This is a genomic window from Streptomyces ipomoeae 91-03 (assembly GCF_000317595.1).
Lineage (GTDB): Bacteria > Actinomycetota > Actinomycetes > Streptomycetales > Streptomycetaceae > Streptomyces > Streptomyces ipomoeae.
In genome coordinates this window covers 57,147-101,585 of sequence record NZ_AEJC01000415.1, presented here as the reverse complement: position 1 = coordinate 101,585, position 44,439 = coordinate 57,147, and the positions used below count along the sequence as shown (strand labels likewise).

Here is a 44,439-nt window from a genome sequence, read left to right as displayed (position 1 = left end):
CCTGCCGACCTACCCGTTCCAGCACCAGCACTACTGGCTGGAGGAGGCCGAGCGGCCCGAGACCGAGCGGGCCGTCGACGAGGTGGACGCGCGGTTCTGGGAGGCGGTCGAGCGTGAGGACGTCGGGTCGCTGGTGGCGGCCCTGGGCGTCGGCGCTGAGGAGCGGGAGCGCACGGCCGACGCGATGGAGGCGGCGGTGGGTGTGCTGGCGTCGTGGCGGCGGCGCAGGGACGAGAAGTCGGCGGTGGACCGGCTGCGTTACCGGATCGGCTGGAAGCCCCTCACGAACCCGGCGCCCGGGCTGCCCACCGGCACCTGGCTCGTCGTGGCCCCGCAGCTCACCCACACGACCGACACGATCGAGCAACTGCTCGGCACCCTGGAAGCGCAGGGCCTGCGGACCGTCGTACTCCCCTACGACTACGACTACGACTACGACTGCGACGGAAACGGCGGTCCCGATCGCGCCGGGTTCGCCGAGCTGCTGCGGAAGCAGGCCGCCACCATCGGCGACGACCTGGGCGGCGTGCTGTCGCTGCTGGCCCTGGACGACCGTACGACCGGCGCGTGCGCGGCGTTGAGCGTGGGCGCCGAAGCGACCCTCACGCTGGTGCAGGCGCTCGGCGACGCCGGGGTCACGGCACCGCTGTGGTGTGTGACCTCGGGGGCCGTCAGCACGGGCCCGGCCGATCCTTTGCGGTCGCCGTGGCAGGCGCTGGTGTGGGGGCTCGGGCGTGCGGTGCCGCTGGAGTCGCCGGACCGGTGGGGCGGACTCGTCGACCTGCCCGGGACGGTCGACGAGCGGGCGGTACGGCGGCTGTTGGGCGCCCTGTGCGGTCAGGACGGCGAGGATCAGCTGGCCGTACGCCCGGCGGGCGTGCTCGCGCGCAGGCTCGGCCGGGACACCGCCCGTGCCACGGCCGAGTGGCGGGTGCGCGGCACGGTTCTCGTGACCAGCGGCACGGAAGGGCTCGGCCGGCACGCGGCGGCGTGGCTCGCCCGGGCCGGTGCCGAGCACCTGGTGCTCACCGTCGCCCCCGGCGCGTCGTACGACCTCACCGATATCGAACTCCGTTGCGCGTTCACCGTCATCGAGGCCGACCTGACCACGCGTGAAGGCGTCGCCGGCCTCCTCACCCGCGTCGACGAGCTCGGCCTCACCCCCGACGCTGTCGTACACGCGGCCGATCTCGTACGGACGAACCCCCTCACCGGCACTGATGTGACGGAGCTGGTGGAGGTGCTGGCGGCGAAGGCGGACGGTGCCGTGCATCTCGACGAGTTGCTCGGGGACAGGACACTGGACATGTTCGTGGTGTTCTCGTCGATCGCCGGTGTGTGGGGCGGTGGCGGGCAGGGGACCTCGGGTGCGGCGAACGCGTTCCTCGACGCGCTCGTCGAGCGGCGCCGGGCGCGTGGGTTGCCGTCGCTGTCCGTGGCGTGGGGCGTCGTCGAGGGCATCGGAGTCGGTGCGGACGAGGCGACCGTGGAGCAGTTGCGGCGCCGGGGTGTGTCGCCCGTCGCGGCCGACCTGATCGGCAAGGCGCTCGCGCAGACCGTCACTTCGGATGCCGCAGCCACTGCCACCACCGCCTCCGTCACCGTGGCCGACATCGACTGGGAGAAGTTCGTGCCCGCCTTCACGGGCATGCGGAGCAGCCCGCTCCTCGGGGATCTCCCGGAGGCGCGGCGGATCATCGAGGCCGCCGCCGCGGACGACGACGGCGGTGAGACGGGCTCCGAGTTCCTGCGCTCTCTCACCGAGGCGTCGGAGGCGGAGCGGGATCGGATCCTGATGAAGCTGGTGCGGACGACGGCGGCGACCGTCCTCGGCCACAGCGGACAGGACGCGATCAGCCCGCAGAGCCCCTTCCAGGAGATGGGCTTCGACTCGCTGGCGGCGGTCAGCCTGCGCAACAGCCTCAGCACGGCCGTGTCGCTGCGCCTGCCCGCCACGCTGACCTTCGACTACCCCACCCCCGCCGCACTCGTCGGCTACCTGCGCGAACAACTCCTCCAGGAGTCCGCCCAGAACCCGTCCCAGGAGGACGCCGAACTGGCGGAACGCGAGGCCGAGATCCGGCAGGCCCTGGCCTCGGTCTCGCTCACCGCCCTCCGGGACGCCGGACTCCTCGACGCCCTGCTGGACGTCGCGGGCGCCGGCACGGCGGCGGACGAGGCCGGCGGGTCGGGCGGGACGAAGGGGGCGAACGGGTCCGCCGGGTCGGCCGGGGCCGCCGGCGACGAGGAGCTCATCGACGCGATGGACGTCGACGACCTGCTGCAACGCGCTCTCGGGAGCACCCAGTGACTCAGCGGCACGCGGTGAAGCGGCACGCAGTGAAACGGAACACGGAACAGGACAGGGAGCGGGACGTGGCGCGGGAGACGGAGCGGGACGTGGACAAGCGGGTCGGCAGCGCGTCCGGCGTGAACAAGCGGGTGGGCAGCACGTCCGGCGAGGACCGCCGGGCCGGCAACGCCTCCGGCACGGGCAACCGCGCCGACAAGGCGTCCGGCGAGGACACCCGGGTCGGCAACGGTGCCGGTGACCGGACCGACAAGCTGGTCGAGGCCCTCCGCGCGTCGCTGAAGGAGAACACCCGGCTGCAGAAGCAGTACGACCAGGCCGTCGCCGAGTCGTCCGAGCCGATCGCCGTGGTCGCCATGTCGTGCCGGCTGCCGGGCGGCGTCACCACGCCGGACGAGCTGTGGCGGCTGGTGGCGGACGGCGTCGACGGCATCACCGAGTTCCCCACCGACCGCGGCTGGGACCTCGACGCCATCTACGACCCGGACCCCGACAGGACCGGCACGTGCTACATCCGCGAGGGCGGCTTCCTCGACGACGTCGCCGCCTTCGACGCCGAGTTCTTCGGCATCTCACCCCGCGAGGCGCTGGCCATGGACCCGCAGCAGCGGCTCCTCCTCGAAACGGCCTGGGAGACCTTCGAACGCGCCGGCATCGACCCCGTGGGGCTGCGCGGCGACCGCGTGGGTGTGTTCGCCGGTGTGGTGAACCACGACTACCTCACCCGGATCAACCCGCTCCCCGCCGACCTGGAGGGCTACCAGTGGACCGGCGGCGCCGGCAGCGTCGCCTCCGGGCGCGTCGCCTACGCCCTGGGCCTCGAAGGGCCCGCCGTCACCGTGGACACGGCCTGCTCGTCGTCCCTCGTCGCCGTCCACTTCGCGATCCAGGCGCTGCGCGGCGGGGACTGCCGGCTCGCCCTCGCCGGCGGCGTCGCCGTGATGGCGGCCACCGACGGCTTCGTCAGCTTCTCCCGGCAGCGCGCCCTCTCCCCGGACGCCCGCTGCAAGTCCTTCGCGGCGGCGGCCGACGGCACCGGCTGGTCCGAGGGCGTCGGCATGCTCCTCCTGGAGCGCCTGTCGGACGCCCGACGCCATGGCCATCCCGTGCTCGCCGTCATCCGTGGCTCCGCCGTCAACCAGGACGGCGCCTCCAACGGGCTCACCGCCCCCAACGGCCCCTCCCAGCAACGCGTCATCCGCCAGGCCCTCGCCGACGCCCGCCTCTCCCCGGCCGACGTGGACGCCGTCGAGGCCCACGGCACCGGCACCGTCCTCGGCGACCCGCTGGAGGCCCAGGCCATCATCGCGACGTACGGCCAGGACCGCCCCGAGGAGCGCCCCCTCTGGCTCGGCTCCCTCAAGTCCAACATCGGCCACACCCAGGCCGCCGCCGGTGTCGCGGGCGTGATCAAGATGATCCAGGCCATGCGACACGGCGTCCTGCCCAAGACCCTCCACGTCGACGCGCCGACCCCCCAGGTCGACTGGTCGGCCGGCGCCGTGGAACTCCTCACCGAGTCGCGCGAGTGGATCGCCCCCGACGACCGTCCCCGCCGGGCCGGTGTCTCCGCGTTCGGCGCCAGCGGTACGAACTCCCACCTCATCCTGGAGGAGGCGCCGAAGCCCGAGCCCGTGGAGGAGCCCACCCCCGAACCACTGCCGGTGACGCCGCTGGTGCTGTCCGCCCGGGGGAAGGGCGCCCTGGCCGCCCAGGCGGGACGCCTCCTGGCCCATATCGAGGGCACCGGCTCCCTGCTCGATGTGGGCCACTCCCTCGCCACGGGCCGCGCCCGGTTGTCCGAGCGGGCCGTGATCCTCGCGGGTGACCAGGACGAGGCCCGTACGGCCCTGACCGCACTGGCCGCCGGTGAGTCGCACCCCGCGCTCGTGACCGGAAACGCCGGCGACGGCCTCCTCGCGGTGCTGTTCACCGGGCAGGGCAGTCAACGCCCAGGCATGGGCCGGGAGTTGTACGACGCCTTCCCCGTGTACGCACAGGCCTTCGACGAGGCGTGCGCGGCCCTCGACCGGCATCTCGCCGGGCATGCCCCGCACCCGGTGGCGGAGGTGGTGTTCAGCGATCCCGACGGCTGGCTGGACCGGACGCTCTACACCCAGACAGGTCTGTTCGCCGTCGAGACCGCGCTGTACCGGCTCGTCGAGTCCTGGGGCGTACGGCCGGACCAGGTGGCCGGTCACTCCATCGGCGAGCTGACGGCCGCTCACATCGCCGGTGTGCTCGACCTGGAGGACGCGGCGAAGCTCGTGGCCGCCCGCGCCCGCCTGATGCAGTCCCTGCCCTCCGGCGGCGCGATGATCACCACCACCGCCCCGGCCGAGACCGTCGCCAAGCTGCTCACCGAGCGCACCGCCGTAGCCGCGTACAACAGCCCCACCAACACGGTGATCTCCGGCGACACCGACGAGATATCGGCGCTACGGGAGACGCTGACCGGACAGGGCCACCGCGTCCGGGACCTGACCGTCTCCCACGCCTTCCACTCGCCGCTGATGGACCCGATCCTGGACGAGTTCGCGAGCGTCGCCGCGACCGTGACGTACCGTCAGCCCCGTATCCCCCTCGTCACCGCCGGGGAAGGCGATCGGCTCGGGGAAGGCGATCGGCCGGGGGAAAGCGGCCGGCCGGGGGAAGGCGACCCGCTCACGCCCGGCTACTGGACCCGGCACATCCGCGACTTGGTCCACTTCGAGCGGGCGGTACGGACTCTCGCGGCCGAGGGCGTGACCACCTTCCTGGAACTGGGCCCGACCCCGCATCTTGCCTCGGCCGTCAACGACACCCTCGACACCCCGGCCTGCGTCCCCACCCTCCGCCCCGACGACCCCGAACCGCGCACCCTCCTCACCGCCGTCGCCACCCTCCACACCCGGGGCATCCCTCTCGACTGGCCCGCCCTCCTCCCCGGCGGCAGGCGCGTGGACCTCCCCACGTACGCCTTCCAGCACCAGGACTACTGGCTCCTGCCCGACCCGAACGCGGCCACCGACGCCACCGGCCTCGGCCTCACCAGCCCCGGTCACCCGCTCCTCGGTGCGATGACCGAACTACCCGACACCGGCGGCTACTTGTTCACCTCACGGCTCTCCACGCGGACGCACCCCTGGCTGGCCGACCACGTCGTCGCCGGGACCGTCCTCATGCCGGGCGCGGGCTTCGTCGAGCTGGCGCTGCACGCCGCGCGGGAGACCGGCTGTGCCGGTGTCGACGAGCTGATCATCGAGGCGGCCTTGCCGCTGCCGGAGGAGAGCGGCGTCGATGTACGGGTGACCGTGCAGCCGGACGGGGGCGACGGGAGCCGGGCCTTCGCCGTCCACTCGCGGCCCGCCGGAAGCGACCCCGGCACCCCGTGGACGCGGCACGCGAGCGGAACCCTCGGCGCGGCCGGGGACACGGCGGGCTTCGACCTCTCCGTCTGGCCGCCGGAGGGCGCCGAACCGCGCGACGCCGGCACGCTCCACGAGACGCTGTCGGCGGCCGGTTACGACTACGGGCCCGCCTTCCAGGGCCTGCACACGGTGTGGGTGCGCGGCGAGGAGATCTTCGCCGAGGCCGAACTGCCGCAGGACCAGCACGAAGAGGCGGCGCGCTACGGCATCCACCCCGCGCTCCTCGACACGGCCCTGCACGCCAACACCTTCCGGGGCGAGACCGACGCGGGCGAGGGCAGGACGCTGCTGCCGTTCGAGTGGAGCGGTGTCCGGCTGTACGCGACTGGTGCGGAGCGGGTGAGGGTGCGGGTCGCCCCGGCCGGGGCACCGGACCGGATGGCGTTCCAGCTCGCCGACGCCACCGGCGCGCCCGTCGCGTCGGTCGAGGCACTGGTCCTGCTGCCCGTGGCCAACGACCGGCTCGGGGCCGGCGGTCGCCGGGGCGACCTCGACGCGCTGCACCGGGTCGAGTGGGCAGAGGTGACGCTGCCGGCGGCCGAGGGCGACTTCGACGCCGTACCCGTCATGAGCGCGCGGGACGTCCGCGAACTGGCCGAGGCGACCGCCTCCGGAGCACCGGCGCCCGACATCCTGCTGCTCGAACTCACCGGCGACGGACCGGAACCGGCCGCCGTGCACACGCTCACCACGGACGCCCTGGCGGTGGTCCTGGCGTGGCTCGGCGAGCCGGAACTGGAGGACAGCAGGCTGCTCGTCATCACCCGGGGAGCCGTGAGCACCGGGCTCGGTGGCGAGACGGTCACCGATCTCGCGGCGGCTGCCGCGTGGGGTCTGCTGCGGTCGGCGCAGTCGGAGAACCCCGGGCGGCTCGTCCTCGTCGACCTCGACTCCGACGCCGACGGGGAGCCCGCCGGGGCCCTGCCCGCCGTACTCGCCGCCGATCAGGGGCAGTTCGCCCTGCGGGGCGGGCGCGCGTACGCACCCCGGCTCACCAGGAACCACACCCGGCTCCTGCCGCCCGCCGAGGCGGAGGCATGGCGGCTGGAGAGCGAGGGCGGCGGCACCCTCGACAGCCTGGCCCTGCGTCCGGAGCCCGCCGCGCTCGCGGAACTCGCGCCGGGAGAGGTACGGATCGCCGTCCGGGCGGCGGGCCTGAACTTCCGTGACGTGCTCATCGCGCTCGGCGTCTACCCGGGGCCCGCCGCCATGGGCAACGAGGGCGCGGGTGTCGTGGTGGAGACGGGGGCGGACGTCACCGCGTTCGCGCCGGGGGACCGGGTGATGGGCATGTTCCCCGGCGCCTTCGGGCCGGTCGCCGTCGCCGACGAGCGCAGCCTCATCCGCGTACCGGAGGGGTGGACGTTCGAGCAGGCGGCGACCGTGCCCATCGCGTTCACCACCGCCTACCACGCGCTGCGCGACCTCGCCGACGTACGGGAGGGCACGTCGATCCTGATCCACGCGGCGGCCGGCGGTGTCGGCATGGCCGCGGTGCAGCTGGCCCGGCACCTGGGGGCGGAGGTGTTCGCCACCGCCAGCCCCGGCAAGTGGGACTTCCTGCACGGCCAGGGCATCGACGCCGCCCATCTGCACAACTCGCGCACCCTGGACTTCGAACGCCACTTCCTGGACACGACCGGAGGCCGTGGCGTCGACGCCGTGCTCAACGCGCTCACCGGCGACTTCATCGACGCCTCGCTGCGGCTGCTGTCGGACGGCGGACACTTCGTCGAGATGGGCAAGACCGACCTCCGGGACGCCGCACGCACGGCCGCCGAGCACCCCGGAGTCGCGTACCACGCCATCGACCTCGGCACCGGCGACAACACCCGCATCCACGAGATCCTCGCCGAGCTGGCCGTCCTCTTCGAACAGGGCGCCCTCCAGCCGCTACCGCTGACCACGTGGGACCTCGCCGACGCCAAGGACGCCTTCCGGTACATGAGCCAGGGCAGGCACATCGGCAAGAACGTGCTGCTGCCGCCGCGCCGGCTCGACCCGAACGGCACGGTCCTCGTCACCGGCGGCACCGGTCACCTCGCGGCCATCCTGACCCGTCACCTCGTCGACCACCACGGGGTGCGCAATCTGCTCCTCGTCAGCCGTCGGGGCGCCGCCGCGCCGGGTGCCGGGGAACTGCGGGCGGCGCTCGTCGAGAAGGGCGCGGACGTACGGATCGAGGTGTGCGACGCCACCGACCGCACGGCGCTCGCGGCACTGCTGGACACCGTCCCGGAAAGCGCGCCGCTCACCGCCGTCGTCCACACGGCCGGTGTGCTCGACGACGGTGTCGTCACCACCCTCACCCCCGAGCGGCTGTCAGCCGTACTGCGGCCCAAGGTCGACGCGGCGTGGAACCTGCACGAACTCACCGCGGACCGCGACCTGGACGCGTTCGTGCTGTTCTCGTCGCTCGCCGGACTCATCGGCGGCCCCGGCCAGGGCAACTACGCCGCCGCCAACACCTACCTCGACGCCCTCGCCCACCACCGGGCGGCCGGGCACCGGGCGGCGCTGTCCCTCGTGTGGGGCCTGTGGGAGCAGGGCGGCAGCATGACCGGGCAGTTGAGCGAGGCCGACCGGCAGCGGCTCGCCCGGGGCGGGCTCGTGCCGCTCACCGCCGACGACGGCATGGCACTGTTCGACGCCTCCCTGCGCGGGGCCGACCCGGTCACCGTGCCCGTACGACTGGAACTCGGCGCCCTGCGCGCCCTGGCCGAACAGGGCTCCCTGCCGCCGCTGTTCCAGGGCCTCGTCAAGCACACGCGCCGCGCCGCCAACTCCGACGGCGACACGGCCGGCGGGCTCGCCGAGCGCCTCGCCAAGGCCGGACGCGCGGACCAGGAACGCATCCTGCTGGACCTCGTCACCGCCGAGACGGCCACCGCGCTCGGGCACGCCTCGGCCGACGCCATCGACCCCGCCCTGCCGTTCAGCGACATCGGCTTCGACTCGCTCACCGCGGTCGAACTCCGCAACCGGCTCATGGCCGCCACCGGCGTCAAACTCCCCGCCACGCTGATCTTCGACCACCCCACACCCCACGCCATCCTCCAGCTGCTGATCGCCGAACTCGGCCAGGACGTCGACGACATCGCCGTACTCCTCTCCGAACTCGACGGCATCGAGGCGGGCCTCGCGTCGATCGCGCCCGGCGAGGCCGAGCACGCGCAGGTCCGCAAGCGGCTGGAGGCCCTTGTCGCCCAGTGGGACGCGCTGAGCGGCAGGGCGGCCGACGGCGACGGCAGCGAGGTCGACCTCGACGCGGCCACCGACGAGGAGATGTTCCAGCTCATCGACAGCGAGTTCGGGTCGTCCTGATCGCCGTCCGCCTCCGGGCGCGACCCCGCCCGGAGGCAACCGGCCCGCCCGACGGCACAGGGCCGTTCCGGCACACAGGGCCGTTCCGGCGGCGCAGGGCCCGTTCCGACGATGTACGGCCTGTTCCGACGACGCCGGGCTCCGTCCGATGGCGTACGGCCGCCGCGTGGGCCTCCGCCCGGACCCCCCCCGCCCTTCTGAGACAGCACCCCTCCTGACTTCTGCACCACCGAGGAGAACACCGCCATGGCGAATGACGACAAGCTTCGCGACTATCTGAAGCGTGTCCTCGCTGACGCCCGCCGTTTCCAGAAGCGTGTGAGGGAGCTGGAGGGGGAGCGGCACGAGTCCATCGCCATCGTGTCCATGGCGTGCCGGCTGCCGGGCGGGATCTCCTCGCCCGAGGACCTGTGGGACATGCTCGTCGAGGGCCGCGACGGCATGAGCGCGTTCCCCGCCGACCGGGGCTGGGACCTCGACACCCTCTACCACCCCGACCCCGACCACCCGGGTACGACGTACGCGCGGGAGAGCGGCTTCCTGCTGGACGCGGCCGGCTTCGACGCCACGTTCTTCGGGATCTCACCGCGCGAGGCGCTGGCCATGGACCCGCAGCAGCGGCTCCTGCTGGAGACCTCGTGGGAGGTGCTGGAGCGGGCCGGCATCGACCCGACCTCCCTGCGCGGCAAGGACGTCGGCGTCTTCTCCGGCATCACTTACCACGACTACGCCACCGGCGGCGGCAAGGTCCCCGACGGCGTCGAGGGCTACATCGGCACCGGCGTCTCCAGCGCGGTCGCCTCGGGCCGCGTCGCCTACACGCTCGGCCTCGAAGGGCTCGCCGTCACCGTCGACACGGCCTGCTCGTCCTCCCTGGTCGCCATGCACCTCGCCGCACAGGCACTCCGGTCCGGCGAGTGTTCGCTGGCCCTGGCCGGCGGCGCGACGGTCATCTCCACACCGGGACCGTTCATCGGGTTCTCGCGGCAGCGCGGGCTGGCGGCGGACGGCCGCTGCAAGGCGTTCGCGGCCGGGGCCGACGGCACGGGCTGGAGCGAAGGGGTGGGCGTACTGCTCCTTGAACGGCTGTCCGACGCCCAGCGCAACGGCCACGAGGTGCTGGCCGTGATGCGCGGCTCCGCCGTCAACCAGGACGGCGCCTCCAACGGCCTCACCGCCCCCAACGGCCCCTCCCAGCAACGCGTCATCCGCCAGGCCCTCACCGCCGCCCGACTCGCCCCGTCCGACATCGACGCCGTCGAGGCCCACGGCACCGGCACGACCCTCGGCGACCCCATCGAGGCCCAGGCCCTCCTCGCCACCTACGGCCAGAACCGGCCGGACGACAGCCCGCTCCGGCTCGGCTCGGTCAAGTCCAACCTCGGCCACACCCAGGCGGCGGCGGGCGTCGCGGGCGTCATCAAGATGGTCCTCGCGATGCGGCACGGACTGCTGCCGAAGACGCTGCACATCGACGAGCCGACCCCGCAGGTGGACTGGTCGGCGGGCGCGGTGGAGCTGCTGACCGAGGCCAGGGAATGGCCCGACCTGGATCGCCCGCGACGCGCGGCCGTGTCCTCGTTCGGCATCAGCGGCACCAACGCCCATGTGGTGCTGGAACAGGCGCCGGAGAGCGGGAGCGGAGCCGGGGGCGGGGCGGTCGGGGATCTGTCCGGGGAGGTGTCCGAGCCGACGACCGGGGCGTCTGCGGAGGCGTCCGAAGAGCCCGGGAAACGTCCGCCCGTCGTCCCGCTGCCGCTGTCCGCGCGCGGTACGGCCGCCCTGTCCGCCCAGGCCCGCCGCCTCGCCGACCGTCTGGCCGTCACCGACTCCGACTCCGACTCCGACACCGATCTGCTGGACGTGGGCCACTCCCTCGCCACCACCCGGGCCGCGCTCACCGACCGTGCGGTCGTCGTGGCGGCCGACCGCGACGAGGCCCGTACGGCGCTGGAGGCGCTGGCCGCGGGGGAGCGTCACCCACAGGCGGTCGTCGGCACACCGGTCCCGGGCCGACTCGCGGTGCTCTTCACCGGGCAGGGCAGCCAACGTCTCGGCATGGGACGGGAGTTGTACGAGCACTACCCGGTGTACGCGCGGACCTTCGACGAGGTGTGCGCCGCGCTCGACGAACGGCTCACCGGGCACGCGCCGTACCCGGTGGCGGAGGTCGTCTTCGCCGAACCGGGCACCGACCGGGCCGCATGGCTCGACCGCACGCTCTACACGCAGACGGGCCTGTTCGCGGTGGAGACCGCGCTGTACCGGCTGGTGGAGTCGTGGGGCGTACGGCCGGACCAGGTCGCCGGGCACTCGATCGGCGAGCTGACCGCCGCGCACATCGCGGGCGTGCTGGAGTTGGCGGACGCGGCGAAGCTGGTGGCCGCCCGCGCCCGGCTCATGCAGTCCCTGCCCGCCGGGGGCGCCATGATCACGACGAACGCCCCCGAGGCGTACGTCTCGGGCCTGCTGACCGGCGACCTCGCGATCGCCGCGCAGAACAGTCCCACCAACGTCGTGGTGTCGGGCGGCGCCGAGGAGATCGCCGCCCTGCGCGACACACTGGCCGAAGAGGGGTATCGGGTACGGGAGTTGACCGTCTCCCACGCCTTCCACTCGCCGCGTATGGAGCCGATCCTCGCCGAGTTCGCCGATATCGCCGCGACGGTCTCGTACCGGGAGCCCCGCATCCCCGTCATCCCCAACACCACGGGTCGGCCGGCTGAGCCCGGGGATCTCACGACCCCCGGGTACTGGGCGCGGCACATCAGGCAGGCGGTGCGCTTCGCGGATACGGTCACCACGCTGATCGGCGGGCACGGGGTCACGACCCTGCTCGAACTGGGTCCGGCCGCGCATCTCACCACCGCCGCGAGCGAGACGATCGGTGACGGGTCCGCCGTGTGCCTGCCGACACTCCGAGCCGATCAGCCCGAGCCCGCCGCCCTGTTGACCGCGCTCGGCGGCCTGCATGTGCGAGGCGTCACCGTCGACTGGGACGGCGTCTACGCGGGTACGGGCGCACGCCGTGTCGAGCTGCCCACCTACCCCTTCCAGCACGAGCACTTCTGGCTGATTCCGGAACAGGGCGCGGACGCCGCCGGTCTGGGACTCACGGAGCCCGACCACCCGCTGCTCGGCGCCGCCGCCGAGATCCCCGAACCGGGCGGCTTCCTGTACACGGCACGGCTCTCGCGGCGCAGTCATCCGTGGCTCGCCGACCATCTCATCGGTGACGTCGCCGTGTTCCCCGGCGGCGGATTCGTCGAACTGGCGCTGCACGCCGCCCGGGAGGCCGGATGCGACGGGATCGGCGAACTGAGCGTCGAGGCGCCGCTGGTGGTGCCTGAGCGCGGCGGGGTCGATCTGCGGGTGACGGTCCAGCCGGGCGACGACGACTCATGGGTGTGTGTCGTCCACGCCCGCCCGGCCGACGCCGACCCCGGAACACCGTGGACCCGGCACGCGACCGCCACGCTGACGGACGCGGGTGCGGGTACCGTCGGGGAACGGGCCGAGGCTGACGGCGAGTTCACCGGTGAGGTCGAGCTGCCGGACGACGAGCAGGACGACGCCCTTCGCTACGGCCTGCATCCGGCGCTGCTCGAAGCCGCCGTGCGGGTGGGATGCGCCGACCTCGGGATGCAGCCGGTGCGTTGGAGCGGGGTTCGGCTGTTCGCGACGGGGGCGACCCGCCTGCGCGTACGCGTCGCTCCGGCGAGCGTCGACCGGCTGTCGCTGAGGTTGGAGGACTCCACCGGTGCGCCCGTGGCTGCCGTCGAGGAGGTGCTGCTCCAGCCGGTGGTGCCCGAGCAGGTGGCCGGCGTCGGGCGGCCGACGCCGTACCGGCTGAGCTGGACGGAGACCGCCACGCCTGCCGCCGCGGCGGCGGGCCGGGATCTTGGTGCGGGTGCGGGTGCGGGTGCGGGTGCGGGTGCGGCTGCGCGTGCGGTCAGGGTCCTTGGCGCGGAGGACGTCACCGCGCTCGCCCATCGGGATGGTGAACCGGTCCCCGCCCACCTGCTGTTCGAGCTCTCGGGCGATGGAGCGGGCTCGCTCAGTGCGCCGGAGGCCATGGGCGGTCCGGAGGTGCTGGGTGCCGTGGAAGGCCGGGACGTTCCGGAAGCCGTGGGTGCCCTGACCGCCACCACCCTCGCTCTGCTCCAGGCCTGGCTCGGCGAGCGGGAGTTGGAGGACACCGGGCTCGTGGTCGTCACCCGGGGTGCCGTCGCAGTCGGGGACGGCGGTGGGATCGCGGACTTGGCGGCGGCGACCGCGCTGGGCCTGTTGCGGTCCGCGCAGTCGGAGAACCCCGGGCGCATCGTGCTCGTGGACCTCGACGACGAGGCGGACGCCGAGGATGTGCTCGGCGCGGCCCTGGCCGCCGGCGAACCCCAACTCGCCGTCCGTGACGGCGTGCTCTTCGTGCCCCGGCTGACACGCTCCACGACACAGGCGGCCGGCCGTCCCGAGCCGGGCAGTCACTCCGAGTCCGGTGGTCGCTCTGAACCCGGCAGCCGTTCCGAGTCCGGCAGCCCGTCTGAGTTCGGTGGTCGGTCTGAGTCCGGTAATCCGTCCGAGTCCGGCAGCCGTTCCGAGCCCGGTAGCCACTCGGAGCCCCGTAGCGAATCGGAGTCGGCCGCCACCACGCTCCCCACCCACGGCACGGTCCTGATCACCGGAGGTACGGGCGCACTCGGACGGCAGACAGCCCGTCATCTCGTCACCCACCACGGCATCCGCAACCTGGTGCTCACCAGCCGATCCGGCCCCGCAGCGCCCGGAGCCACGAACCTGCGGGACGACCTCACCGCGCTCGGCGCCACCGTCCGTATCGAGGCCTGTGACATGGCGGACCGAGCGGCGGCGGCCCAACTCCTGGACTCGGTCCCAGACTTGACGGCCGTCGTGCACACGGCCGGCGTACTGGACGACGGCGTCGTCACCGCCCTGACCCCCGAACGCCTCGCGACGGTGATGGCCGCCAAGGCGGACGCCGCCTGGCACCTGCACGAGTTGACCGCCGACCGGCCGGACCTCGGCGCCTTCGTCCTGTTCTCCTCCCTCTCGGGTGCCATGGGCGGCCCCGGACAGGGCAACTACGCCGCGGCGAACGCGTTCCTCGACGCGCTCGCCCACCGGCGCCGGGCGGCGGGCCTGCCCGCCACGTCCCTGGTGTGGGGCATGTGGGCCGACGGCATGGCCGGCACGCTCGACTCCACGGACACCCGGCGCATCGCCCGTGGCGGGATCGCCCCCCTCACCACCGAGGAGGGCATGGCCCTGCTCGACACCTGCCTGGAGGACGGCACCGACGCGGCGCCCGTCGCCGCGAAGCTGGACCACGCGGCCCTGCGCACCCAGGCCGCGAACGGTCTGCTGCCCCACCTGTTCCACGGCCTCGTCCGCGCGGGCCGCCGAGCCGTCAACGCGACCGCCGACACGACGGGCCTGGCCGCGCGCCTGGCCGTGCTCAGCCCGGCGGACGCCGAACGCGCCCTCCTGGACCTCATCCGAGGCGAAGCCGCCACCGTCCTCGGCCACTCCGGTGCCGACCGCGTGGGCGCCCACCACGCGTTCGCCGAGATCGGCTTCGACTCGCTGACCGCCATCGAACTGCGCAACCGGCTCGCCGAGCGCACAGGCGTCCGCCTTCCCGCGACCCTCCTGTTCGACTACCCGACCCCGGCCACACTCGCCGCCCACCTCCGTACCGAACTGGCCGGTGACACCCCCACGGGCGTGACCGGCACCGAGACCGGCCCCGCCCACCGTGACGAGCCGATCGCGATCGTCGGCATGGCGTGCCGTCTTCCCGGCGGCATCTCGTCCCCCGACGACCTGTGGCGCCTCGTCGTCGAAGGCGGCGAGGGCATCACCGAGTTCCCCACCGACCGCGGCTGGGACCTCGACGCCCTCTACGACCCGGACCCCGACCGGCCCGGCACCTCGTACGTGCGTGAAGGCGGCTTCCTGCGGGACGCGGCCCGTTTCGACGCGGGCTTCTTCGGGATCTCGCCGCGTGAGGCGCTGGCGATGGATCCACAGCAGCGGTTGCTGCTGGAGACGTCGTGGGAGGCGTTCGAGCACGCCCGGATCGACCCGGTGGGGCTGCGCGGCAGCGACGTCGGGGTGTTCACCGGAGTGTCCGCACAGCACTATGCCGTCCGGCTCGGCGCGACCCCTCGGGACCTGGAGGGGTACATCGGCACCGGCAACGCGGGCAGCGTCGCCTCCGGCCGTATCGCCTACACGCTGGGTCTGGAAGGCCCCGCCGTGTCCGTGGACACCGCCTGCTCGTCGTCGCTCGTCGCCATCCACATGGCAGCGCAGTCGCTGCGGGCGGGGGAGTGCTCGATGGCCCTCGCGGGCGGTGTCACCGTGATGTCGAACCCGGACACCTTCGTCGAGTTCTCGCGGCAGCGGGGCCTGTCGGCGGACGGCCGCTGCAAGGCGTTCGCCGCGTCCGCCGACGGTACGGGCTGGTCCGAGGGCGTCGGGGTACTGCTGCTGGAGCGGCTGTCGGACGCGCGCCGCAACGGCCACCGCGTGCTGGCCGTCCTCAAGGGCTCGGCCGTCAACCAGGACGGTGCCTCCAACGGTCTCACCGCCCCCAACGGCCCTGCCCAACAGCGCGTCATCCGCAAGGCGTTGACGGCCGTCGGCCTCACGACGTCCGACGTGGACGTGGTGGAGGCGCACGGCACGGGTACGACGCTCGGCGACCCGATCGAGGCGCAGGCGCTGCTCGCGACGTACGGGCAGGGGCGGCCGGAGGACCGCCCGCTGTGGCTGGGCTCGCTGAAGTCGAACATCGGGCACGCCCAGGCCGCCGCCGGCGTCGCCGGTGTCATCAAGATGGTCCAGGCGATGCGGCACGGGGTCCTGCCGCGCACGCTGCATGTGGATGAGCCGACGCAGCAGGTGGACTGGTCGGCCGGTGCGGTGGAGTTGCTGACCGAGGCCCGGGAATGGCCCGAGGTGGGCCGCCCCCGGCGCGCGGCCGTGTCGTCCTTCGGCGTCAGCGGTACGAACGCCCACCTGATCCTGGAGGAGGCCGCTGTTGAGCCGCCGATCGAGGAGCCCCCGTCCGAGGCTCCCGCCGCGGGCGAGCCGGAGATCGTCGTAGCCCTGCCGCTGTCGGCCCGCAGCCCGCAGGCCGTACGCGCCCAGGCACAGCGACTCCTCGCCCACCTCACGACGCCCGACGGGCCGGAGTACGGGCCCCGGCTGGTGGACATCGGTTACTCGCTGGCTGTCACGCGTGCCGCGCATCCGCATCGGGCGGTCGTGGTGGCGACGGATCCGGAACAGGCGACGGCCGCCTTGGGCGCGTTGGCGCGGGGCGAGGAGGACCCCGGAGTCGTCACTGGCACTGAAGGTGTGGACGGGAAGGTCGTGTTCGTCTTCCCGGGGCAGGGGAGTCAGTGGGTCGGCATGGGTGCCGAACTGCTGGATGCCTCGCCGGTGTTCGCGGACCACATCCGTGCGTGTGCGGAGGTGCTGGACCCGTTGACGGGCTGGTCGCTGCTCGATGTGGTGCGCGGGGGTGATCTGGGGCGCGTGGATGTGGTCCAGCCTGCGACGTTCGCGGTGATGACGGGGCTGGCGGCGTTGTGGCGGGATCACGGGGTCGTGCCGGACGCGGTCGTGGGGCACTCGCAGGGTGAGATCGCGGCGGCGTATGTCGCCGGTGCGCTGAGCCTCGAGGACGCGGCGAGGGTGGTGGCGTTGCGCAGTCAGGCCATCGCCGAGCGGCTGGCCGGGCGCGGCGGCATGGTCCACGTGAGCGTCGGTCAGAACCAGGCGGCCGAGCTGCTGGAACGCTGGGCCGGACGTCTGGAGGTCGCCGCGGTCAACGGGACCACCTCCACCGTGGTGGCCGGTGACACCGACGCCGTGGACGAACTGCTGGAGCACTGTGCGAGCGAGCACGTGCAGGCCAGGCGGATCGCGGTCGACTACGCCTCCCACACCCACCACGTGGAAGGCATCCGCGAGCGACTCCTCGCCGTCCTGGACGGGATCGAGCCGCAGCCGGCCCGCGTCCCCCTCTTCTCCACGGTGGACGGCACCTGGCTCGACACGACGGTCATGACGGCCGAGTACTGGTACCGCAACCTCCGCCAGACCGTCGGGTTCCACACCGCCATCGAGGCCCTGTACGCGGACGGATACCGCGCGTTCGTCGAGGCCAGCCCCCACCCCGTCCTCACCCACAGCATCCAGGACACGGCCACCGGCACCCTCGCGGTCGGCACCCTCCGCCGCGACCACGGCACCCTCGCCGACTTCACCACCGCCCTCGCCCGCCTCCACACCAACGGCGTCCCCGTCACCTGGCACCACCCCGGCGCGAAGCCCGCCGACCTCCCCACCTACGCCTTCCAGCACCAGCACTACTGGCTCGAAGCCACACCCGAGGACGTCACCTCGGCGGGTCTCGTCCGGCCCGACCACCCGCTCCTGGGCGCCATGACGGAGCTGCCCGACTCGGGTGGCCACCTGTTCACCGCGCAGGTGTCGCTGCGCACGCAGCCCTGGCTGGCCGACCACACCATCAACGGCACCGTCCTGCTCCCGGGCACCGGCTTCGTCGAGCTCGCCCTGCGGGCCGCGCAGGAGACCGGCGCGGGCGGGATCGACGAACTCGTCATCGAGGCGCCCCTCGTCGTCCCGGAGCGCGGTGCCGTCCAGCTCCAGATCACGGTGCACACCACGGACGCCGACCGCCATACCGTGGCGATCCACTCCCGCCCGGCGGACGCCGACCCCGGCACACCGTGGACCCGCCACGCCACCGGCACGCTCGCCGAGTCCGGCGAACCGGCGGGCTTCGACCTCGGTACCTGGCCGCCCCCGGGTGCCGAGTCCCAGGACCTCGACACGTTCTACGACACGCTCGTCGACTCCGGGTACCAGTACGGCCCGGTGTTCCAGGGGCTGCGCGCGGTGTGGGTCCACGGTGAGGAGACCTTCGCCGAGATCGACCTGCCCGACGACCACCACGACACCGCCGCCCGCTACGGCATCCACCCCGCCCTGCTCGACGCCGCCCTCCACGCCACGATGCTCGCCACCGCGGGCGACGGCCGTACCCGCCTGCCCTTCGCCTGGACCGGCATCACCCTCCACGCCACCGGCGCCGCCCGCCTCCGCGCCCACATCACCCCCGCGGGCCCGGAGGCCACGACCATCCGGCTGGCCGACGACACCGGGGCGCCCGTGGCAGTCATCGGCTCACTGGTCGCCCGGCCCGTGGCCGAGGACCAACTCGGCAGCGCGCGTACGGCCGTTCCGCTGCACCGCCTCGCCTGGACGGAACTCCCGGCACCGCAACCGGCCCTCGACGTCCCTCTCGAAGCCGTACGGGTCAACGGCCCGCAGGACGTCATCGAGGCCGCCACCACCGCGCCCGGCCTGCTGCTCCTCGCACTCGACGGCAACGCGGAGGGCGACCGGTCCGTCCCCGGCACCGTCCACGCACTCACCACGCACCTCCTGTCCGTGCTCCAGGCGCTGCTCACGGAACCGGCGCTCGCCGACACTCGCCTGCTCGTCACCACCCGGGGCGCGGTCGCCGCCACGCCGGACGACACGGTCACCGATCTCGCCGCAGCCGCCGCGTGGGGCCTGATCGGCTCGGCGCAGTCGGAGAACCCCGGCCGTGTCGTGGTCGTCGACCTCGACGGCCCCGCGACCGAGGACCTGCCCGCGCCCCTCTCGTCGGCCCTCGCGACCGGCGAACCCCGGCTCGCCCTCCGCGAAGGCAAGCTCCACGCGGCCCGCCTCGCCCGCGTGGACGTCACCGCGACCGAAGCGCCGGCCTCCCGTCCGGACGGCACCCCAGCCGAATCACCTGAAGCAGCCGACGAATCGCCGGAAGCGGCTGACCAATCGCCGGAAGCAGCCGATGAATCGGCCGAAGCAGTCGATGAATCGCTCGAAGCCATCGACACCCCGATCTTCCGCCCCGACGGCACCGTACTGATCACCGGAGGCACCGGCACCCTCGGCGGCATCCTCGCCCGTCACCTGGTCACCGAGTACGGCGTACGGGAGCTGCTGCTGACCAGCCGCAGTGGCCGGGACGCGGCGGGTAGCCGGGAACTGGAGGCCGAACTCGTTGAACTCGGCGCGACCGTACGCATCGAGGCGTGCGACGCCGCCGACCGGGACGCCCTCGCCGCGCTGCTGGACACCGTGCGGCTCTCGGCCGTCGTCCACACGGCGGGCGTGCTGGACGACGGCGTGGTCACGGGCCTCACCGACGATCAGATGCACACCGTGCTGACGCCCAAGGCGGACGCGGCGTGGAACCTCCACGAGCTCACCGCAGGCCACGACCTGGACGCCTTCGTGCTGTACTCCTCGGCGGCAGGCGCGTTCGGCTCCCCGGGGCAGGGCAACTACGCCGCCGCCAACACCTTCCTCGACGCCCTCGCCCACCACCGGCGCGCACAGCACCTCCCCGGCCTCTCCCTCGCCTGGGGTCTGTGGGCGCCGACGTCGACCATGACCAGCGGTGTCGTCGACGTCAACTCCCAGCGCATGAGCCGGGGCGGCGTCGTCCCGCTCGCCGCCGACGAGGGCATGGCCCTGTTCGACGCCGCCCTGCGCGGCGACGACCCCGCCCCGGTCGCGGTCAAGCTCGACCACGGCGCCCTGCGCGCCCAGGCCGAACAGGGCACGCTTCCCACCCTGCTGCACGGCCTGGCACGCCCGATGCGACGCGCCGCACGCGGAACCCGTACCGCCAACGGCGACCTGGCGACCCGCCTCGCCGCGATGAGCGCCGCCGAGGCGGAACGGACACTGCTGGCGACGGTCCGGCGCGAGGCGGCGGCCGTCCTCGGCCATGCCTCGGCCGACAGCGTCGACGCGGCCCGCGCCTTCACGGAGATCGGCTTCGACTCCCTCACCGCCGTCGAACTCCGCAACCGCCTCGCCGCCCACACCGGACTCCAACTCCCCGCGACCCTCCTGTTCGACCACCCCGCACCCGCCGCGCTCGCCGCCCACCTGCGCACCCGACTGACCGGCGACGGCCGTACCGTCGCAGCCGCCACCGGGGCCATGGCGGCGAAGAACACCACCGCCCACCTCGACGAGCCGATCGCGATCGTCGGCATGGCCTGCCGCCTGCCCGGCGGGGTGCGCTCGCCCGAGGACCTCTGGGCGCTGCTGGCGGAGGGCCGCGAGGGCATCGGCCCGTTCCCGGCCGACCGCGGCTGGGACCTCGACGAGCTGTACGACCCCGACCCGGAGCACGCCGGTACGTCGTACGTCCGCGAGGGCGGGTTCCTGCACGACGCGGCCGACTTCGACCCCGCCTTCTTCGGCATCTCACCGCGCGAGGCGCTGGCCATGGACCCGCAGCAGCGGCTCCTCCTCGAAACGGCCTGGGAGAGCATCGAACACGCCGGCATCGACCCCACCTCGCTGCGCGGCCGGAGCGTCGGCGTCTTCGCGGGCGTCTCCTACCAGGACTACCTCAGCAGGCTGGCCGAGCCGCCCAAGGGGCTGGAGGGCTTCCTGATGACCGGCGGCGCCGGCAGCGTGCTGTCCGGCCGGATCGCCTACGCCCTCGGTCTGGAGGGCCCCGCCGTCGCCCTCGACACGGCGTGCTCCTCCTCCCTGGTGGCCATCCACCTCGCCGGACAGGCGCTGAGGGCGGGGGAGTGCTCGATGGCCCTCGCCGGTGGTGTCGCCGTGATGTCCAGCCCCGATGTGTTCCGCGAGTTCTCCCGACAGCAGGGCCTCGCCGCCGACGGCCGCTGCAAGGCCTTCGCCGCGACGGCGGACGGCACCGGCTGGGCCGAGGGCGTCGGCCTGGTCCTGCTGGAACGCCTGTCCGACGCGCACCGCAACGGCCACCGCGTCCTGGCGGTCGTACGGGGCTCCGCCGTCAACCAGGACGGCGCCTCCAACGGCCTCACCGCCCCGAACGGCCCCGCGCAACAGCGGGTCATCCGACAGGCTCTGGCCACCGCCGGCCTCGAACCCTCCGACGTGGACGCCGTCGAGGCCCACGGCACCGGCACGACCCTCGGCGACCCCATCGAGGCCCAGGCCCTCCTCGCCACCTACGGCCAGAACCGCCCCGACGACCGCCCGGTCCGGCTCGGCTCCCTGAAGTCCAACCTCGGCCACACCCAGGCCGCCGCCGGCGTCGCGGGCGTGATCAAGATGGTCCAGGCGATGCGGCACGGCGTCCTGCCGAAGACCCTGCACGTGGAGGAGCCGACCCCGCAGGTCGACTGGTCCGAGGGTGCCGTCGAACTCCTCACGGAGGCCCGCGAGTGGACCCCCGCCGCCGACGACCGTCCGCGCCGGGCCGGTGTCTCCGCGTTCGGCATCAGCGGGACCAACGCCCACGTGATCCTTGAGGAGGCCCCGGAGACGGAACCCGAGACGGCGTCCGAGGCGGTGCCCCCGGCGGACCTGCCGGTCGTACCGCTGGTGCTGTCCGCTCGTGGGACGGCCGCTCTGTCGGCGCAGGCACGGCAGCTGGCGACGTACATCTCGACGCGGATGGAGAGCGCCGGGGCCGCCTTGCCGGATGTGGCGTACGCGCTGGCCACGGGCCGGGCCCAGTTGTCCGAGCGGGCCGTGGTCCTCGCGGGCGACCGGGACGAGGCGCGTACGGCACTGGCCGCGCTGGCGGCCGGGGAGTCTCACGCAGGTGCCGTGACGGGGAGCGCCGGTGACGGCCGACTCGCGGTGCTGTTCACCGGGCAGGGGAGCCAACGGGTCGGCATGGGGCGGGAGTTGTACGACACCTTCCCCGCGTACGCGTCCGCCTTCGACGAGGCGTGTGCTGCCCTCGACCGGCATCTCGCCGGACACGCCCCGCACTCCGTCGCCGATGTGGTGTTCAACGATCCGGACGGTTGGCTGGACCGGACGCTGTACACGCAGACCGGTCTGTTCGCGGTGGAGACCGCGCTGTACCGGCTCGTCGAGTCCTGGGGCGTACGGCCGGACCAGGTGGCCGGTCACTCCATCGGTGAGCTGACGGCCGCCCACATCGCCGGTGTCCTGGATCTGGAGGACGCGGCGAAGCTGGTGGCGGCCCGCGCCCGTCTGATGCAGTCCCTTCCTGCCGGTGGGTCGATGATCACGACGACCGCCCCGGCGGAGACGGTGGCGGGTCTGCTGACCGAGCGCACCGCCGTCGCCGCGTACAACAGCCCCACCAACACGGTCATCTCAGGCGACGCCGACGACATCGCGGCGATCCGCGACACCCTCATCGAACAGGGCTACCGCGCACGGGAGTTGAAGGTCTCCCACGCCTTCCACTCACCCCTGATGGATCCGATCCCGGACGAGTTCGCCGCCGTCGCCGAGACCGTGACATACCGTCAGCCAGAGATCCCGTTGGTGACCGCAGCCGAGGGCGACCCGCTCACCGCCGGCTACTGGGCGCGGCACATCCGCGAAACGGTCCACTTCGAACGGGCCGTACGGATCCTCGCGGACCACGGCACGACCACGTACCTGGAAGTCGGCCCGACCCCGCACCTGACCCCGGCCGTCAACGACACCCTCGACACGGCGACCTGCGTGCCCACGCTGAGCGCCAAGGACTCCGAGGCCCGTACGCTCCTCACCGCCCTCGCCACCCTCCACACCCGAGGCATCCCCCTCGACTGGCCCGCACTCCTCTCCGGCGGCAGGCACGTCGACCTGCCCACCTACGCCTTCCAGCACCGGCGTTACTGGCTGGACGCCACTCGCGCGGCCTCCGACGCCGCCGACTTCGGTCTCACCGACCCCGAACACCCGCTGCTCGGGGCCATGACGGAGGTCCCCGGCTCGGACGCGGTGGTGTTCACCGCGAAGGTCTCCGTCCGGGAGCACCCATGGCTCGGTGACCCTGTCGCCGGGAGCTGCGGTCTGGCCGAGCTGGCGCTGCACGCCGCACGCGAGACCGGCTGGGCCGGGGTGGCGGAACTCGCCGTCGAATCGCCGCTCGTCGTTCCGGAGCGGGCCGCAGCGCGACTCCAGGTCGCCGTCGACAAGGACGGACACGTGACCGTCCACTCCCGGTCCGACGACACGGACCCCGGCGCGCCCTGGACCCGCCACGCCACCGGGACACTGACCACCGCCGTACCTGAATCCGAAGCCGACTCGGCGGTCGCAACCTCGTACGAACAACTCGACCTGCCCGAGGAGGACCACGAGGACGCCGAGCGCTACGGCATCCATCCGTCGCTGCTCGCCGCCGCCCTGCACACCCTCCCGTCCGACGCGAACTTCCCCGCCCGGTGGACCGGACTCCGATTGCGCGCGACCGGCGCCACGCGGCTGCGTGCGGTGATCACCCCGACCGCCGACGGCAACGTCTCGTGCCGCTTCGCGGACGCCACCGGCGAACCGGTCGCCTGTGTCGACTCCGTGGAGCTCGCCCCCGTGCCCACCACGGCCGCCCAGGCGGAGTCCCTGTACCGCCTTGCGTGGACGCCCGTACAGGCCCTGACCACCCGAACCCACCCCACGACCACCATCGCCACCTCGCAGGACATCCAGGCGCTCGCCACCGCCGAACGAGTTCCTGACCTGGTACGACTCGACCTGCGCGGCGGCTCCGACGAGCCGGACCCGGCCGCCGTACAGGCACTCACCACCCACACGCTGGACCTCCTCCAGACCTGGCTGGCCGAGCCCGCGCTGGAGGACACCCATCTGTTGGTGGTCACCCACGGTGCCGTCGCCACGACCTCCGACGAGGCCGTCACCGACTTCGCCGCCGCAGCCGTGTGGGGCCTCGTCCAGTCGGCACAGTCGGAGAACCCGGGCCGTATCACGCTGTTCGACACTGACACCCACACGGATACGGGCGCTGGGGTGGCCGACTGGAACCTCCCGGCCGGCGAGCCGCACCTCGCCGTACGCGCAGGCGTTCCGCACGCCCCGAGGCTCGTCCGTGCCGCTACCGGCGCCCAAGGGCCCGCCACCCTCAACCCCGACGGCACGGTCCTGATCACGGGCGGCACCGGCTCGCTCGGTCGGTTGCTGGCCCGCCACCTGGTGACCGGGCACGGCGTCCGCAACCTCCTCCTCGTCAGCCGCAGCGGCCCCGACGCCCCCGGCGCCGACGACCTCCGTACCGAACTCACCGCCCTCGGCGCGAACGTCCGTATCGAGGCCTGCGACATCACCGACCGCGACGCACTCGCCGCACTTCTGGCTGGGACCGGAACCGACGCACCGCTCACCGCGGTCATCCACACCGCCGCCGTCTTCAACAACGGCGTCATCGGCTCGTACTCGGCCGAACGCCTGGAGCAGGTCCTCATCCCCAAGGCCGACGCCGCCTGGCACCTCCACGAGCTCACGAAGGACCGGGACGACCTCGACGCGTTCATCGTGTTCTCGTCCGCGACGGGTCCCGTCCTGGGCGCACCCGGACAGGGCGGTTACGCGGCGGCCAACGCCTACCTCGACGCGCTCGCCCGGCACCGCCACGCGCTCGGCCTCCCGGCGACCTCGTTGGCGTGGGGCCTGTGGGCGCAGGCCAGGGACCTCTTCACGCACGCCGACCTCCAGCGCATCGAACGGGCGGGCATGCTCGGCCTGTCGGACGAGCAGGGCCTACGGCTCTTCGACGCGTCCCTGGGCACCGACGAACCCGTGGTGATCCCGACGAAGCTGGACTTCGCCGCGCTGCGCTCGCTCGGCGCGCGAGGTGAACTGCCGGCCGTCTTCGACGGACTGGTCCGTACGATCCGCCGCGCGACCAACGCCACCCCCGAGGGAGCCGACGATCTGGCCACACGGCTCGCGTCGCTCTCGGACGACGACGCGCGGCGCCATCTGCTCGACCTCGTCCGCGCCGAGATCGCGGTCGTCCTCGGCCACTCCTCCGCCGCGGACATCGACTCCGGGCGGGCCTTCAACGACCTCGGCTTCGACTCCCTCACCGCCGTCGAACTCCGCAACCGTCTCGTCACCCGCACCGGCATACGACTCCCCGCCACCCTCGTCTTCGACCACCCCAACCCGGCGGCACTCGCCCGCCGGTTGAAGGACGAGCTCACGGGCGGCGCCGGCACCACGGGTGCGGCACACACCGGGCCCAGGCAGATCGCCGCGACCGGGGCCGACGAGCCGATCGCGATCGTCGGCATGGCCTGCCGTCTGCCCGGTGGGGTGAGTTCGCCGGAGGAGCTGTGGGACCTCGTGGCCGCCGGCCGCGACGCCGTCACCGGCTTCCCGACCGACCGCGGCTGGGACCTGGACACGCTCTTCGCCCCGGACCCCGACCGGACGGGCACCTCCGCCACCCGCGAAGGGGGCTTCCTCACCGACGTCGGCGGCTTCGACGCGGGCTTCTTCGGGATCTCGCCGCGTGAGGCGCTGGCGATGGACCCGCAGCAGCGGTTGCTGCTGGAGACGTCGTGGGAGGCGTTCGAGCACGCCCGGATCGATCCGGTGGGGCTGCGCGGCAGCGACATCGGCGTGTTCGCGGGCGTCTCGCACCAGGGCTACGGTGCCCGGCCCGGGGACGTGCCGAAGGAACTCGAAGGCTTCATGATCACGGGCGCGTCGAGCAGCGTCATGTCCGGGCGCGTCGCGTACACGTTCGGCTTCGAAGGACCCGCGGTCGCCCTCGACACCGCGTGCTCGTCGTCGCTGGTGGCGATGCATCTGGCGGCCCAGTCGCTGCGCGCGGGGGAGTGCTCCATGGCGCTGGCGGGCGGTGCGGCCGTGATGGTCGGACCCGGCGCGTTCGTGGAGTTCTCGCGGCAGCGGGGCCTGTCGGCGGACGGCCGCTGCAAGGCGTTCGCCGCGTCCGCCGACGGTACGGGCTGGGCCGAGGGCATCGGCGTAGTGCTGCTGGAGCGGCTCTCGGACGCTCGGCGCAACGGCCACCGCGTGCTCGCCGTCATCCGAGGCTCAGCGGTCAACCAGGACGGCGCCTCCAACGGCCTCACCGCCCCCAACGGCCCCGCCCAACAACGCGTCATCCGCCAGGCCCTGGCCAACGCCGACCTGTCCCCGTCCGACGTGGACGCGGTCGAGGCCCACGGCACGGGCACGACGCTCGGCGACCCGATCGAGGCCCAGGCCCTGCTCGCCACATACGGGCAGGACCGGCCGGAGGACCGGCCCCTGTGGCTCGGCTCGTTGAAGTCCAACATCGGGCACACGCAGAACACTTCGGGTGTCGCGGGTGTCATCAAGATGGTCCAGGCGATGCGGCACGGGGTACTCCCGCGCACGCTGCACGTCGATGAGCCGACGCCTCAGGTGGACTGGTCGGCGGGTGCGGTGTCCTTGCTGACCGAGGCGCGTGACTGGCCCGAGGTGGATCGTCCCCGACGGGCGGCCGTGTCGTCCTTCGGCATGAGCGGTACGAACGCCCACCTGATCCTGGAGGAGGCGCCCGAGCCCGAGGCGCGGGAGGAGCCGACGGCAGAGGCGCCGGAAGTCGTCGCCCTGCCGTTGTCGGCACAGAGCCGTGGCGCCCTCCAGGACCAGGCTCGGCAACTCCTCGCGCGCCTCGACGATTTGGGGGCGGACGGCACTCGCCTGGTGGACATCGGCTACTCGCTTGCTGTCACGCGTGCCGCGCATCCGCATCGGGCGGTCGTGGTGGCGACGGGGCCGGAACAGGCGACGGCCGCTCTCGCCGCGTTGGCGCGGGGCGATGAGGATCCCGGAGTCGTCACTGGCACTGCGGGCGTGGACGGGAAGGTCGTGTTCGTCTTCCCGGGGCAGGGGAGTCAGTGGGTCGGTATGGGGGCCGAACTGCTCGACAGCTCCCCGGTGTTCGCGGACCACATCCGTGCGTGTGCGGAGGTGCTGGACCCGTTGACGGGCTGGTCGCTGCTCGATGTGGTGCGCGGGGGTGATCTGGGGCGCGTGGATGTGGTCCAGCCTGCGACGTTCGCGGTGATGACGGGGCTGGCGGCGTTGTGGCGGGATCACGGGGTCGTGCCGGACGCGGTCGTGGGGCACTCGCAGGGTGAGATCGCGGCGGCGTATGTCGCCGGTGCGCTGAGCCTCGAGGACGCGGCGAGGGTGGTGGCGTTGCGCAGTCAGGCCATCGCCGAGCGGCTGGCCGGACGCGGTGGCATGGTCCATGTGACGCTGGGGCGGGAGGGCACCGAGGAGTTGTTGAAGGGCTGGCCGGACCGTCTGGAGGTCGCGGCCGTGAACGGGCCCGCTTCCACGGTCGTGGCCGGTGATGTCGACGCGGTGGAGGAGTTCCTGGAGCACTGTGCGAGTGAGCGTGTGCAGGCCAGGCGGATCCCGGTGGACTACGCCTCCCACACCCACCATGTCGAGGGCATCCGCGAACAGCTCCTTACGGTCCTGGACGGGATCGAGCCGCAGCCGGCCCGTATCCCCTTGTTCTCCACGGTGGACGGCACCTGGCTCGACACGACGGTCATGACGGCCGAGTACTGGTACCGCAACCTCCGCCAGACCGTCGGGTTCCACACCGCCATCGAGGCCCTGTACGCGGACGGATACCGCGCGTTCGTCGAGGCCAGCCCCCACCCCGTCCTCACCCACAGCATCCAGGACACGGCCACCGCCGCCTTCGCGACCGGCACCCTCCGCCGCGACCACGGCACCCTCGCCGACTTCACCACCGCCCTCGCCCGCCTCCACACCAACGGCGTCCCCGTCACCTGGCACCACCCCGGCGCGAAGCCCGCCGACCTCCCCACCTACGCCTTCCAGCACGAGCACTACTGGCTCGAAGCGAAGGCCACGGGCGATGTGAGCGCGGCAGGCCTGTCCACGGCGGAACACCCGTTGCTCGCGGCCGAGACCGAACTCCCGGACTCCGGTGGGCGGCTGTTCACGGCGCAGTTGTCGCTCACGTCCCAGCCCTGGCTGGCCGACCCGGCGGTGACCGGCGCGGCGCTCGTCGAGCTGGCGCTGCACGCGGCGACGGCCATCGGCGTACGGAGCGTCGACGAACTGATCGTCGGCACCCCGCTCCTCCTCCCCGAACAGGGCGCGGTACACCTGCACATCACCACCAGGCCGACACAGGACGACGACCGGCACACCCTGACCATCCACTCCCGGCCGGCCGGTGACCCCGGCGCCCGCTGGACCCACCACGCCGACGCCACGCTGAGCGGAACGGCCGTCAACCGCTCCACCACGGGCCCGGCGGCGAACGACTCGGACACCTCCGAGGCCGTACTGCCCGACGCACTCGCCGACAGCGCCGAGCACTACGGCATCCACCCGGCCCTGCTCGCCGCCGCGGTCCCGGCGTCGGTGTCCGAGGACGGCACGCCAATGCTGCCGTCCCACTGGAAGGGCGTCACCCTGCACGCGACGGGCGCGACGCGACTTCGCGTACGCACGGCTTCCCCGTCGGACCAGGAGGGAGCGGCGTACGAACTCGCGGACATGACCGGCGAACCCGTCCTCCGCGTCGGAGAGGTGACCCTTCTCCCGATCCCCGCCGAGTCGCTGGAGGCGTACGAAGCGCGCGAGACCCGTGATCTGGCCTACCGGTTGGAGTGGACGAAGACACCCGTCGATGTCGACGTGGACGCGACGGACGACATCCGTGCCGTACCCGTCGAGAGCCCGGACGACCTTCGTGAACTGGCCGGAGATCCCCCCGCCCTCGTACGGCTGGACCTTCGCGGTGGCGGCGCGGCCAACGTGTCGGCGACCACCGGGCACGTGCTCTCGATGCTTCGGACCTGGCTCGGCGAACCGGCGCTGGACGACACCCGTCTGCTCGTCACGACCCACGGTGCCGTGAGCACCGGTGACGACGACCCGGTGACGGATCTGGCCGGAGCGGCGGTGTGGGGCCTGGTGCGTTCCGCGCAGGCCGAGCATCCCGGGCGCATCACGCTCGTCGATGTCCTCGATGCCCCGGACGACGAACCGGTGCCCGGGCCGGCCATCGCCGAGCCGCAAACCGCACTCCGCGACGGCAGGACGTACGTACCCCGCCTCGCCCACGCGGACGTGCCGGAAGTCTCCCGCAGCCCCCTCAACCCCAACGGCACAGCCCTCGTCGTCGGCGGCACCGGCGCCCTCGGCCGACGCGTCGCCCACCACCTCGTCACCCGGCACGGCATCCGCAGTCTGCTGCTCGTCAGTCGCACCGGCCCGGCCGCCCCCGGCGCCGACGACCTGCACGCCGAACTCACCGCACTGGGCGCCGACGTACGCATCGAGGCCTGCGACGCGGCCGACCGTTCCGCACTGGCCGCGCTGTTCGACACCGTCCCGGACACCGCACCCCTCACCGCGGTCGTCCACGCGGCGGGAGTGCTGGACGACGGAGTGATCACGACCCTGACCCCGGAGCGGCTGGCCACGGTCCTCGCGGCGAAGGCCGACGCGGCGTGGAACCTGCACGAGCTGACCGAGGAGATGGCGGGCCTCGACGCGTTCGTCCTGTTCTCCTCGGCGGCGGCCCTCGTGCTCGGCTCGCCCGGGCAGGGCAACCACGCGGCGGCGAACGCGTTCCTCGACGCGCTCGCACAGCACCGGCGTGCCCACGGGCTGCCCGCGGTGTCCCTGGCCTGGGGTCCGTGGAGCGACGGGATGAGCGACAGGCTCGACGGCACCGCGAAGCAGCGGCTGACGCGTGGCGGTCTCGCCGCACTCACCCCCGAGCAGGGGCTCGCGCTGTTCGACCTCGGGCTCGGCGCGCCCGACGCGGTGACGGTGGCGGGCAGGCTCGCGTCCGCGACACTGCGCACCCAGGCCGCGAACGGCACCCTCCCCGACGTCCTGTCCGGGCTGTACCCACGGCTCCGCCGGGCGGCCGGGGCCACGGAAGCGGACTCCCCGGAGTCCCTGACCGCGCGGCTCGCCGAACTCGACGGCGAGGCCGAACGCCACGCGTACGTACTGCGCCTGGTGTGCGGCCAGGCGGCGACCGTCCTCGGGCACGCCTCGGCGGACGGCATCGACGCGGACCGCGCCTTCAACGAGGTCGGCTTCGACTCCCTCACCGCGGTCGAACTGCGCAACCGGCTCACCACGGCCACCGGCCTGCGGTTGCCCGCGACCCTGCTGTTCGACCACCCCACCCCGGCGGCGCTCGCCGCCCACCTCCTCACCGAGGCGGCCCCGGACGGCGGCGAGGACCCGCTCCTCACCGAACTCGACCGGCTGGAGGCGCTGGCCGCGAGCCTGCCGCCCGAGCACCTCGACCACATCCGGCAGACGGGGATCGTGGCCCGTCTGCAGGCCCTGACCGCGAAGCTGAACGGCTCCGGCCCCTCGACGGCCGTCGCCGAACGACTCGAAGACGCCTCCATCGATGACGTCCTGGACTTCATCGACAGCGAGTTCGGCAGCGAGTCCGGCAACGCATTCGGCAATGGCTTCGGCAACGGCTTCGGCAACGCCTGAGCGCTTGAGAGATTGGTGACCGCAGAAATGGCCAACGACGAGAAGATTGTCAAGTATCTCAAGCGGGTGACGGCGGACCTGCATCAGGCGCGCCGGCACATCTCCGAGCTCGAGGCGCAGCAGTACGAGCCGGTCGCGATCGTCGGCATGGCGTGCCGACTGCCGGGTGGTGTCGCCTCGCCGGACGACCTGTGGGACCTCGTGGCGAACGGCCGCGACGGCGTCACCCCGTTCCCGACCGACCGCGGCTGGGACCTGGACAAGCTCTACGATCCCGACCCCGACCACCCCGGCACGTCGTACGCCCGCGACGGCGGATTCCTCGCCGACGTCGCCGACTTCGACCCCGCTTTCTTCGGCATCTCACCGCGCGAGGCCCTCGCGATGGACCCGCAGCAGCGGCTGATGCTGGAGACCACCTGGGAGACCATCGAACACGCCGGCATCGACCCCACCTCGCTGCGGGGCGCGGACGTGGGCGTCTTCACCGGCGTTTCGTACCAGGACTATCTGAGCCGGCTCGCCGAAGTGCCCAAGGGACTGGAGGGCTTCCTCCTCACCGGCGGCTCCAACAGCGTCCTCTCCGGCCGTATCGCCTACACCCTCGGGCTGGAAGGCCCCGCGGTCGCCCTCGACACCGCCTGCTCGTCCTCCCTCGTCGCCATCCACCTCGCCGCGCAGGCCCTGCGCGCGGGCGAGTGCTCCATGGCGCTCGCCGGCGGCGTCGCCGTCATGACCACCCCGAACGCCTTCCTGGAGTTCTCCCGCCAACGCGGACTCGCCCGCAACGGCCGCTGCAAGTCCTTCGCCGCCTCGGCGGACGGTACGGGCTGGGCGGAGGGCGTGGGCGTGGTGCTGCTCGAACGCCTCTCGGACGCCCAGCGCCACGGCCACCGCATCCTGGCGGTCGTACGAGGCTCCGCCGTCAACCAGGACGGTGCCTCCAACGGTCTCACCGCCCCCAACGGCCCCTCCCAGCAACGCGTCATCCGCCAGGCCCTCGCCAACGCCCGGCTCACCTCCACCGACGTCGACGCCGTCGAGGCCCACGGCACCGGGACCGTCCTCGGCGACCCCATCGAGGCCCAGGCCCTCCTCGCCACCTACGGCCAGAACCGCCCCGACGGCCGACCCCTCTGGCTCGGCTCCCTGAAGTCGAACATCGGCCACGCCCAGGCCGCCGCCGGTGTCGCGGGCGTGATCAAGATGGTCCAGGCGATGCGGCACGGCGTCCTGCCGAAGACCCTGCACGTGAACGAGCCGACGCCCCAGGTCGACTGGGCGGCGGGTGCCGTGGAACTGCTCACCGAGGCCCGCGACTGGCCCGAGAACGGCCACCCCCGCCGCGCCGCCGTCTCGTCCTTCGGCGTCAGCGGCACCAACGCCCACGTGGTCCTCGAACAGGCACCGGAGGTGGAAGCCGCCGAGACCGAGGCCGCCGTCGAGCCTCCGGTCACGGCGCTGGTGCTCTCCGGCCGAGGACGGTCGGCGCTCACCGCCCAGGCACGGCGGCTGTTGACACGTATGGAAACCCCCGAGTCCCTGCTGGACCTGGGTCACTCACTGGCCACCACCCGGGCCCGCCTCTCCGACCGCGCCGTTGTCATCGCGGACGACCGAGGAAAGGCACGGGAGGCCCTGGCCGCTCTCGCCGAGGGCGAGACCCACCCCGATGTCGTGACGGGGACGACCGTGGCGGGTCGTCTGGCGGTGTTGTTCACCGGGCAGGGGAGTCAACGGGTCGGTATGGGGCGGGAGTTGTACGACGCCTTCCCCGCGTACGCGTCAGCTTTCGACGAGGCGTGCGCGGCGCTCGACCGGCATCTGGCCGGGCACGCCCCGTACCCGGTGGCGGAGGTGGTGTTCAGCGATCCGGACGGCTGGCTGGACCGGACGCTGTACACGCAGTCGGGGCTGTTCGCGGTGGAGACCGCGCTGTTCCGGCTGGTGGAGTCGTGGGGTGTACGGCCGGACCAGGTGGCCGGGCATTCGATCGGTGAGCTGACGGCCGCTCACATCGCCGGTGTCCTGGATCTGGAGGACGCGGCGAAGCTGGTGGCCGCCCGCGCCCGTCTGATGCAGTCCCTTCCCTCCGGCGGCGCGATGATCACGACGACGGCTCCGGCGGAGGCGGTGGCGGGTCTGCTGACCGAGCGCACCGCCATCGCCGCGTACAACAGCCCCGCCAACACGGTCATCTCAGGCGACGCCGAGGAGATATCGGCGATACGGGAGACGCTGGCCGAACAGGGGCACCGAGTCCGGGAGTTGAAGGTCTCCCATGCCTTCCATTCGCCGTTGATGGACCCGGTGCTGGAGGAGTTCGCGGCCATCGCGGGCACGGTCACCTTCCGCCGGCCGCGCATCCCGCTCGTCACGGCGGCGGAGGGCGACCCGCTCACCCCGGACTACTGGGCGCGCCACATCCGCGACTCCGTCCGTTTCGAGCAGGCGGTCCGTACCCTCGCCGACCAGGGCGTCACCACCTACCTCGAACTCGGCCCGGCCCCGCACCTGACCTCGGCGGTCAACGACACCCTCGACACCACCGCCTGCATCCCCACCCTCCGCCCCGACCACCGCGAACCCCACGCCCTGCTCACCGCCCTCGCCACCCTCCACACCCGCGGAACCTCCCTCGACTGGCCCGCCATCCTCCCCGGCGGCAAACGCGTCGACCTCCCCACCTACGCCTTCCAACACCAGCGCTACTGGCTGGACGCCACCCGAGCCGCCTCCGACGCCGTCGACCTCGGACTCATGGCACCCCAACACCCCTTGCTGCGCGGCAGGTTGGACCTCCCGGGCGCCGGAGGCGTCGTCCTCACCGGTCATCTCACCCGGCAGTCACAGCCCTGGCTGGCCGATCACACCATCGCCGGTACGGTCCTGATGCCGGGCACCGGTTTCGTCGAACTCGCGCTGCACGCCGCGCAGGAGACCGGCTGCGCGGGCATCGAGGAACTCGTCATCGAGGCACCGCTGCCGATCCCCGAGCGCGGCGGCATCCACCTCCAGGTCATGGTCCAGCCGACGGAGGGCGGCGGTGGCAGAGGCAGCGGTGTGGGAGACGGCAGCCGGGCCGTCAGCATCCACTCCCGGCCCGCCGACGCCGACCCCGACGCCCCGTGGACCCGCCATGCGAGCGGCACCCTCACGACGACCGCCCGGCCCGCCGACTTCGACCTCACCACCTGGCCGCCCGAGGGCGCCGAGCCGCAGTCGGTGGACGGCATCTACGACCGGGTGACCGGCGCGGGCTACGACTACGGCCCCGCCTTCCAGGGCCTGCGCGCGGCCTGGATCCGGGGCGAGGAGACGTTCGCCGAGATCGAACTGCCCGAGGACCATCACGAGGCGGCGGCGGAGTACGGCATCCACCCCGCGCTGTTCGACCCGGCGCTGCACGCGATGGCCTTCGGCGCCGGGGCGGAGCCCGGCTCGGGTTCGGGAGCCGCGTCCGGTCGTACGCTCATGCCGTTCGAGTGGAGTGCCGTACGGCTGCACGCCACCGGGGCCACACGGCTGCGCGTACGCATGACGTCCCCGGGCGGCGACCGCGTCACCCTCCGACTCGCCGACAGCACCGGCGCCCCCGTACTCTCCGTCGAGGCGCTGGCGCTGCTGCCGCTCTCCGACGACCAGGTCCCGGCCGGGGCCGGAACCGTTGCCGACTCCGGCTATCGGCCGGCGTGGGTCGCACTGCCGACGGACCCGAGCGGCACAGACAGCGGCGCATACCTCGACGCGGTCCCCGTCACCTCGGCCGACGACGTCCACCGACTGGCGGCGGGCGAGGCCCCCTCGACCGCCCTGTTCGAACTCGCAGCCGGGACGGACGACCACACTCCCGCCGCCGTCCACGCCCAGGTCGCGCACACCCTCGCCGCCCTCCAGGCCTGGTTCTCCGAACCCGCCCTCAACGACACCCACCTCCTCGTCATCACCCGCGGCGCGGTCACCACGGGCCACGACGACGCGCTCACGGACCTCGCCACCGCCGCCGCCTGTGGTCTGATCCGCTCGGCGCAGAACGAGAACCCGGGGCGCATCACACTCCTCGACCTCGCCCCGGGTACGGACGTGACCGCGATCCCGGCCTCCGCGCTCACCGCCGGCGAACCCCACCTCGCCCTCCGCGCGGGCACTCTCCACGCACCCCGGCTCACGAAGGCCCCCGCCCCGGAAGCAGCGGCCCCCAACACCTCCGACACCGACACCGACACCGACGCCGACGATGAGACCGGCACCGGCACCGTCCTCGTCACCGGCGGCACCGGCTCGCTCGGCCGTCTGCTGGCCCGCCACCTGGTGACCGGGCACGGCGTCCGCAACCTCCTCCTCGTCAGCCGCAGCGGCCCCGACGCCCCCGGCGCCGACGATCTCCACGCCGACCTGACCGCCCTGGGCGCCGACGTCCGCATCGAGGCCTGCGACATCACCGACCGCGAGGCACTGGCGCGGCTCCTCGGCACGATCCCCGGGACCACTCCGCTCGCCGCCGTCATCCACACGGCCGGTGTGCTCGACGACGGCGTGATCACCGCCCTCACCCCCGAACGGCTGGCCACGGTCCTGCGGCCGAAGGCGGACGCGGCCTGGCATCTCCACGAGCTGACCAAGGACCGGGGCGACCTCAAGGCGTTCGTCCTCTTCTCCTCCCTCGCCGGACTCATCGGCGGCCCCGGCCAGGGCAACTACGCCGCCGCCAACACCTACCTCGACGCCCTCGCCCACCACCGCCGCGCGGCCGGACTGCCCGCCACCTCCCTCGTCTGGGGCCTGTGGGAGCAGACCGGCGGCATGACGGACCACCTGGACGGCGCCAGCACCCAGCGCATGTCCCGGGGCGGCATCACCGCGCTCACACCCGAGGAAGGCCTCGCCCTCTTCGACACCGGGCTCGCCACCACCGACGCCACCCCCGTCACCACGAAGCTCGACCACGCCGCACTGCGCGCCCAGGCCGCCGACGGAACGCTGCCCCATCTCTTCCGCAACCTCGTACGCCGAACGACCCGGCAGGCCGGAAACTCCGGCGACGCGGCCACCGGCGCCACGGCCCTCGCCGCCGGGCTCGTCGGGCTGAACGACGACGAGGCCCAGCGCGTCCTCCTCGACGCCGTCCTCGGCGAAGCGGCGACCGTCCTCGGCTACGCCTCGGCCCACGACCTGGACGCCCAGCACGCGTTCACCGACATCGGCTTCGACTCCCTGACCGCGGTGGAGCTCCGCAACCGGCTGACGACCCTCACCGGTATCCGCCTGCCCGCCACCCTCCTCTTCGACTACCCGACCCCCACCACACTCGCCACCCATCTGCGCCTCCAGCTCACCGCCGAGGGCGCGACAAGCCCCGGCAGCCGAGCCAGGGCGAAGGGCGGGACGACCGTACGACTCGACGAGCCGATCGCCATCGTCGGCATGGCATGCCGCCTCCCCGGCGGCGTCACGTCCCCCGACGACCTCTGGGACCTCGTCGCCACCGGCCGCGACGGCATCACACCGTTCCCCACCAACCGGGGCTGGGACCTCGACACCCTCTTCGACTCCGACCCCGACCAGCCCGGCACGACGTACGTCAGCGAGAGCGGCTTCCTCCACGAGGCGCCCGCCTTCGACCCGGTCTTCTTCGGGATCTCCCCACGCGAGGCACTTGCCATGGACCCGCAGCAGCGGCTGCTGCTGGAGACCGTGTGGGAGACCTTCGAGGACGCGGGCGTCGACCCCGGCACCGTACGAGGCCAGGACGTCGGGGTCTTCGCCGGCCTGATGTACCACGACTACGCGGCGGGCATCCGGCGCATCCCGCAGGAGATCGAGGGCTTCCTCGGCCTCGGCACCTCCGGCAGTGTGCTGTCCGGGCGCGTGGCCTACCTCTTCGGCCTCGAAGGCCCCGCCGTCACGGTCGACACCGCGTGCTCGTCGTCCCTCGTCGCCATCCACATGGCGTCGCAGGCCCTCAGGTCGGGGGAGTGCTCGATGGCGCTCGCCGGTGGTGTGACGGTGATGTCGACACCGGGCGCGTTCACCGAGTTCTCCCGCCAGCGCGGACTCGCCGCCGACGGCCGCTGCAAGTCGTTCGCCGCCTCGGCGGACGGCACCGGGTGGTCGGAGGGCGTCGGTGTCGTACTCCTTGAACGCCTGTCCGACGCCCGACGCAACGGCCACCGCATCCTGGCGGTCGTACGAGGCTCTGCCGTCAACCAGGACGGTGCGTCCAACGGTCTCACCGCCCCCAACGGCCCCTCCCAGCAACGCGTCATCCGCCAGGCCCTCACCAACGCGGGCCTCGAACCCTCCGCCGTGGACGCCGTCGAGGCCCATGGCACCGGCACGACCCTCGGCGACCCCATCGAGGCCCAGGCCCTCCTCGCCACCTACGGCCAGGACCGCCCCGACGAACAGCCGCTGTGGCTGGGCTCGTTGAAGTCCAACCTGGGGCACACCCAGGCCGCCGCCGGTGTCGCGGGCGTGATCAAGATGGTCCAGGCGATGCGGCACGGCGTCCTGCCGAAGACCCTCCATGTCGATGAGCCCACCCCGCAGGTCGACTGGTCGGAAGGCGCCGTCGAACTCCTCACCGAGGCCCGGCCCTGGCCCGAGACCGGCCACCCCCGTCGCGCCGCTGTCTCCTCCTTCGGCGTCAGCGGCACCAACGCCCACCTCATCCTGGAACAGGGCCCGGAGTCCACGCCGGCCGGAGAACAGGCACTGGCCGAACTCCCCGTGACCCCGCTGGTGTTGTCCGCCCGGGGAAGCACCGCCCTGGCGGCGCAGGCACGGCGACTGCTCACACACATGGACGACGCGCGGTCCTTGCTGGACCTGGGCTACTCGCTCGCCACGACACGCGCCCCGCTGTCGGACCGCGCCGTGATCGTCGCCGACGACCACGCGCGGGCACGGGCGGCCTTGGAGGCCTTGGCCGAGGGCGGAACGCATTCCTCACTCGTCACCGGCAGCCCTGTGCAGGGTCGTCTGGCGGTGTTGTTCACCGGGCAGGGGAGTCAACGGGTCGGTATGGGGCGGGAGTTGTACGACGCCTTCTCCGCGTACGCGTCAGCTTTCGACGAGGCGTGCGCGGCCCTCGACCGGCATCTGGCCGGGCACGCCCCGTACCCGGTGGCGGAGGTGGTGTTCAGCGATCCGGACGGCTGGCTGGACCGGACGCTGTACACGCAGTCGGGGCTGTTCGCGGTGGAGACCGCGCTGTACCGGCTGGTGGAGTCGTGGGGTGTACGGCCGGACCAGGTGGCCGGGCATTCGATCGGTGAGCTGACGGCCGCTCACATCGCCGGTGTGCTCGACCTGGAGGACGCGGCGAAGCTGGTGGCCGCCCGCGCCCGCCTGATGCAGTCCCTGCCCTCCGGCGGCGCGATGATCACCACCACCGCCCCGGCGGAGACGGTGGCGGGTCTGCTGACCGAGCGCACCGCCATCGCCGCGTACAACAGCCCCACCAACACGGTCATCTCAGGCGACGCCGACGACATCGCGGCCATCCGCGACGCTCTCACCGAACAGGGGCACCGAGTCCGGGAGTTGAAGGTCTCGCATGCCTTCCATTCGCCGTTGATGGACCCGGTGCTGGAGGAGTTCGCGGCCATCGCGGGCACGGTCACCTTCCACCGGCCGCGTATCCCGCTCGTCACGGCGGCGGAGGGCGACCCGCTCACCCCGGACTACTGGGCGCGCCACATCCGCGACTCCGTCCGCTTCGAGCAGGCGGTCCGTACCCTCGCCGACCAGGGCGTCACCACCTACCTCGAACTCGGCCCGGCCCCGCACCTGACCTCGGCGGTCAACGACACCCTCGACACCACCGCCTGCATCCCCACCCTCCGCCCCGACCACCGCGAACCCCACGCCCTGCTCACCGCCCTCGCCACCCTCCACACCCGCGGGACCTCCCTCGACTGGCCCGCCATCCTCCCCGGCGGCAAACGCGTCGACCTCCCCACCTACGCCTTCCAACACCAGGACTACTGGCTCGTACCGGCCGACCACGCCCCCCTCGACGCCACCGGCCTCGGCCTCACCACCCCCGGCCACCCGCTCCTCGGCGCGATGACCCAACTGCCCGACAGCGGCGGCCATCTCTTCACCACTCAGCTGTCCTCGCGGACGCACCCCTGGCTGGCCGACCACTCCATCGCCGGTACGGTCCTGATGCCGGGCACCGGTTTCGTCGAACTCGCGCTGCACGCCGCGCAGGAGACCGGCTGCGCGGGCATCGACGAACTCGTCATCGAGGCACCGCTCGTGATCCCGGACGGGGTGGCCGTCCAGCTCCAGGTGACGGTTCAGCCACCGGCCGGGGACGGCAGGCGGGCGATCGGCATCCACTCCCGTATCGCCGGTTCGGGTTCCGAGGCGGCCTGGACCCGTCACGCGAGCGGCGCCCTCACAACGGCCTCCCGCCCGGCGGACTTCGACCTCGCTGTCTGGCCGCCCGAGGGCGCGCAGCCCATCCCGCTCGACGGCGCGTACGAGACGCTGGCCGACGCCGGGTACCACTACGGCCCCACGTTCCAGGGGCTCAGCAGGGCGTGGAGCCGCGGTGACGAGGTGTTCGCCGAACTCACCGTGCCCGACGACGAGGCCGGGGCGTACGGCATCCACCCCGCGCTGCTGGACACGTCGTTCCATGCCGCGATGTTCGCCTCGCGCAGGGACGACGGCGACGAGACTCCGACGCTCCTGCCGTTCGCCTGGAACGGCGTCACCCTGCACGCCACCGGTGCCACCCACGTCCGCGTCCGGATCTTCCCCGCCGGCCGGGACGCCACCGCCGCCCAGATCGCGGACGGCACCGGCGCCCCGGTCGCCACCGTCGAGTCGCTGGTGGCACGACCCGTGGTCGCCGAGCAGCTTGAGGCAGCGGGCCCGGCGAACTCCCTCCACCGGCTCGGCTGGACGGAGATCACCACCTCCGAGACCGATGTACTGGAGGCCGTCACCGTCTCCGGCGCGGACGATCTACGAGGCCTGCGGGACCTGCGAGGCCTTGATGTGCCTCCGCCGGTCATCCGGTTCGACGTACGAGGAGGGACGGACGCCGAGGCCGTCCACGCGGCGACGACACACGCCCTCGCCTTCCTCCAGGCCTGGCTCGCCGAGCCCGCACTCGACGCCAGCCACCTCCTCGTCGTCACCCACGGGGCAGTGGCCACCGGGCCCGACGACCAGGTCACCGACCTCGCCGCCGCGGCGGTCCGGGGCATGGTCCAGTCGGCCCAGGCGGAGAATCCGGGCCGTATCACCCTCCTCGACACCGACGCGTCCGACGCGTCCGACGGCCCCACGGCTGATGTCCCGGCCACCGTCCGCACCCTCGGCGAACCCGAACTCGCCCTCCGCGCGGGCAAGCTGTACGCACCGCGCCTGGGCAAGGCGACCGGCAACGGCGAACCCATCGCGCTCAACCCGAGCGGCACGGTCCTGATCACGGGCGGCACCGGCTCGCTCGGCCGACTGCTGGCCCGCCACCTGGTGACCGGGCACGGCGTCCGCAACCTCCTCCTCGTCAGCCGCAGCGGCCCGGACGCCCCCGGCGCCGACGACCTCCGTACCGAACTCACCGCCCTCGGCGCGAACGTCCGTATCGAGGCCTGCGACATCACCGACCGCGACGCACTCGCCGCACTCCTCACCGGCACACCACTCACGGCGGTCGTCCACACCGCCGCCGTCTTCGACGACGGCGTCGTCCGCACGTACACGCCGACGCAGCTCGCCAACGTCCTCGGCCCGAAGGCCGACGCGGCATGGCACCTGCACGAGCTGACCAAGGACCGGGACGACCTGGACGCGTTCGTGCTGTTCTCCTCGGCGACGGCGACCGTCCTCGGCGCGCCCGGCCAGTGCGGTTACGCGGCGGCGAACGCCTACCTCGACGCGCTCGCCCAGCACCGCCACACGCTCGGCCTGCCCGCGACGGCGCTGGCCTGGGGCCTGTGGGAGCAGTCGGCGGACCTGCTGAGCCATGCGGACCTGCGGCGCATCCGCCGTACCGGCATGGTGGCGCTGTCGAACGACCACGGCCTCCGGCTCTTCGACACGGCACTGACCGTCCCGCATCCCGTCGTGATCCCGGCCGAACTGGACCACGACACCCTGCGCGGCCGAGCCTCCCGCGACCAGCTCTCCAAGGTCCTCAGTGGGCTCGTCCGCGCGCCCCGCCGAGCCGCGAGCGCGGCGGACGCGGCGACCGGTGACAGCACCGGACGACTCCTCGACCGGCTGGCCGCGCTCAGCGGGACGGAGGCGCGGCGCACGCTCCTCGACCTCGTCCGGGGCGAGGCGGCGGCCGTACTCGGCCACGCGTCGGCCGACCTCGTCGAGGCGGAGCGCGCCTTCAACGAGATCGGCTTCGACTCCCTCACGGCGGTGGAACTGCGCAACCGGCTGACCACCCTCACCGGGATCCGCCTGCCCGCCACGCTCCTCTTCGACTACCCGACCCCGACGACCCTCACCACCCACCTCTGGTCGGAACTCGACCTGACGGACAATCGGCCCTCCGCCACCCCGTCCCTTCCCACCACGAACCCCACCCCCACGCTCGACGAACCGATCGCCATCGTCGGCATGGCCTGCCGTCTGCCCGGCGGGGTGCGTTCGCCCGAGGACCTCTGGGACCTGGTGACGGCCGGCGGGGACGGCATCGGCCCGTTCCCCACCGACCGCGGCTGGGACCTGGACGCCCTCTACGACCCCGACCCGGAGAACACGGGAACCTCGTACGTCCGCGAGGGCGGTTTCCTGCACGACGCGGCCGACTTCGACCCCGCCTTCTTCGGGATCTCGCCCCGCGAGGCCGTCGCCATGGACCCGCAGCAGCGGCTGATGCTGGAGACGGTCTGGGAGACGTTCGAGCGCGCGGGCATCGACCCGGGCGCTGTGCGCGGCGAGGACGTCGGCGTCTACACCGGCCTGATGTACCACGACTACGCGTCGGGACTGCACGAGATCCCGCAGGAGGTCGAGGGCTTCCTCGGCCTCGGCACGGCGGGCAGCGTGCTCGCGGGCCGGGTCGCGTACCTCTTCGGCCTCGAAGGGCCGACGATGACCATCGACACGGCCTGCTCGTCGTCGCTGGTCGCCCTCCACACGGCGACGCGCGCGCTGCGTGCCGGGGAGTGCTCGATGGCGCTCGCGGGCGGTGTGACCGTGATGAGCAGTCCGGGGACGTTCATCGAGTTCTCCCGGCAGCGGGTGTTCGCGGCCGACGGGCGCTGCAAGTCGTTCGCGGCAGCCGCCGACGGCACGATCTGGTCGGAGGGCGTCGGCATGCTCCTGCTGGAGCGGCTGTCCGACGCCCGGCGCAACGGCCACCACGTCCTGGCCGTGGTCCGTGGTACCGCCGTCAACCAGGACGGCGCCTCCAACGGGCTCACCGCCCCCAACGGCCCCTCCCAGCAACGCGTCATCCGCAAGGCGCTGGCCGACGCGGGTCTGGCCCCGACCGCCGTCGACGCCGTCGAGGCGCACGGCACCGGCACCGCCCTCGGCGACCCGATCGAGGCACAGGCGATCATCGCCACCTACGGTCAGGACCGGCCCGACGACCGGCCCCTGTGGCTCGGCTCCCTCAAGTCCAACGTGGGCCACACCCAGGGCGCCGCCGGTGTGGCTGGTGTGATCAAGATGGTCCAGGCGATGCGGCACGGCGTCCTGCCCAGGACCCTGCACGTCGACGAGCCCACCCCGCAGGTCGACTGGTCGGAAGGCGCCGTCGAACTCCTCACCGAGGCCCGCGACTGGCCCGAGAACGGCCACCCCCGCCGCGCCGCCGTCTCGTCCTTCGGCATCAGCGGCACCAACGCCCATGTCGTCCTCGAACAGGCTCCGGACAGCACCATCCCGGACATCATCACCCCGGACACACTCACCCCCCACCCCCTCCCGGCGACCCCTCTCGTCCTCTCCGCCCGAGGCCCGGCCGCCCTCGCCGGCCAGGCCCGCCGCCTGCTGAGCCACCTCGACGGCACCCACTCCCTGCTCGACCTGGGGTACTCGCTCGCCACGACCCGTGCCCAGCTACCGGACCGCGCCGTGATCGTCGCCGAGGGCCATGAGCAGGCGCGGGCGGCCTTGGATGCCCTGGCCGAGGGCGGTACCCATGTCTCCCTCGTCACCGGCAGCCCCCTCCAGGGCCGTCTGGCGGTGCTGTTCACCGGGCAGGGCAGTCAACGCCCAGGCATGGGCCGGGAGTTGTACGACGCCTTCCCCGTGTACGCACAGGCCTTCGACGAGGCGTGCGCGGCCCTCGACCGGCATCTCGCCGGACACGCCCCGCACCCGGTGGCGGAGGTGGTGTTCAGCGATCCCGACGGCTGGCTGGACCGGACGCTCTACACCCAGACAGGCCTGTTCGCCGTCGAGACCGCGCTGTACCGGCTCGTCGAGTCCTGGGGCGTACGGCCGGACCACGTGGCCGGTCACTCCATCGGCGAGCTGACGGCCGCTCACATCGCCGGTGTGCTCGACCTGGAGGACGCGGCGAAGCTCGTGGCCGCCCGCGCCCGCCTGATGCAGTCCCTGCCCTCCGGCGGCGCGATGATCACCACCACCGCCCCGGCCGAGACCGTCGCCAAGCTGCTCACCGAGCGCACCGCCGTAGCCGCGTACAACAGCCCCACCAACACGGTCATCTCCGGCGACGCCGACGACATCGCGGCGATCCGGGACACCCTCATCGAACAGGGCCACCGCGCACGGGAGTTGAAGGTCTCCCACGCCTTCCACTCACCCCTGATGGACCCGATCCTGGACGAGTTCGCGGCCATCGCCGACACCGTCACATACGAAGAGCCACGAATCCCACTGATCACAGCGGCAGAAGGCGACCCGCTCACCCCGGACTACTGGGCACGCCACATCCGCGACTCCGTCCGCTTCGAGCAGACCATCCGTACCCTCGCCGACCAGGGCGTCACCACCTACCTCGAACTCGGCCCCACCCCACATCTCACCTCGGCCGCCAACGACACCGTCGGCACTCCGGCCTGCGTCCCGACCCTCCGCGCCGACGACCCCGAACCCCGCGCGCTCCTCACCGCCGTCGCCGTCCTGCACACCCGGGGCATCCCCCTCGACTGGCCGGCCCTCCTCCCCGGCGGCAAGCGCGTCGACCTGCCCACCTACGCCTTCCAGTACCAGCCGTACTGGCTGGACACGGCACCCCGGACCTTCGACGTCACGTCGGCGGGGCTCTCAGCCCCCGAACACCCCTTGCTGCAGGGAAAGTTGGATCTGCCCGGCTCGGGTGGCGCCGTGTTCACCGGGGTGATCTCACTGAAGTCCCAGCCGTGGCTGGCCGATCACTCCATCGCCGGTACGGTCCTGATGCCGGGCACCGGTTTCGTCGAACTCGCGCTGCACGCCGCCCAGGAGACCGGGTACGCCGGTGTCGACGAACTCATCATCGAGGCGCCGCTCGTCATCCCGGAGCACGGTGCGGTCCAACTCCAGGTCGCCGTCCAGGCGGACGCGGGAGTGACCGTCCACTCGCGGCCGGAGGGCGACGACCCCGGCATTCCGTGGACGCGTCACGCGAGCGGCACCCTCACCACGACGGCCGAGCCCGCCGACTTCGACCTGTCCGTCTGGCCGCCGGAGAACGCCCGGCCGCTCGCCCTCGACGCCGCCTACGAGGCCGTCGCGGCAGCCGGGTATCACTACGGTCCTGTCTTCCGGGGGCTGACGGCCGCGTGGACACGGGGCGACGAGGTCTTCGCGGAGGCGGCGCTGCCCGAGGAACACCACGAAGGCGCGGCCCGCTACGGCATCCACCCCGCCCTCCTCGACACGGCCTTCCACGCGTCGATGCTCACCGGCGACCACGAGGGCGGCGAAGGGCGGACGATGCTGCCCTTCGCGTGGAACGGGGTCACCCTCCACGCCGCCGGCACCCCGCACATCCGCGTCCGCGTGGTCCGGTCGGACACCGGCGCCACCACCGCCCAACTCGCGGACTGCACCGGTGCCCCCGTGGTCGCCATACGGTCCGTCGTCGCC

Annotated in this window: 4 protein-coding genes (1 of these 4 cut by a window edge); all 4 read left to right on the top strand. The window is 73.0% G+C overall.

Features of this window, described 5'->3' with window-relative positions; translation table 11 throughout:
• A partial coding sequence (locus STRIP9103_RS27765; protein WP_048821092.1) for a KR domain-containing protein occupies nt 1-2,311 on the top strand: 2,311 nt, incomplete at its 5' end.
• Nucleotides 2,312-2,376: 65 nt separating this feature from the next.
• Nucleotides 2,377-9,045, top strand: a complete 6,669-nt coding sequence (locus STRIP9103_RS27760; RefSeq protein ID WP_234022314.1) for a type I polyketide synthase — start codon at nt 2,377-2,379, stop codon at nt 9,043-9,045.
• A 246-nt stretch (nt 9,046-9,291) separates the two neighbouring features.
• A complete protein-coding gene (locus tag STRIP9103_RS27755; protein ID WP_009324924.1) occupies nt 9,292-30,414 on the top strand; it encodes a type I polyketide synthase in 21,123 nt (7,040 codons plus the stop codon).
• Between the two features lie 27 nt (nt 30,415-30,441).
• On the top strand, nt 30,442-44,439 hold the 5' portion of the coding sequence (locus STRIP9103_RS52860; RefSeq protein ID WP_009324865.1) for a type I polyketide synthase. Its footprint extends 1,797 nt past the window's final position; the window shows 13,998 of its 15,795 coding nt (coding positions 1-13,998); it begins with the start codon at nt 30,442-30,444; the stop codon falls past the right edge of the window.

Coding starts and splice junctions, on each gene's coding strand:
- STRIP9103_RS27755 (WP_009324924.1), top strand. CDS start 9,292: ATGGCGAATGACGACAAGCTTCGCGACTATCTGAAGCGTGTCCTCGCT.